This is a genomic window from Halomonas llamarensis (genome assembly GCF_023555005.1).
Classification (GTDB): domain Bacteria; phylum Pseudomonadota; class Gammaproteobacteria; order Pseudomonadales; family Halomonadaceae; genus Vreelandella; species Vreelandella llamarensis.
Genome location: NZ_JAMJPJ010000010.1, coordinates 1 through 55,453, shown reverse-complemented (window position 1 = coordinate 55,453; position 55,453 = coordinate 1). Strand labels below are relative to the sequence as shown.

Here is a 55,453-nt window from a genome sequence, read left to right as displayed (position 1 = left end):
CTCATCACCAGCGAACTGGTTTTGGCCATCTTTCCAGAACGACTGGTGAACGTGCATGCCCGAACCGTTATCACCCACAATCGGCTTCGGCATGAAGGTCGCGGTTTTGCCGTAAGCATGCGCCACGTTGTGGATCACATACTTCATTTCCTGAACTTCGTCGGCCTTTTTCACCAGCGTGTTGAACTTGACGCCGATTTCGTTCTGCCCGGCGTTCGCCACTTCGTGGTGGTGAACCTCAACGGGCTGACCAATCGCTTCCAGGGTGTTACACATCGCGCCACGCATATCGTGGAAGCTATCGACCGGCGGTACCGGGAAGTAGCCGCCTTTCACGCGCGGGCGGTGACCCAAGTTGCCGCCCTCGACCTGACGGTCGGTCGACCAAGCGCCCTCTTCCGAGGAAATTTTGTACATGGAGCCTTCGATATCCGACTTCCAGTGCACCTCGTCAAAGATGAAGAACTCAGGCTCCGGGCCGAAGAAAGCGGTATCGCCCAAGCCTGTCGACTGCAGATACGCTTCTGCGCGCTTAGCAATGGAGCGCGGATCGCGATCGTAGCCCTGCATGGTGGCCGGCTCGATGATATCGCAGCGAAGCACCAGCGTGGCGTCTTCGGTGAAAGGGTCGAGATAAGCGCTGCCGTCTTCCGGGCGCAGGATCATGTCAGACTCGTTGATACCCTTCCAACCGTTGATGGAAGAACCATCAAACATCTGGCCGTTTTCAAAAAACTCTTCATCGACATCGCGCGCCGGAATAGTGACGTGCTGCTCTTTACCGCGGGTATCGGTAAAGCGTAAGTCGATCCATTTAATGTCGTGTTCTTCGATCAATGCGAGCGTCTTGGCTGACATGGTGTCCTCCGGTGTGAACGTAATTTGCGTTTCTGCGCGCCCGAATTGCCGCGGCAATGACGTGGCGCAAAAGTTAAATCGGCTACTGTTTTAGCACGTCAAGGCAGCGCCTGCCTACGTCATTAGCCGCTGTTAATAACAATGCAGGGAATATGCCAACCTTGCACCACAAAAGAAAATTAAAACGCAACCATCTGTTTTTGTTTGCTTTAATGCCACAACTCCATGCGCTCTTATGTTGCAGCGTGGTGATAAATCCACATCAACCGGCGCGCATAAACTTAAATTGCACCAAAATAAAGCATCAACTAAGACACCTGCACCAAATAAGCGCAACTAATGCTAACGCTGCGTAATTTCCTACGAAAAAACGATTGATACAAAAGCGAACCAAGCACTACACTTTATTACAAATAAAGTGATGGATTCATTTTTCGCCATGAAAGCGATCATGGCTGAAAACATACATAGAGGCGGAATGCCTTTAAGAGGACCGGCTAATGGGGCCTGCTTGCTTTATCCTCGATGCACTAGTGACCGGTGCCCAGCTACCACGCCACTTGGCGAATATACGCTCGCCCCACAATGAAATAGCCAACGCCCCCATCGTGATTACCACGTTACAACCAGACCCGCGCTCAAAGCGCCTCCAACATCATTACCACGCCCAGTTTTTGGTAACGCCGACGCTTTTGCTGGGGGCACGCTTTAACCTCGCCATTGCGAAGTTAAAAACCGAATGGGTGATTATCGCGCTGCAGGCAACGCCGTTAGCGCCTGATGCATGGGCGGGCTTAACCGCAAAGCTAGACGCTTACGTTATCGATGCCATGCTCGTTGGGCTACCGCTGCCTGCGCTTCCTACGCAGTTACTGCATCGCTTTTTAGCCTCTGCCCAGGCGCACCCGCCCTACATCGTTATTCACCGGAGCTGGCTAGAGAAGCTCGGCGGGTTTGATCCTGAGCTCGATGGCGACGCAATCAGCGATTTCCTCCATCGGCTCAATGCTTGCCCAACGCGCTGGAAGGCGTTAAGCCGCCGCACTACCCTTTAGGGTCCCGCATGTAAGCAAGGAGACACACGATGCATCAACACATTGAACGGGACGCCCCCCGGTGAGCAAAGCGTCACGGCCGTCTTTTCACACGATAACGCCCCGCATGCCCAAACAGGCCCAGGGGACATCCTCTCCGCGCGCTACCAACAGCACGTCATCCGCGTAGAAGTCGACGCCTATCGCGAGGATGACGCGGTCAGCATTGGCAAGGTTGTGGCTATTATCGACGCCAACGAACAACGGCTAAAGCAGCTCGGCAAGCTCACGCTGAGCGACTACGTCCGCCTACCTGATGACAAACGCGCCTTCGAACCCTCACCCGAAGATAACGAGGACGGCGAGGGTTAGGCGAAACGTTAACGGGCGCAGCATTTCATGGGATCGCGCCTTGGCGGGCACGGCAACTGCTAGCGTGATCGGTTCAGCCCCGCGGGTGCGGGGATCGGGAGTTTAATTGGGAGGAAGATGCCGCCGCTCTTACCTTTGTGGCTCAACGCCATGCGGATTTTCGCGGGCTCCTTTATCCCTGAATTCAAACATTAAGCGCAGCACCGTGCTTGCTTTTCGGCTCACAAGTAAGAAGTATTCTGCAGAAAGTGTGCGGCACTGTTATTTTTTTATTTAAGCAATAATTATTTGATTTTTATAGTTAAAAACAATATCTATATTTTTTTTGATGTCGTGTTTTTTGTTTTTTAAAGTCTGAAGGTATAGAGTAAAGTTCTGTCGTAATCAAGCTGCTGGAGGTGTTACATGACCACTCAAACGCTTGAGTCACGCATTCGTGACAAAATTCGCAAAAGTCGGCGAATGGTTTTTCTACGTGATGATTTCGCTGCACTGGGTGGTTATGACCAAGTTGGCCGTGTGCTTCGGCAATTAGAAGCGCAGGGGCGATTAGTTCGTATTGGTAAGGGGCTATATGCCAAAGCGCGCCAAAACCGTATTACGGGCAAACCAATGATTGCGGCGCCCGGTGGCTTTGACCAGGCTGCCAAAGAGGCATTGAATCGCCTTGGGGTGCAGTGGGAGCCAGCCAGTGCAGAAAAGGCTTATCAGGCGGGCCGTACACAAATTCCGGCGAGAGTGATGGTCAAGGTGAAAGGCCCATTTAATCGGCAGATTGCTTACGGCAAATATCGATTGGGTATCGAGCAATCCTCTGCATGAAAATCGACTCGGAATTGTTTCCCGATGTGGCGGATGCGCTACTGGGTGAAAACCATGCAAGAAGTGCAAAGTGCATAAATCTATAAGCATTTGAAATATATAATACTTACACGCTGAAGGTGCGATCCCGAAGTTTTTTGGCTGCACTCAATGACCGCGCCAACATTTCTGAGCTGCCTGGGCGGCAGCGAACGCCGTGTCACTGACAATCCAGCCTTGTGATTGTTTCTGAGCTGCCTGGGCGGCAGCGAACCGTTTGTATTGTCTATTAACTCAAATCCTGCGTTTCTGAGCTGCCTGGGCGGCAGCGAACTTGCGCTTGCTGTTCGCTGTTTAACGCCGCCTTTTCTGAGCTGCCTGGGCGGCAGCGAACGAGGTTATTCACGCGGCTGGCAGTGTTGACTTTTTCTGAGCTGCCTGGGCGGCAGCGAACGAAACCGCTGATCTTGAAGCGGCTATCGCGCTTTTCTGAGCTGCCTGGGCGGCAGCGAACCGCCGGAGTGACACAAGTTGATAGCGTATTATTTTCTGAGCTGCCTGGGCGGCAGCGAACGCCACCATCGGATGAAGCGCCGCGACGCGCTGTTTCTGAGCTGCCTGGGCGGCAGCGAACCAAGGCCCGCAGCGTAGCAGGCCATCCGCTAATTTCTGAGCTGCCTGGGCGGCAGCGAACCTTTTGCGCGCCCCTTCGCTTGTAGCCCTCTTTTTCTGAGCTGCCTGGGCGGCAGCGAACAAGTTATAGCCACCACCCCCCACGTCACCGAATTTCTGAGCTGCCTGGGCGGCAGCGAACCCTTCGGCGATTTCTTCGGCCAGGATGCTGACTTTCTGAGCTGCCTGGGCGGCAGCGAACTGGGGCATGTCGTGCTCGGGCCTAATATAATGTTTCTGAGCTGCCTGGGCGGCAGCGAACACTTTCGATTGGCTGGCACTACCTTGCGCATTTTTCTGAGCTGCCTGGGCGGCAGCGAACGAGCAAGCCCGCGATGCTGGCCTCGCCCAAGTTTTCTGAGCTGCCTGGGCGGCAGCGAACTGATTGCGCGCACCGGCGCAAGCGTCTTGATATTTCTGAGCTGCCTGGGCGGCAGCGAACTTTGATGCGCTCGATTGTCCACAGCTTGACCGTTTCTGAGCTGCCTGGGCGGCAGCGAACTCTTGTATCCATCCATTCGCCTACTGGCTCTATTTCTGAGCTGCCTGGGCGGCAGCGAACAGGCGGTTGTAGATTTGCTCTTTTGCGTTGTCTTTCTGAGCTGCCTGGGCGGCAGCGAACGGAGTGACACAAGTTGAGTGCGTATTATCTGATTTCTGAGCTGCCTGGGCGGCAGCGAACTTCAATAGCTTAACCCTGCTACGCACCGTTACTTTCTGAGCTGCCTGGGCGGCAGCGAACTTGAGGTTAAATTTATCGGTGGAAAAGTTTCGTTTCTGAGCTGCCTGGGCGGCAGCGAACGGCTCAACGATGTGACGTTGTGCGGTGACAAGTTTCTGAGCTGCCTGGGCGGCAGCGAACTTATATCGACGCCAATGGCGAGTTGCGCTATCATTTCTGAGCTGCCTGGGCGGCAGCGAACGTTGGCGCTGTCTGAGGGGGGCTGTTTAATCTTTTCTGAGCTGCCTGGGCGGCAGCGAACCATCCCCTTGTTTTTTCGCACTCGGCTTGAATTTTCTGAGCTGCCTGGGCGGCAGCGAACGCGGCAACGTCGCGCACCTGATACGCCCAATTTTTCTGAGCTGCCTGGGCGGCAGCGAACGCGCCGCGCCGCCCTGTTGCCAGCACTCTCAGTTTCTGAGCTGCCTGGGCGGCAGCGAACGGCAATCCGGCCCGCCTGGGCGGTTTTTGTATTTCTGAGCTGCCTGGGCGGCAGCGAACCAACGGTGTGACAGACGCTCAGTATGAAGACTTTTCTGAGCTGCCTGGGCGGCAGCGAACGGCGGCTTCGCGGACGCCAAGGGGAACGATCTTTTCTGAGCTGCCTGGGCGGCAGCGAACTCAGCAGAATACATGGATTTAAGCGACCCGAGTTTCTGAGCTGCCTGGGCGGCAGCGAACGTTATCCCCTTTTTCTACCCGCCACCCTTCATTTTCTGAGCTGCCTGGGCGGCAGCGAACCCTTTGGCCTGTTCGCCAAACGCATTGCCGTATTTCTGAGCTGCCTGGGCGGCAGCGAACTCGAAAGCTTGCTCGATGCGCTCGACGCTAACTTTCTGAGCTGCCTGGGCGGCAGCGAACGGGCTCGGTATGGATAGCGGCGTATCCCAGGCTTTCTGAGCTGCCTGGGCGGCAGCGAACGGCACAAAGCCGCTTGGTTGCGTGGGCTGTTGTTTCTGAGCTGCCTGGGCGGCAGCGAACCGGAAAACGGTGTCAGCACGAAATGATTCAATTTTCTGAGCTGCCTGGGCGGCAGCGAACATCATCGCGGCAATCAGCCCCGCGCGGTTGTCTTTCTGAGCTGCCTGGGCGGCAGCGAACGCGGGCTTGACGTTTTGCAATAGCCCACGAACTTTCTGAGCTGCCTGGGCGGCAGCGAACAGTGCGGGTACCAGCTCGGCGAGGATCTGGCGTTTCTGAGCTGCCTGGGCGGCAGCGAACGTTAAAGTCGTTCACCGCTATCATTAGCTCACTTTCTGAGCTGCCTGGGCGGCAGCGAACGTGGCTAGCTTCAACGGTAACGCCATGGGCATTTTCTGAGCTGCCTGGGCGGCAGCGAACAACCCGCCGAGCCGCAACAGTGCAATGCTCTGTTTCTGAGCTGCCTGGGCGGCAGCGAACTTGGGGAGCAGCCAAGGAGGCCATTGAGACATTTTCTGAGCTGCCTGGGCGGCAGCGAACGTTATCCCCTTTTTCTACCCGCCACCCTTCATTTTCTGAGCTGCCTGGGCGGCAGCGAACCCAATCAACTATGAAGCCATTGGCCGCTGCAATTTCTGAGCTGCCTGGGCGGCAGCGAACGTGATCGCGGGCATGGGTGGCGCCCACCATCATTTCTGAGCTGCCTGGGCGGCAGCGAACCTGTTGGACGCAAGTGAGACAGAAATGGGTAGTTTCTGAGCTGCCTGGGCGGCAGCGAACACCGCTGGACGTCGAAAGAGTGTCCGCACTGTTTTCTGAGCTGCCTGGGCGGCAGCGAACGCCTTTTGGTGACATTGACCGATGCGATGGCCTTTCTGAGCTGCCTGGGCGGCAGCGAACAAGCCTTGAGGCGGCTCCACGCTCATTTGAATTTTCTGAGCTGCCTGGGCGGCAGCGAACGTTCAGCGTTAGCAGCCCGTTGGCGGCGTTCTTTTCTGAGCTGCCTGGGCGGCAGCGAACCCGTACACCTGGGACACCATCAATCAAGGGGTTTTCTGAGCTGCCTGGGCGGCAGCGAACTAGAGCATATCAAAATTAACGTGTTGATTGTTAAAGAGCTTTAGCCGAAAAAAGCGGTATCACCCTTTTTTGAGCAATACCGCTAAGTGGTTGATTATTAGTGGCCTATTTTCATGCTAGAAAAAAGGGTCAAAACCAGGGCACCGTGGCGTTGGGGCTTAGCCCGTAATGGCTGAACGTGCCCTCCGTGGTAGACGCGGCTGGTTTTCCATGTTCAATAAACAGGCTAAAGCGCTGCTGGGTGGAGCGGCTATTGATCTGCACAAAAGGGAGCTCAATACGCCGTTCGGCCAACTTGGCGTAAATCTGCTGCGCTTCCTCTTCCGAAATGTCATGCCGCTTGGCGTAGCGCTTGGCACGACTTGGGCTGCCCGTATTGAACTGCTTACGCGCCACGTTGATATGTTGAGCACCCGCAGGTACCGCAAGCACCTCGCTCACCTGGGTGTGATCGCGCATACCGGTTAGCCATTCCGCGCTCCTTAGCTGCTGCAAGCGTGCCTGAGTGCCGTGCAGGCGAAGGTGATCGCCCAGCGTTCGAGCGCGAACACCGTGCTTATGGCCAGGGAAGCTGACGCCTACGTCCGCAGCCTGTAAATCAAACAGCGCCCGGTGCAGCTTGTTATAAAGCGCGCCCATTAACATTGCCGGGGCAAAGTCAGGGTCGGGCCTTAAACGAATGTCGATATAGTGATCCATGGCTTACCCCGCTTCGCCGAACACGCCACCGCGAATCAGCGTTGCCATCACAAAGTGCTGATCCTCTTTAGAAGGCACTTGGTCTTTGATCATCCAGTTATCCAGGAGTGAATAGAAATCAGCTTTCTGCTTGGGCTGGCGGTACGCTTTGCCTTGGGTAGTCACCGAGCCATAGGGTTCTACGGCAATAGGCCCAAGGTCTTCATCGTTCTCATTGGGGTACCAGGTGTCGATGGTACGAATGGCGTTACCCAGTTTCTGCGAGTGAATACCGGCAATCTGGCTCACGTGATAAAGCGTTTTGCTCTTGTCGCCCCGGCCCCGTTCAAGAATCAGCTCTTGAGACGGGAACACTTCCTGGCCACTGCCCACGCGCACATAGGCCACTACTTCTAGCAGTAAGTGCTGTTCACCCGCCAACGCAGAGGCGATAACTTCGGCGAGCTCTTTAAGCTCGGCGGTGTCCTCGAAAGCCCGCAACGAAAGCGACAGTGCATCAAACGTCCACTCTTTGGTGGTTTTGCCCTGGGCCAATTGACGAACACTGACCTCGACTTGCTCGGCGCCCATGCGGTTACGCCATAGAAAGCGACCGTTCGCGAGGTTATTGGCATAGCGATGGGCCAGCTCGCCGAAGCCTTGGGCTTGCTTATATTCGGCGACTGCTTGTTCCAACTTGGCTTGGTACTCCGCATTATTACAGGCTGAGGGCGTTCCAGCACCGGCCAATACGCGCAGCGTAAAACGAGTAACTAAAGTGTCTGCATGATGGGGCAGCGTGGCGACATCGACAGTTTGCAGGTTAGGGTTTTCAATCTGCGCGTCTAGCTTAGCGGGGTCTTGGTCTTTGGCTTTCAGGCGATTGGAGATGGTGCCGCGCACCGATTTTTCGCGCACTTCTACCGGCTGCCACTGCTGATTATCTTGGCGCTTTTCCCAGCTGCTGGCATAAAGCAGGGCATCGGAGGGGTCGAGCTTGCGCTCAAAGGCGAGGACGGACGCGGTTTTAAGGGTGTCGTTTTTAGCCATGATTAAGCTCCTTGTTTACTGTGCTGAGGCGCGAAGGTGGTAATCGTTGTTGAGTCGATAGAGCCCCGCTTCTTCGTCGTTATCAACGTACCAAAGCAGGTCTTCAGGTTGCTTCATGCGGTGCGGGCTGACCCATTCGCCAATGGAGTAGACGCTTTCAACAAAGCGAAACTGGGTTTGGGCATCACGGGCATTGGCCACTTCTCCGGGCGGGAAAAGGTCAGAAATAGCGCCGTAACCCACGGGGATAGGCACCAGCCAGCCGCGATAGGGGCGCTGCACCTGCCAAACGGGCTTTTCGTTGGACTGGCCTTCATTTTCAAGGACGCAATAGTGGTTGAGCCGTGAAAGGTCCAGCCACGCATCCAGCAAACTGGCCTCTGGGTTTTGCTGTTGCAGCGTTTGGTGGTGTTCGGTGAGGTAGTCATCGCGCAGGGTGAGCGCAAAGCCCGGCAACCAGCGGCGCTTAAGCTTCGCAAACTGTTTTTGCCGCTTTTCTTCATTGTCATCAAGCGCGACCCATTGCGGGCGTTGTTTGTGGCTTGGCACGCTGCGATTAGGGATCACGCTGCCACCGGCAACACGCATTCCTGAAACGATCTCGCCGATTTTTTCGGCGATGTACTCGTGCTCACTTTCTGACGCGGCTGAATCAATCGTGAAGATCAGCGTGATATCCAGATGGATGCGCCCTTCTTCTACAATCGCTGCCGTGCCGCCGGTTTTATCCACTGGATTACGGGTCAAATGAAAGCCCCGAATGTAGCCACCTTCAGTGGCTTGGGCGTCAAAGTCGTGGCAAATAACGCCGACGTTACCGAGCGAAACGTTGATACCTGCTGCATAGAGCTTGCGCTCAAGGGCGTGCATCAAACCCACAAAAGCGCTCATGGCAGGAAAGCCCCAGGTCATTGGGCTGGAAATTGCATTGGCGTTTTGCACCCGCAGGCGCGGCAGAATCAGGAGGTTTTTCACTTCACTCATCGTCATCACCTCCTGGCAGGTTGGCTAAGTCTTCCATTAGGCTCTCCATCCAGCGGCGGTCACGATCCAACATGCTTTGATGAGTCGTATCTTTCTCCAGCGTTTTCTGCCAGTGACGAAACTCCACATCGCCAAATGGGAGCTTTTCGCCTAACGCGGCATTAAGCCAGTTAGCAAAGCGGTGGCGAATCTCGTCTGTCCATTCCACGCTGTTTCGCGCTTCACGAAAAGCGGCATCTTCCTCGGCTCGGCCAGGGTCTAGCCAGAAGGCTTCTTCGGCGACCAGTTCGCATTTTTCATCGTCGCTCCAACCCGCTGGCAGGCTATGCATTTGCATGGCAAACAGCGCCAGCTCGTCCATCAGCATGGCGGTGAAGTCATCGCGTAAATCGCGGGTGTGCATATCGGTGGAGGGGTTGGTCTCAAGGAAATGCTTTAGGTCTTTAACCAATCCTTTTACGCCGCCGGTGTAATAGAAAACACCAAACGTTTTAAATACTGAATCCACCTTCATCGGCGGGCGGACATCTCGCACATTCCAACTAGGTGGCATTGAGGCTAGCAAATAGTTGTTGCCGCCCCGCTCGCTATTCAGTTGCGAGATATTTTGTGGCTTAGTGCCTCCCATTTTCTGTACGGCTAGGTTGGGGTAGCTGTGCACGAGTTGCTCGGCGTGTTTACCTTCCCGCTTAGCTTTTCGTGCTTCTTTAGCCTCTTCGCTAAAGCGATCATGGTTAATAGTTTGAAAAACGCGGTGGGCCAGCGAGGTCGCATAGAGCGGGGCTAGCAGATGGAAGTCTCCATTTTCCAAGGCCTCATCACCCACCAGCCAGTAGAGCTGTTTGCCTCGGGTATGGGAGGAGTGGTCGCCGCGCGGTTCGGTAATCGCCGCGAAGGCATTGATCCACGCCTGGGCTTGTTCGGGGTTATCGCTTAACGCTTTGGCAAACTCGCTATCATTTTCTAGCGCACGCTCAAGCAGCGATTTTTCCTCGAAGTGCAGCTTCAAGAACTTATACACATCCAAGGCTGCGGCGTTGCCCACCACATCGCCCGCAAAATCAGTGGGTAGTACATGACTACCGACAAGATGATGGTTGTTTAGCGATTCAGGCGGGGCGTAAAGGTTGGAGCCTTTGGCATCGGGGTGGATAGGCTTGAGGGAGTGGGTAACCACTTGTAGCTGGCTAACGCGGCGGGCGGCATCGTTGATCCAGGTACCTAACTGAAACTGCTCGACTAGTGCTTGGTATTTCGGGTCATCGGGAGCTAGCTTTTCCGCCTTGGTATCGAAGCGCTCTTTTAAGAAGGCTTCGATCCCAGAGCGAATTTCTGCTGCTCTGCTATTATCTGCCATACGTTTTCCCTTTGGTTATCAAACTCTGCTGGCATAGAAATGATGATAAATCACAGTGACCACATCTTTAGTATTCTTTGGTCTGAAGAAGACCAACAATTTGTAGGCTTATGTTCTGATTTCCCCAGTCTTTCCTGGCTTGCGAATGACAGCGCTGATGCGCTTGCTGGCATACAAGCGCTTGTACGTGAAGTGCTCGCCGATATTAACGAGCATGTTTGACGTCATTTGCTCCGCCAAAACCCCAACACCGGGTGATACCCCCAGCGCTGGTTTCTAGCCGAGGCCGTTACCGTGCCGAAGGTTCGGGCGGCGCGATCCAAGGAGATATCCAGGTCTTCGGCCAAGTCAGCCAGTGCTGTCAAGTAGTCGCTGGCGCCCCAGGCTTGAATCCGCTCGCCCTGCTCTTTTGCCAGGTCTACCCGCACCAGCAGGCTCTCTTCTACCGGCACATAGAGCTTTTCACCCCGCCTTGCACCATCGTCTACGCGGTGTAGCGTCCAGGTTTCGCCGCCTTCATCGGGCAGCAGCGCTAGGGTTATTTCAGGTTCGAGCTGCTCTCGAAACGGTTGGCGCTGAATCAATACACCGGTTAAGTGCACCTGTGGTACGGCGTACCAGCTATAGGCCCCTAACGGCGGTGGTTTGGGCTGCTTTTTTAATCTTATGTCTTTTTTGGTTAACGGTTCAGCGGGCTGTTCGATCATCAGTTGGTGTAGCCGCTCATGCTCCAGATCGACGAGGCTTTCTGTAGCGTGCAGCACTTCCCGCGCCAGCACGCGGGGGCGGGCGTCGATTACCTGGTACTCATCCGGCGTTAACAGCGTGCTAAGCGAATGGCTCTTAAGCTTCCAAACCATCTTCGTTTCAAAGCCTGGTTTATAAAAAGCAGGTTCGTCCGGCCGCTCAAGGTCTTTTAGATTCGTCTCTAACAGCAAAATATTGGGCACTTCACACGCCTGCTCGCGGTGACGGCGCACCCGGCCCGCTAGCTGAATGATTGAACGCATGGAAGAAGGCTCTACGATCGCCCAGTCGTAATCGTGGTCGCGGCCGACTTCGGTGACCGGCGAGCCCAGCACGATAAACAGGTGGTCGTTTTCTTCGCTGCTATCCAGCAAGCGGCGGATATCGGGCTGCTGAAACACGCGCTCTGGCTCGGCCCGTTGCAGCGTTTTATCTAACCGGCGCTCAATCTCCGAGCGCATCACCAACGGGTGGCGGGAGTGGTAAACGCATAGATGTATGCGCGCACCTTCTGGCGCGCCCTGCTGAAACAGCGCCCTGGCGACATCCACCAAGGGGTCGATATTGGCCATACGCACAAGGCCAAAGCTGACGCGTTTGCGGGTGTGGGGGTCAACGGAGTGATGCTGCTGGTGCAGCGCCAGCGCGTGCTTGCGTAGCAGTTCTGCAATCGCGGGCCTAATCTCTTCTGGCCGTTTACCCAACGCTGGCAACGCTAAAATATCGCCACGGCGGCGCACCGGGCTAGTGGCTAGGCGCTCTAACCGGCGCTTGGCAAAGGCCTGATGCGCCGCTTTGAAGGTCTCGCTGTTAGCGCAGTTTTCATGCTGACGGTCGTGTTCATCGAACCAGGCGCAGCAGATATCCACCGCCAAGCCCGGTTCGCCACGGTGGCGCTGAAAGGCTTCGCGGCCGCTTCGGTAGGCTTCATACAACCCTTCGACTAACGCAGGCGGCAAGGTGGCGGATGACAGCAGCACCCGCGATCCCAAGAGCCCCGCCCAATTCACTAATCGAGCCAGCGCGGGCAGGTCGTTGATATCGAAATCGTCGATTTCATCGAGCACTAGGTCGCTGCTCATTAGCCGCAGCATGGGTACGATCTGCCGCCCGCCTCGCGTGCTCTCCGTAGCGGGCACCAGGTGGTCAACGGTGCATACCAATATGGGCGCGGCGATCAGGGCGCGGGTGCCCGGTTCATTATTCAGGCGGCGCAGCACCGGGTGGTTATCGAAGTTGCCGTCAAACACCACGTGGGCGTCTTCTTCGATCAGCGCCTGCTGAGACGCCGAGCCGCTGGCTTCGGCCTCTTGCTCGTAGTGTTCAAACAGCGTTTTATTGGCGCTACCGCCTACGCGCACAGCGAGCTCATCCTCCCCCAGGTGCAAACGCTCGCGAAGGGCTTGGCCGGTCTGCAGCGTTAACGTGCGTAGCCCGAGCGCAATGCTAAAGCGTGCGCCCTGCTGAGGATCAGCCAGCGCGTACATAATGCGCCCATTCGCCAGCGTTTTGCCGCAGCCGGTGGAAGCCATATTGATGCCAAAAAAGCCTTGTCGTTGGCTGCGTTCTCTAAGTGATTGAGCCAGATCAAAAGCTTTATCCTGCCAGCGAAATCGCGGGTGGCTGCTGCGTTTACGAAAGCCTTTATGGCGCGCTAAACGCGGCAGATGGCTGTCGACGCTAGGCAGTGCGCGCGCTATCGCAGCGGCGTGTTTTTCCACGCCCAGAATATGTTCATCCAACGGCTGATTGGGCTTGCCGGTTTTGCGCACGGTGTTGGCAACCAGCGGATAGTTGGGTTCGCCATGCACGCGATGCTGGGGGTCTTCAAGGCTTGAGTAGTGGTGGTCAGCGAGCATTAAGCTTAGCCGCGCCAAGTGCATGACGTAGTGGCTTTCCAGCCAGTGACAATTCGCTTTTAGCCGTGTCTGTAGCCTAGTGGCGAGCTTAGTAGCACGTTCACGCCAGCGGGAGGTGCTCAACGGCAAACCACCGCTGAATTGCCAGTACGGGGCGATACGCTTAGGGTCTTGGGTTTCGGGAATCTCATTCCATTCAGCGTTGATGGCGGCGAATAACTGGGGAAGCTGCTCTGCTTGCAGGCGAGTGCTCCCGCGCCCCCAGCGCCTTGGGCCGTCACTCTCTTTGTCCGGCGGTTTTAACGGCAGGCGGTGGTGGCTAAGCACCAGCCAACCCAGCGCAGCAGCCAGCGGCGGCAAACAACTAAACACCGCCGATGTGGGGCTATCTAATCCGTCACGCTCTAAACCCTCCAGCCAGTCCTGCTCTTGATAGTCGCCTTCGGCCAGTCGCGCCAGCCAGGTGGCGTCGTCATCACTCCCCACAAACGCTTGGAACAGGCGAAGCGATATCCACTCATGGCGATATAAGTTGCGCCCTTCCAACTTGCCTTTAAGCCGCTGCTGAAAGGCGTCGCAGGCTTTGCCCAAATCATGCAGTAACGCAGCCAAGGCAGTGAGCAGAAGGATATCTTCGCCGTTGTGCCAGTCGTTTTCATCCTGGCGGCGCAGAATATCGCGGGCAGTGGTATTGGTGGGCACCGCGCCATTGAGATTGAACTGAGCCGCATCCCCCACCCCCCACAGCAGCTCGCTGTGGTCGTGGCCTCGAATCCAGTGGCAGGCGACGGCGGTGTTTTTGCGGGCGGTTTTGCGCAGCAGTTTGCGCAAGGTATCTAGCCCGGCTTGGGTAATCGGCGTTTGCCAGGTGCGGTCGCCGCGGCGCTCGGCAAATTGATCAAGTATTCGGCGCGTTTCTTTCAGGGCGTTTTTGTTGCACTGGGAAATCAACAGCACGTTCATGATTCGCCACTCCCCAGCTCTTTCCCCTGTGCATGCCCCAGCTCTTGGGCGACTTCTTTGAGCGTATCAATCATGAAGTCGAGGGATTCGGTGCGGGTTAAGCGCTCGATGCAGGCTTGGCGAAACTCCTGCTCTTCATCGCCGCGCATGGCGGAAATAAACGCTTGGGGCAGAATCACCGCGTCTTTGACTAAATCGGCCACGTCAAAGACCAAGCCGCCCCGGCGAGTTTTGCCGTGGAGTACCGCAAGCCCGTGGGGAATGCCCAGCACCCAGGTAGCGGTCGCCGCCAAGCCGTAGGCAAGGTAGTTGCCGTGATCGAGAAAGCGGTTGGCGGGGTCGGTGCCCGCGCCGCGCTTGGCGCGGGTGAAGTCACCGTACTCGACCGCGTTCACCGCCAGCTTGAACAGCGTCTTGGTTAACCGTGCTTCCAGGGTGAGTAGATCTACCGTACTCGGGGCTTTTTTAATCGCTTCGCGGTGGTGGTTCAGTGCGCTATGCAGGTGATCGGTAGAAATACTAAAGCCTGCGTCTTTCATTACGCGGCTTGTCCACAGGGCTTCGATGCGGGCCAGGCGGGCTTGCTGAAAGGCGCGGGCGGCATCTAGGCGTTTTATATCGTCAAACCAGAAGCGTACCCAGTATTGCAGGTATTCCGTAGGCCGGTATTCGCTTTGCGGGGTTAGCCAGGCAACATCCACATCCACCTCATTGGCCGCAAACAACGGCGTGCCGCCGCCACCGCAAAACCCGACTAATACACCTGCCTTGGCAAGTTCACGCATGGCCGCTTGAGTAATCGAGGTGCCGGTACCCAGCAGTATTGAAGTGGTGTTAGCAATAGGGATATTCCAGTAGCGGGATTTACTGCCCTCATCGGTGACGTACTCCACCCGGCCACCGTTCACCAGAACCCGGCAATGCTGCAGGTAATAGAGATTCGCGCGTTTGGAATGAAGAATGGTTTTTAGGTCATTGGGTGAAAAGTCATCCATGCGGCGCTCCTAATAGTCGTTTCCCCCATCTAACCATTCTTTACCTCACCACACCATTGACCTTCGTCATACTTAGCCAACCCCTGAATCCACTCTTGCCTGATTTGGTGGCATCGCGGCATTCTTAGCGTTGCCCTAGGCCACTGAGCGCGTAAAATGTGCAGCGGTTTTTTTGGCTTTACCATCGTTATGTTATAACCTATTCAATTATTCACGAGGTCGGCTTAATGAGTGAGCATTCGCATCGCCACAACAAGGAAGGGCCTTGCCATTTTTCGCTGATGTCGCTGTCGGCGTTGCGGCGGCTGCTGTCGGTCTCGGTGCCTTTGCTGGTGCTGTGGTTGATGGTGTGGTGGGCTAACGGGTGGGCAGTATGAGTCAGCGTTCACTATCACGCTTGCAGCTGCACAACCTGCATTTGGCCCAGGGGCACCGCACGGTGCTGGAGCATGTGGAAGGCGACTTTCAGCCTGGCGCGATTACCGCCTTGATTGGCGCCAACGGATCGGGCAAAAGCACGCTGATTCAGGCCATCATGGGTGAGTTACGCCCGATCAGCGGCAAGGTGGTATGCACCGTGCCCAAGGAGCGCCGCGCCTGGCTGCCGCAGCAGCTGGCGTTGGACCTGACCTTCCCGATGAGCGTGGAAGAGCTGGTAATGACCGGCAGTTGGCCGAGCCACGGGGCGCTCAAAGGCTACTGCGCGTCGCATTACCGCAAGGGCCGCGAGATCATGGCGCGGCTGGGCATTTCGCACCTGGCGCACCGGCCGCTGGGTGAGCTTTCCGGCGGCCAGCGCCAGCGCGCCTTAATCGGCCGTACGCTGATGCAGGAAGCCGAGCTGTTACTGCTCGACGAGCCGTTTGCCAACGTGGATAGCGAAACGGTGGATATCCTGATTCGTATCTTGCGCCAGATGGCTGACGACGGGGCCACCCTGATTCTGGTGCTGCACGATATGGACCACCTGCGCCGCCTGGCCGACGAGGTGCTGATGCTCAACGGCGGTCACGGCCGATGGGTCTCACCCAGCGCCTTGACTCACCAGCACGCCCCCGCAGAAGTGGTGCCGTTCACGCTGGGAGGTCAACATGCTGGCACTGCTTGATGCCTGGTTTATCGCGCCTTTCGATTACGGCTTTATGCGCCGGGCGGTGGTGGGGGGCCTGGCGCTTTCGTTGGCGGCGCCCACACTTGGCGTGTTTTTGGTGTTGCGCGGCATGAGCCTGATTGGCGACGCCATGGCCCACGCCATTTTGCCCGGGGTTGCGCTGGGGTTTTTGCTGGCCGGATTTTCGTTGCCGGCCATGAGCATTGGCGGCGTGCTGTTTGGTGTCATGGTGGCGTTGCTTGCCGGGGCCGTTTCCAAAATGGGCGGCCAGCGCGAAGACGCGGCCATGGCGAGCTTTTTCATTATTTCACTGGCCGCCGGCGTGATGTTGATTTCTATCGGCGGCAGCAGCGTTGACCTGACCCATGTGCTGTTTGGTTCGATTCTGGCGATCAACTCCACCGCGCTGCTGCTGATCGCCGGGATGAGCACGCTGATTGTACTGACCCTGGCGGTGATTTTCCGCGCCCTGGTGGTGGAATGTCTGGACCCGCTGTTTTTACGCGGCCAGAGCCGCCGAAGCGGCTGGGTGCATAGCGTGTTTTTGGGGCTATTGGTGCTCAACCTCACTGCCGGGTTTCAAACCCTGGGAACGCTAATGGCGGTAGGCTTGATGATGCTGCCTGCCACGTCGGCGCGCTTCTGGAGCAAGCGCCTGGAGGGCTTGATCGGCATTGCCGTGGCGTTGGCGATGATTGCCAGTACCGGCGGGCTGTTGCTGTCGTTCCACCTTGATATTCCCTCAGGCCCCAGCATTATTTTGCTGGCCGGCAGTGGTTACCTGTTGTCTGCCCTGTTCGGCCGTTATCACAGCTTGGCGGCACGGTGGCGGCGTAAAACCGCGCCGCTTCCAGTCGAGCCGAGTACTTAACGTTCGGGCGTGGCCCGTTGTATTTCTACAGGAGCGATGACATGAAATTGCACCCTTCCCGCTGGCTGGTTGGCGTATCAGCCCTGCTGGCGTTACCCGCCGCCATGGCATCTGAACGCGTTCAGGTGGTCACCAGCTTTTCGATACTGGCCGATATGGTCGAACAGGTGGGCGGCGAGCACGTCGAGGTGACCTCGCTGGTCGGCTACGACGGTGATGCTCACATGTATACCCCAAGCCCGGGTGACGCGCGGGCGCTGAACGATGCGGATCTGGTGGTATTCAACGGGCTGCGGTTTGAAGGCTGGATGGAGCGCTTGATCGACGCCAGCGATTACACCGGCGCACTGGTGACGGCAACCGCGGGCATTGAGCCACTAGATCGTTCAAGCCACGATGACCACGGCGATCACGAGCACGGTCATGACAATCACGCTCATGATGACCATGGACACGAAGGTCATGGGCATGACGACCATGGGCATGAAGAAGACGCCCATGGCGATGATGACCCGCACGCCTGGCAGGACCTGGCCCGCGCCGAGACCTACGTCGCGAATATCCGTGATGGCTTGATCGAAGCCGATGGCGATAACCGCGAGGCTTATCAGGATAGTGCCGAGCGCTACCTAGCCGAGATCCGAGCAACCGATGACGAAATCCGCGCGTTGATTGAAGAGATCCCTGCTTCTACCAGCGTGATTACCGGTCACGATTCGTTTGGCTACTTTGCCAATGCCTACGGCGTGCGTTTTCTGTCACCCGTTGGGCTGTCGACGGAAGCCGACCCCAGCGGGGCCAGCATGGCCGAGCTGATCGACGTCATTGAAGAAGAGAACGTCGAGGCGCTATTCCACGAAAACATGACCAATCAGTCGGTGCTTGATCAACTGGCGGAAGAAACCGGATTGAGCGTGGCTGGCACGCTATATGCCGATGCACTGAGCAGCGAAGGTGAAGCCAGTACTTACTTAGGCATGATGCGCCACAATGCCAAAACGCTGCACGATGCGTTAGCCGTGCCCGGCCATAGTGAAACGGGTCATGACGATCACGATCACGGCCATTCTCACTAACATTGCCGCGCCAACTCAATACCGCCGCATTAGGCGGTATTTTTTTGTCGGTGGTGTGTCAAAGCGCTATCTGCATTGCATTTTGAACCACCGATCAGGGAAACTATGGGCCTCCAATTCCCTAGCAAGAGCCGCCCTTATGCGTTTAAACGCGGATTTTTCTCAGTTTGCCGTCATTACCCCCGATGAATACCGTTGGGTGGACTCTCCTAGCCCCGGCGTTGAACGCATGATGTTAGACCGCATTGGCGATGAGGTGGCGCGTGCGACGAGTCTCGTGCGCTATGCACCGCATAGCCAGTTCGGCCGCCACACCCACGAGGGTGGCGAGGAAATCCTGGTATTAGAGGGTGTCTTCGCCGATGAGCATGGCGCCTACCCGGCGGGAAGCTATCTTCGCAACCCCATTGGTACCGGTCACACTCCGCACATAGGCGAAGAAGGCGCGCTGATTTTCGTCAAGCTGCACCAGTTTGCCCACGACGATACGCTGCAGCTCGCCATCCCCGCCCACCAACTACCCTGGCAACCCGACCGGCGCCCTGGCATTACCTATAAAATGCTGCACACCTTTGGTCAAGAGCGAGTTAGCCTAGAGCGCTGGAAAGAGGATGTGTCGGTCGAATACCCGCCACTCAGCGGGGGGCTGGAGTTTTTCGTGCTAGAAGGAACGCTATGGGATAACGACACCGAGTACCCGGCGGGCAGTTGGTGTCGCTACCCCGTGGGCGCATCACCTGAGCTTCGCGCCGGCAAAGAGGGCGTCATGTTCTATTTAAAGCGCGGGCATTTAACAGCGGCTTAACGAGCTAAGCCAATAAACGGCAGCAGCGTGAGAAGCGCAATTACCATCACCGCCACAAACACCAAGATGACTTGCAACGGGTGGGCGGCGAAGCGTTTCCATAAGGTAGGTGCCTCACCTCGCTCGATGGCGGCTTGATGCTCCCGTTTGGCGTACGCTAGGCGCTGCGCTTGGTAATCAGCCAACAGCGCCTTCGCTTCATCAAGCTGGGATGAATCGCGCAGCCAAATGGCATCAACGCCCAGCCGAAAAAAACCTGCCTGGGTTTCGTAGGTATCCATGCCATGAGCCTCTAAAAGCTGGCGAACCTCCATGGCCTCTTCTTCTGTGACGTGGCGTAGTCGAAACAGCAAATGCGCCATTGTTAATCGCCCATGGCCGCCATACGATCAGCTTGAATCACTTCGATCCAGTAGCCGTCGGGGTCCTTGACGAAAATGACGCCTTTCATCTTGCCTTGATCAGCACGTTTGACGAAGGTGACATCGTGTTCGTCGAACCACGCCTGAGCCGCTTCAACATTCGGGACACTGAAACAAATATGACCAAAGCCCTGCGGCTCTGCGTTGCCGTCATGGTAGGCAAAGTCGTCTTGACCCTCTGTGCCCCAGTTATGCGTTAGCTCTAACAACCCTTTTTGGCTAAACGTCCAAACCGTGCGCGCCTCGGTATCCTCCGGTACATTGTCGCTTTCCTCCAGCTTGGCGAGAAAATAGAGCGAAAAATTCATCTCTTCGAAGTCTAACCGCCGCATCACCTGCATACCAAATACGCGCGAGTAAAACGCCAACGAACGCTCGGGGTCTTTGATCCGCAACATCGTGTGATTAAGACGAAACCCTTGCGTCTCAGCGGGCGTGGCGTTGACGCCGGGATGCTGCTCCCCTTGAAAAATCATCGTGTCGCTCCTTTTTGATGCGTCGAGAATGATGACTTTATCAGCCTACGCCATTGGCATAAACGATGCTTTCGCACGCTTGATGCTGGAAAAATAGCACAAAACCTCTACAGTTAACTTTCACATACTATACAAAAAGCAATCCTAGCGAGGATAGTGTCATGCCGAACAGCGATTATGTATTGAGTGATCGTATTACCTACAAACAACTTTCCCATGCGATTCACAATGGGTTTTCCCCCATTGTGGAGGTGGAGTCAATGGATGGCATCTACATGGTGCGCTTTCACCATCCTCAAGGGGTTTCCGAATTGAGCGACGAACAGGGTAAAACATGCACCTTCCTAGGCACCGGCGAAATTCGCGACAAGCTAGGTCAACTAGGCCTGAAACACGGCATTCTGACCTTCAGCGATCAATGCGGGGATGAAATGATCGGTGTTCCCGGGCATGCTCTGACGCCTAATGAAATGCTCGCCTACGGCACACGGATCGCCTTTCGCTAGCAGATCCGCTACGATAGCGCTTATCGAATACGACAGGGGCGCTCGTGATTTTCTGCGGAAATCCGGGCTGAGACGCACCCTCATCACCTGAACCGGATAATACCGGCGTAGGGAGTCGTGGGGCTCACCCCATTGCCTCCCACCCGGGAGGATGTCATGCCACCAGCACCTGCTTTGAGTCACTACTTTACCGCCCTTCGCCAACATCCTCCGCTGACGCATTGCATCACCAATTACGTGGCGATGAACAGTAGCGCGAATGTCTTGCTAGCGCTCGGCGCCTCGCCAGCAATGCTGCATGCAACTGAAGAAGTCGACGAATTCGTGCCACTCAGCGACGCGCTATCGATTAATATCGGTACCGTTTCATCCCCCTGGGCAAACGCCATGCTTAGTGCCACGCGCACTGCCCGCGCGCACAATATCCCTTGGGTGCTCGACCCCGTAGCCGTCGGCGCCACGACATACCGCCAGCGTCTCTGCGCTGACCTGCTAAAGCATCAACCCCGGGTTATTCGCGGTAACGCGTCCGAAATTCTCACCCTTAACGGCATCGCCAACCCTGGGCGAGGCGTTGATAGCACGGCAAGTGCCGAGGATGCCTACATGGCTGCCTGTCGATTAGCGCGCAAGCAGCGCTGTATTGTGGGCGTGAGTGGCGATATTGACCTGATGACGGATGGCGATAGCACATTGCGAGTAACCGGCGGCCATACGCTGATGCCTCGGGTGACGACACTCGGCTGCGCACTGAGTGCAAGCGTGGCCGCGTTTATGGCCGTGGCTGACGAGCAGCCGCTTGAAGCAACGGCCGCGGCGTTTGGCTGTTTCGCACTGGCGGGGGCACGTGCGGGCGTTAAGGCTGAGGGCCCCGGCAGCTTTATGCCCGCATTTCTGGATGCCCTTTACCAGCTAACACCGCAGGATCTTGACCAACATCTCTCGCTGGAGCTTATCGATGCGCTTTGACCTCTCGGTTTACCTCGTCACCGACGCCACATTGTGCCAACCCTACGGCCTTGAGCGCACCGTGGAAGACGCAGTAGCCGGGGGGGTGACAATGGTGCAACTGCGCGACAAACACGCTAGCGAAACAACCATGATTGAGCAGGCCAAACGGCTTAACGCAATACTAAAGCCAAAGAATGTTCCTTTGATCATCAACGACCGCTTGAATGTCGCCCTCGCAAGCGGCGCCGAAGGCTTGCACGTCGGCCAGAGCGACACCACTGTGCGCGAGGCGCGTGACGCGCTTGGGCCGAACGCTATTATCGGCTTGTCGATCAATACGCTTGAACAACTCAACAGTATGCCCCTCGAAGGGCTGGATTATGTTGGCTTAGGACCTGTATTTGCCACCACTAGCAAACAGGATCACGCCACTCCCCTGGGTTTTGATGGCTTGGCCACCTTGGTAGAAGTAAGTGCTGTTCCTAGCGTGGCGATTGGCGGATTAAAAGCTCAGCATATTGACGCGGTGAAACGCAGTGGCGCACACGGCATAGCTGTCATTTCGGCCATTTGCGGCCAAGCCTCGCCACAGAATGCGGCGAAGGAACTTGCGATGCGTTGGCGCCAACGCGAGGTTATGCGCTCGGGCGGCGTTTGAGGCTGGTACGGCGTTCCATATAAGCAATCGCCAAACCGCTGCCGATAATCAGCACACTCCCCACCCATACCCAAACGTCGGGAAGCTCACCCCAAAACCACCACCCTAAGAGCACTGCCCAAAGCATCGCGCTGTAGTCAAACGGGGCGGCGATAGCCGCCGGTGCAAAGCGAAACGCCAAGGTAATAAACGCCGTTGCGCCAACGCCAAACACACCCGAGCCCAGAAACCCCAACCAGTGCCACGGCAGCGGCGTTTGCCACACCCACGGTAAAGCCGCAGCGGTTAACACAAGCGGCACTACGGTCATATAAAACACCATCGCCCAAAGATGCTCGCGCCCGCCATAGCGCCTGGCGGTAATCATCATCAAAGCATAGCAAAGGGCAGCGGCCACCAATACCAAAGCACCCATGCCGAAGGCATCGCCGCCGGGCCGCACCACGATGAGCACCCCGAGAAAGCCGACCAGTGATGCCACCAGCACGGGCGGCTCGATACGTTCACCCAACAACGGCACCGACAGCAGCGTAACAAAAAGCGGCGCGACAAACGCAATCGCCGTGGCTTCCGCCAACGGTAGCATCGTCAGGCCCAACACAAAAAACCCCATCGTGCCGGTATAGATTATCCCGCGCAGCAGGTGAACTTTAGGTCTTTTGGTGCGTAGCTTACGCATCCCACCAGCAAAGTAAGCCAATAGCGCGATTAGCGGGAGTGATACAAGCGCACGAAAAAAGATGATTTGCAGTGGCGAATGCACCTCGCCTAACCATTTCGAAACGGCATCGCCTAAAGCGAGAAATAGCACACCGAGGCACATACAGCCGATCCCTTTTAACGATGAACTCATCACCTCTCCCGCAAGTGCTAATTGTTACAAAAAACACCCCGCCAAGTTGCCCTGACGGGGTGTCGTGACGATGCAATATTCAGAGGCTTGCGTTAACCACCATACACTCCATCCCTTGAGCCTTAAGCTGCTGGCAAGCCTGTCGTGCCTGGCCTTCTTGTAATGCCATCAGCCGAGCCCGAAAGAGTGATCGCTGACTATCCAACGCATCCACCGCAATACGAGCGTTCATCTCATGGGGCAAACGTTCAGCGGCAAGCCGTGCAAACTGCTGCGCTTGATCGACATGACGAAAAGCCCCCACCTGAATCCCCCAAGCTTCGACTGCATGGGTACCAAGAACAGGCACATCGCGTTCAATCAACGCTCGTAATGGGTCATTTTGAGGTGTAGACGGCGTATGCTCACGTGTATCCAGCGAAGCCAAAAGACGTGGGCTTGCCGTATTCATCGGTGGGAGTTGGGCGGGCTCAACCGCTGCCAACGTACTAAAGCGCATATGCTCACGTGAAAAATCAGCATCCGCCAACCAGGACCGCTGATCACGTAACTCAGCACGCATAAAGCTACGATTAAGCAAATCTGCCATATGTGCATCGCGGGATTGAGAGCTGAATCCTCCCATCACTACACCGACCAAACGTCGCTCGCCTCGCGTGGCCGTGGTCGCCACATTAAACCCCGACGCGCGAATAAAACCGGTTTTTAACCCATCGGCACCCGGGTAGTTTTTGACCAAGCGATTATGGCTTGTATGTTTGGTCCCGCGATAAACGAATTCTTGCAGGCCAAAATAATGGTAATACTGGGGAAAGTCCTGCATGACGCGTACCGAGAGCATCAGCATATCCCGCGCCGTCGTAACCTGAGCGTCATCTGGTAAGCCCGAGGCATTGCGAAAGGTAGTGGCGCGCATGCCCAGCTCGCGCGCTTTAGCCGTCATCATTTGCCCGAAACGTGCTTCGCTGCCGCCTAATGCTTCAGCTACCACCGCGGCAACGTCATTCGCCGAGCGTACCGCCAGGGCCCGAATGGCGGTGTCAACCGGAATCGAACTACCCGCAGCAAGCCAAAGCTTTACCGCAGGCTTAGCGGCGGCATAACGCGAGACGGGTAGGGCTTGGTCTAAACGCAGGGTACCCTCTTCCAACGCTTCAAACGCCAAGTAGAGCGTCATCATTTTGGTTAACGAGGCAGGGTAACGCCGTGCATCGGCATTTTCTGCGTAAAGCACTTCGCCGTTTTTAAGATTAACCACTATACCGGCATAACGCGGATTCGCGTGGGCGTTTGAAGACACGAAAAATGCCACGCTTGAAACAAATAAAACTAGCCAGACCAAACACAAGCTACACGGATGAACGCGCAGCTGGGATGCGTATGCCGATGCCCCTTGCATGTGATGCCCCTGTGACGATGCCAATTTAGCGGCTCAATTTTTTATTATGGTCAGCTTCGCCTTAAATGCCATAGCAAAGCAAGCGTAAATACGCGGAATATGTTTTAGCACAAAACAAAGCCTTAAATAAGTTTAAGCTAATCAATAAAGCAAAAAAAAACCGGCCTTATCCAGGCGCTGCTAGCGCAAAAGGATAAGGCCGGTTTTACCGGCAGTGAAGATGTGTGTCTAAAAATTACTCTTCAGCGGCAGCTTCTTCCATTACCGGGCGGTCGACAAGCTCAACGTATGCCATTGGTGCGTTGTCGCCGGTGCGGAACCCGCACTTAAGAATACGGACATAACCGCCCGGACGCTCGACGTAACGCGGCCCTAGCTCATTGAACAGTTTGCCGACGGCTTCTTTAGAGCGCGTGCGGGCAAATGCCAAACGGCGGTTAGCAACGCTGTCTTCTTTGGCCAAAGTGATTAGCGGCTCGATAACACGACGCAACTCTTTGGCTTTGGGTAGGGTTGTCTTAATCACTTCGTGCTCGACGAGCGACACGGACATGTTTTTGAACATGGCCTGACGATGCGAGCTGTTACGATTTAATTGACGACCACTCTTACGATGACGCATGATTGTGATTCCTTACCAAACTGGGACTCAAGTCGACGCTCACGCAGAGGCCTTATCGTCCTTCAGGCTAGCGGGCGGCCAATTTTCTAGCCGCATGCCGAGGGACAAGCCGCGGGCTGCCAAGACGTCTTTGATTTCATTCAAAGATTTTTTACCGAGATTCGGGGTCTTCAAAAGCTCAACTTCTGTGCGCTGGATCAGATCGCCAATATAGTAAATATTCTCGGCTTTAAGGCAGTTAGCGCTGCGAACGGTCAACTCAAGATCGTCTACGGGGCGCAGTAGAATCGGATCAACGTGATCTTCTTCTTCTTCGACTTCCTGTTCTTTATCAGCTTCCAGGTCGACGAAGGCGGCCAGCTGCTCTTGCAGAATAGTCGCGCTGCGGCGGATAGCCTCTTCCGGATCCAAAGTACCGTCAGTTTCCAGATCGATAATCAGCTTATCGAGGTCGGTACGCTGCTCGACACGAGCGGCTTCGACAGCGTAGGAAACACGACACACAGGACTGAAGGTGGCATCCAGCTGCAGGCGACCAATTGTGCGAGACTCTTCGTCAGAGCCACGAACGTCTGCTGGCTCATAACCACGACCCATCGCTACCTTTAGCTGAACCTTCAGCTCGGCACCTTCATTGACGTGGGCAATCACGTGGTCCGGGTTAACGATTTCGACGCTATGATCAAGCGCAATGTCGCCAGCGGTGACGACGGCTGGGCCCTGCTTGTTCAGCGAGAGCACCGCCTCATCGCGGCTGTGCATCTTGATCGCAACATCTTTCAAATTCAGGAGGATTTCAATGACATCTTCCTGCACCCCTTCGAGCGCACTATATTCGTGCTCGACACCAGCAATCTCAGCCTCTACCACGGCAGCGCCGGGCATGGATGAAAGCAGAATGCGACGTAGTGCATTCCCCAGGGTGTGACCAAAGCCGCGCTCGAACGGTTCGAGAACGATTTTGGCGTGATGTGCGCTGATTTCTTCGACCTTGATGTCGCGAGGACGAAGAAACTCGGTCACTGAACGCTGCATAAGAACACCTTTCAGGCTGCCAAACGGATACTGAGTACTCAAGAGCATACAACTCAAGAGCAACCGGGCGGGAAGCAGCGCTACTCCGCCCGGGCTTGAAGAAGCTATTAACAGCTTACTTCGAGTACAGCTCGACGATCAGGTTTTCGTTGATGTCGGCAGACAGGTCACCGCGTTCAGGCAGAGCCTTGAAAGTGCCTTCCATCTTCTTGGCGTCGGTTTCAATCCACACCACATCACCGCGGTTGGCAGCAAGTGCCAATGCGTTTTGGATGCGAGCTTGGTTCTTCGCCTTTTCGCGAACAGAAACCACGTCACCCGGCTTCACTTGATAAGAAGCCACGTTAACGGTTTTTCCATTCACGACAATCGCCTTGTGGCTGACCAGCTGACGCGCTTCAGAGCGAGTCGAGCCGAAGCCCATCCGGTAGACGACGTTGTCCAGTCGGGATTCAAGCAACTGCAACAATACTTCACCGGTGGCGCCCTTCAGGCGGGCAGCGGCTTTGTAGTAGTTGCGGAACTGCTTTTCGAGTACGCCATACATACGGCGTACTTTTTGCTTCTCGCGAAGCTGCAAGCCGTAGTCGGAAAGACGCTGACGACGCTGGCCGTGTACACCCGGGATTTGCTCGGATTTACACTTTTTCTCGAAGGGAGTTACACCGCTCTTCAAAAAGAGGTCGGTGCCTTCCCGGCGAGACAATTTGCACTTCGGTCCAATATAACGGGCCATGAATCTGTCTCCTTAAACGCGGCGTTTCTTCGGCGGACGGCAACCATTATGAGGAATGGGCGTCGCGTCGGTGATGCTCTGCACGCGGAAGCCGGCGGCATTCAGTGCGCGCACGGCGGATTCACGGCCAGGACCGGGGCCTTTGACCAGCACGTCGACGTTTTTCACACCATACTCGGCTGCAGCGGTAGCTGCACGTTCACTTGCCACTTGAGCAGCGAACGGGGTGCTCTTACGAGAACCACGAAAACCCGAACCACCGGCAGTTGCCCAAGAAAGCGCATTGCCCTGGCGGTCTGTGATCGTCACGATCGTGTTGTTAAAAGAGGCATGGATATGCGCGATGGCATCCACTACCTGCTTTTTAACCTTTTTACGGTTACTGCGCGGGTTAGCCATGTTGATGTCTATTCCTGTCGTTACGCTGACTCTCTACTAAAGAGCCTGCGTATTATTTGCGGATCGGCTTACGCGGGCCCTTACGGGTACGCGCGTTAGTCTTAGTCCGCTGACCACGCAGCGGAAGACTACGGCGATGACGCAGACCACGATAGCAACCTAAGTCCATGAGACGCTTAATGTTAAGCGTAACATCACGACGAAGGTCACCTTCTACGGTGTACTTACCAACTTCAGAACGTAGTGTGTCAACTTCTTCAGAAGACAGGTCCTGAACTTTGGCAGTCAGTGCAATACCAGCAGCAGCACAGATGTGCTCAGCGCGGGTACGACCGATTCCGAAGATATAGGTCAGCGAGATCGCCGCATGCTTGTTATCCGGGATATTGACGCCTGCAATACGGGCCATCAGCTTACTCCGAAGTTTGAGCGGCTTGCTCGTGTGTTCATCTACAAAAGGGGCAACAGCATATCCCTTTCAGCGCACAGATGCAAATACATATGTTCATAAGAACTGATTCATAAAAATCGGTTCATAAAAACTGTTTTGCATGCTGAGCTAGGGATATGCCAGCACCGGCTTAAACATCAGCCCAGAGATTAACCCTGGCGCTGCTTGTGCCGCGGTTCGATGCAAATGACGCGGACAGCGCCATTGCGACGAATGATCTTACAGTTACGGCACATCTTCTTTACGGAAGCTCGAACTTTCATCGTTCTTTCTCCAAAAACGGCTCGCGGCGCGCCCCAGCACTATAGTAACAAGATAAGGCGGCGACTCAGCGCATGATGCCGCCGCTACCGTATCCTTTCAGGTTGGACTTCTTCATCACCGAATCATACTGGTGCGACATAAGATGCGACTGCACCTGAGCCATGAAATCCATAATAACCACCACCACGATCAGCAGCGACGTACCGCCAAAGAAGAACGGCACGTTCCACGCCACGATCAGGAATTGAGGCATCAAGGAGACGGCAGTAATGTACAGTGCACCAAACAACGTCAAACGCGTCATGACTTTGTCGATATAGCGAGCGGTCTGCTCACCAGGGCGAATACCCGGCAAGAAAGCACCTGACTTTTTCAAATTATCAGCTACGTCCTTAGGGTTGAAGACCAGCGCTGTGTAAAAGAAGCAGAAGAATACCACCGCCGCGCCAAAAAGCAAGATGTAAAGCGGCTGACCGGGCCCTAACGCCTGCGAGGCACGCTGGAGCCACTCCATGCCATCCCCTGCACCGACCCACTGGCCAATGGAGGCGGGGAAAAGCAGAATACTGGAAGCAAAGATAGCGGGAATAACGCCCGCCATGTTGACTTTCAGTGGCAAATAACTGCTTTGACCTGCATACATCTTGTTGCCAACTTGGCGACGCGGATAGTTGACTTTGAGTCGGCGTTGGCCGCGCTCAATGAAAACGACAAACGCCACCGTAGCAACACCCAGCACGGTCAACGCTAACAGCGGCAGAACATTCCAAGCCCCTTCATTGCGAGCAAGCTCAAACGCTTGCCCCACGGCGCTGGGTAGCCCAGCGACGATCCCCGAGAAGATCAGCAATGAGATACCGTTGCCAATTCCCTTCTCGGTGATCTGCTCACCTAGCCACATCATAAACACTGCACCGGCGACAAACGTCACTACGGCAGTGAAAAAGAAGCTAAAGTCAGCGCTGTAAGCGATGCCTTGGCTAGCCAGACCCACGGACATACCGGTGGCCTGAACAAGCGCCAGTAGCACCGTGCCATAGCGAGTGTACTGGCTGATCTTGCGGCGGCCGGCTTCGCCTTCCTTCTTGAGTTGCTCAAGATGGGGCGAAACCGCAGTCATCAGCTGCATGATAATCGACGCCGATATGTAGGGCATAATACCCAAGGCGAGGACGCTCATGCGCTCCAGAGCACCACCTGAGAACATGTTGAACATACCCAGGATGGTGCCCTGCTGCTCCCTAAACAAGGCAGCAAGCTGGTCAGGATTGATACCAGGCACGGGGATGTGGGCACCAATGCGATACACCACGATGGCGATGAGTACAAAGCGCAAACGCGCCCAGAGTTCACCTAGACCGCTGCCCGTCGCCGGCATGTTTCCTGACTTGGCCATTTAGTCCTCTACCTTGCCGCCAGCAGCTTCGATCGCAGCACGGGCACCTTTAGTGACCTTAATACCACGAACAGTAACCGCCTTGTTCAATTCGCCGGAAAGGATGATCTTCGCGTGACGCGTCGCATCCTTCAGCACGTTGGCATCTTTCAGCGTCTGCATAGTCACTTCGTCGCTGGCGACCTTCGCCAGTTCCGCCAGACGCACTTCTTCAGACACCAGTGACTTGGCAGACGTAAAACCAAACTTCGGCAGACGGCGCTGCAATGGCATTTGACCGCCTTCGAAACCTGGCTTAACAGTACCGCCACTGCGTGATTTCTGGCCTTTATGGCCACGGCCACCAGTCTTGCCTAGGCCGGAACCGATACCACGACCAACACGCTTTTCAGCCTGTTTGGAGCCCGGTGCTGGGCTCAGGGTATTGAGTTTCATGGATTACTCTCCCTCAACGCGCACAAGGTAGTTAACCTTGTGGATCATGCCGCGTACGGCAGGGGTGTCTTCCAGCTCAACCGTATGACCGATGCGACGCAGACCCAAGCCTTGAATACTAGCCTTGTGCTTGGGTAGAACGCCGATGGTGCTGCGGATCTGGGTAACCTTGATCGTTGCTGCCATGGTGCTCACCCCGTGATCGCTTCGACAGACAGACCGCGCTTAGCGGCCACGTCTTCCGGTGCTTGCATGGACGCGAGACCGTTAACGGTAGCGCGTACGACATTGACCGGGTTGGTGGAACCGTAGCACTTGGCCAGTACATCATGGACGCCAGCAAGCTCTAATACAGAGCGCATAGCGCCGCCGGCGATGATACCAGTACCTTCAGAAGCTGGCTGCATATATACCTTGGAAGCACCGTGACGAGCTTTCACAGGATACTGCAGCGTGTGGCCTGAGAGGTTAACCTTGACCATGTTGCGACGCGCTTGATCCATCGCCTTTTGAATGGCAATCGGCACTTCACGCGCCTTACCACGACCAAAACCGACACGACCTTTACCATCACCAACGACGGTCAGTGCGGTAAAGCCGAAAATACGACCACCCTTGACCACCTTGGCGACACGGTTGACCTGCACTAACTTCTCTTGCAGATCACCGTTTTGCTGTTCGTTCTTCGCCATCGTAAAAACCCTTTAGAATTCCAGGCCGCCTTCACGAGCGGCGTCGGCCAAAGCCTTGACGCGACCGTGATACTTAAAACCAGCACGGTCAAAGGCCACCTGGGTGATGCCTGCTTCTTTTGCGCGCTCGGCAATTAAGGTGCCCACTTGCGTGGCCGCCTCAGTGTTACCGGTTGCACCCTCGCGAAGTGCCTTGTCCAGCGTAGAAGCACTGGCGAGCACTTTGCCACCATCCGGCGAGATAATCTGCGCATAGATGTGGCGTGGGGTACGGTTGACGCACAGGCGGAACGCGCCTAGCTCGCGGATTTTGGCGCGAGCACGGCGGGCACGACGGAGACGAGATTCTTTCTTCGCGTTCATAACCCTGCCTTACTTCTTCTTGGCTTCTTTGCGACGCACCTGCTCGTCGGCGTACCGAACACCTTTGCCTTTATACGGCTCAGGCGGACGGAAGGCGCGGATTTCCGCGGCGCACTGGCCGAGCTTCTGCTTATCCGCGCTTTTCAGCACGATAACAGTATTCTTCGGCGTTTCCGCTGAGACACCGTCAGGCAGTTCGTAGTCGACCGGGTGCGAGAAGCCCAGTGAAAGATTGAGCGTCTGGCCCTTCGCTTGAGCACGATAACCGACGCCAACAATTTCGAGGGACTTTGTGAACCCCTCAGATACACCCGTGACCAGGTTTTGAACCAATGCACGAGTCGTGCCAGCCATCGCCCAGCTCTTCGCCGACTCACTTGGGGCAAAGGTTAGCTGGCCGTTTTCCTGACCCACCACGACATCTGCGTGGATCGGCATAGACAGTGTGCCTTGGCCGCCTTTTACGGTCAGCTTGTCAGCATCAATGTTGATATCGACGCCGGCAGGCACTTTAACCGGATATTTCGCTATGCGGGACATTCCAGCCTCCTAGAATACGGTGCAGATGACTTCGCCACCGACACCCGCCTGGCGCGCGGCACGATCGGTCATTACCCCATTGGAGGTAGTGACAATCGCGATGCCCAGACCATCGGCGACCTTGGGCAAATTGTCCTTGCCCTTGTACTGGCGCAGAGACGGCTTGGAAACCCGCTGAATGTGATCGATAACCGGCTTGCCCTCAAAATACTTGAGAGTCACGGTCAGTACGGGCTTGATGCTTTCAGCCACCGAGAAATCGGTGATATAGCCCTCTTCTTTCAACACGCGGGCCACTTCCACTTTCAGCTTAGAGGACGGCATGGTAACCGTCTCCTTGGTGGCCATCTGCGCATTACGGATACGGGTAAACATATCCGCCAGAGTGTCTTGCATGCTCATTTAATGTGCGCTCCTGATGATGCTACGTGGCACTTACCAGCTGGACTTTTTCAGGCCAGGGACGTCGCCACGCATGGCGGCTTCACGCAGCTTGTTACGGCCGAGGCCGAACTTGTTGTAGAAACCGTGCGGACGGCCGGTGACGCGGCAGCGGTTACGCTGACGTACCGGACTTGAGTCGCGCGGCAGTTGCTGCAGCTTAAGCTGCGCCTCGAAGCGCTCTTCGTCGGAAGCGTTCACGTCGTAAATGACCGCCTTGAGTTCAGTTCGCTTGGTCGCGTACTTCTCGACCAACTTAGTGCGCTTGAGCTCACGCTCTACCATGCTTTTCTTTGCCATGATCTCAGCCTTGTTTTTTGAACGGGAAGCTCAACGCACGCAATAGCGAGCGGCCTTCCTCGTCGGTGTTGGCGGTAGTGGTGATGGTGACGTCAAGCCCCCGAACACGATCGATTTTATCATACTCGATCTCCGGGAAGATGATCTGTTCACGCACACCCATAGAATAGTTGCCGCGACCGTCAAAAGACTTCGGATTGAGACCACGGAAGTCACGCACGCGAGGAATCGCGATGTTTACCAGACGGTCCAGGAAGTCCCACATGCGCTCACCGCGCAGCGTCACTTTGATACCGATCGGCCAACCTTCGCGAACCTTGAAGCCCGCGATAGACTTGCGTGCCTTGGTCACCAACGGCTTTTGACCGGAGAGTTTCTCCAGGTCGCCGATGGCATTATCGATCAGTTTTTTATCACTGACCGCATCGCCGATGCCCATGTTCAGGGTCACTTTTGTGATCCGCGGCACCTGCATTACGTTGGCATAGCTAAACTCTTCTTTGAGCTGAGCTGCTACCTCGTTTTGATAACGTTCTTTCAAGTTCGCCATTTTGCTACCCGACTCACGTTAGGCGTCGATCTGCGTTTGCGTCGACTTGTAGATACGTACCTTGGTACCGTCTTCGCTCACTTGGAAGCCGACGCGATCCGCCTTACCGGTCTCCGAATTGAAGATGGCTACGTTGGACGCGTGAATCGGAGCCTCACGCTCCACGATACCGCCCTGATTTCCCGCCATGGGATTTGGCTTGGTGTGACGTTTAATCATGTTCACACCGGATACGACGAAGCGATTTTCTAACACACGCTTAACCGTACCGCGCTTGCCCTTATCCTTCCCGGCGATGACGATGACTTCATCGTCACGTTTGATCTTTTGCATATCCGCCTCGCTCCTTACAGCACTTCAGGCGCCAAGGAAATGATCTTCATGAACTTTTCATTGCGCAGTTCACGAGTGACCGGCCCGAAAATACGGGTACCGACCGGCTGTTCGTTGGTGTTGTTCAACAGAACTGCCGCATTTCCGTCGAAACGGATCAGCGAACCGTCCGGACGGCGGACGCCGCTCTTTGTACGAACGACTACCGCTTTCATGACTTGACCTTTCTTGACCTTGCCACGCGGAATCGCTTCTTTTATCGATACTTTAATGATGTCACCAACGCGAGCGTAGCGACGGTGTGAACCGCCTAACACCTTGATGCACTGCACCCGGCGCGCTCCGCTGTTGTCAGCGACATCCAGCATTGTCTGAGTCTGAATCATCGGTTTTCTCCAAACCTAATCTGACTGCACTGGTTGAACAGACGCAGGAAGTTAACCTTTGGCCTGCTCGACCACCTCGACCAGCGTCCAAGCTTTCATCTTGGACAGCGGACGGCACTCTTGAATAGAGACCGTATCGCCAGCCTTCGCTTGGTTCGCCTCGTCATGGGCGTGCAGCTTGGTGGAGCGCTTTACGTATTTACCGTAGATCGGGTGACGCTCACGACGCTCAATCATTACGACGATGGATTTATCCATCTTGTCACTCACCACTTTACCGGTGAGCGTGCGTGTTTTCTTTTCTTCGGCCATCTCAATCACCTGCCTTCTCGTTAAGCACAGTCTTCACGCGGGCGATATCCCGACGGACCTGCTTGAGCAGATGAGTCTGGCTCAGTTGGCCGGTGGCCTTCTGCATGCGCAGGTTAAACTGCTCGCGGAGGAGTTCGAGGAGCTGCTCTTGCAACTCACCGACTGACTTTTCACGAATTTCCTGGGCTTTCATCACATCACCGTCCGTTTCGCAAAGGTGGTGGATATGGGCATTTTCTGGGCGGCCAACTCAAACGCTTCACGCGCGAGCTCTTCGGACACACCTTCAATCTCGTACAAGACCCGACCTGGCTGGATCTGAGCGACCCAGTACTCGACGGAGCCTTTACCCTTACCCATACGAACTTCGAGCGGCTTTTTAGAGATCGGCTTATCCGGGAATACGCGGATCCAAATCTTACCGCCACGTTTGACGTGACGTGTGATCGCACGGCGGCCCGCTTCGATCTGGCGCGCGGTAATACGTCCGCGACCAGTCGCTTTGAGGCCATACTCCCCGAAGCTAATCTTGCTTCCGCGATGCGCTAGGCCACGATTGCGACCCTTTTGCACCTTGCGGAATTTTAAACGCTTGGGCTGTAACATCGACTCGCTCTCCCCTTACCTGGAACCTTTCTTCTTGGGCGCGTTGCCGGTAGGCTGCTTCGCCTTGGCACGAACTTCCTCGATACCGCCGAGGATTTCACCCTTGAAGATCCACACTTTGACGCCGATGACGCCGTAGGTGGTGTGAGCTTCGTAAGTGGCGTAGTCGATATCCGCACGCAGTGTGTGCAGCGGAACGCGACCCTCGCGATACCATTCGGTACGTGCGATTTCAGCACCACCCAAGCGACCTGACAGCTGAATCTTGATGCCACCGGCACCTAGACGCATGGCGTTTTGTACCGCGCGCTTCATCGCACGACGGAACATGACGCGACGCTCTAGCTGACCCGCAACGTTAGCAGCTACCAGCTTGGCATCCAGCTCCGGCTTGCGAACTTCTTCAATGTTCACATGCACCGGGACACCCATCATCTCGGTCAGATCACGACGCAAACGGTCGACATCTTCCCCTTTCTTACCAATCACGATGCCCGGACGGGCGGTGTGAATGGTGATGCGGGCGTTGTTCGCTGGACGCTCGATGTTAATGCGGCTTACGGAGGCGTTTTTAAGACGCTCTTCCAGGAAGCTACGCACCACGAGATCATTATTGAGCTTATCGGCATAAGCGCCGCGCTCGGCATACCAGACAGAAGCATGGTCTTTGACGATGCCTAGTCGAATGCCTGTTGGATTGACTTTCTGACCCATCTGGTCGACTCCTACTTCTCGGCTACCTTAACGGTGATGTGGCAGGTGCGCTTCAAGATACGATCCGCACGCCCTTTGGCACGCGGCTTGATACGCTTAAGCGTCATGCCCTCATCGACGCAGATGGTCGAGACACGCAGCTCGTCGATATCCATGCCTTCGTTTTCTTCCGCGTTTGCAATGGCGGACTGCAGCACTTTTTTGACCAATGTAGCAGCCTTCTTCGGTGAGAAGGCCAGAAGGTCAAGTGCCTCGGCGACAGGTTTACCGCGCACCTGGTCAGCCACCAAACGGGCCTTCTGGGCGGATAAACGAGCGCCACGCAGCTTAGCTGTGACTTCCATCTCTCAATCCTCTTTGGCTTACCGTTTGGCTTTCTTGTCCGCCGCATGACCGCGATAAGTGCGGGTGGCAGCGAATTCGCCTAACTTGTGACCAACCATTTCCTCGGAGACATGCACCGGGACGTGTTGGCGACCGTTATGTACTGCAATGGTCAGACCTACCATATTCGGCAGGATCATCGAACGACGCGACCAGGTCTTGATCGGTTTACGATCGTTCTTTTCCACTGCTACCTCGACCTTCTTCAAAAGATGAAGGTCAATGAAGGGACCTTTCTTAAGTGAACGTGGCACAGCCGTTACCCCTTAATATCTTGGCGATTTTAATCACCGTGCCTTACGGCGACGGACGATTAGCTTGTCGGTGCGCTTGTTCTTACGCGTCTTATGACCCTTGGTTGGCACACCCCAGGGTGTAACCGGGTGACGACCGCCGCTAGAGCGACCTTCACCACCACCGTGTGGGTGATCCACCGGGTTCATTGCGACACCGCGAACGGTTGGGCGCACGCCTCTCCAGCGCTTCGCACCGGCCTTGCCAAGTTGACGCAGGCTGTGCTCGGAGTTGCTCACTTCACCCAAGGTCGCACGACATTCCGCCAGGACTTTACGCATCTCGCCAGAGCGGAGACGCAGGGTCGCGTAGTTACCTTCACGAGCGACCAGCTGGGCGCTTGTGCCGGCACTGCGAGCAATCTGCGCGCCTTTACCCGGTTTCAGTTCAATACCGTGAACGGTAGAACCCAGCGGGATATTGCGCAGCGGCAAGGCATTGCCTTTCTTGATGGGCGCGTTGACACCAGATTCCAGCACGTCACCCGCGCTGACGCCTCTCGGCGCAATGATGTAACGACGCTCGCCATCGGCATACTTCAACAGCGCGATGTGCGCGCTACGGTTGGGATCATGCTCCAAACGCTCAACGGTGGCCGGAATGCCATCTTTGGTGCGCTTAAAGTCGATCAACCGATAGTGCTGACGGTGACCACCGCCCACGTGGCGGGTAGTGATGCGGCCGTAGTTATTACGTCCACCGGACTTGGACTGCTTTTCCAACAGCGGTGCATAAGCACGGCCTTTGTAAAGCGTTTCGCCAACAATCTTAACGACGTGGCGACGACCGGCGGATGTGGGTTTGGTCTTGACGATTGCCATTATCCGTACTCCTGCCCTTATTCGGCGCCAGAGAAGTCTTCGAGCGTTTCGCCTGCGGCGAGGGTGACATACGCTTTGCGATACCCTTTACGCATGCCAACGCCGTTTGCGGTACGCTTAGTCTTGCCTTTGACGTTTAGCGCTTGAACGCGTTCGACTTTCTTGCCGAATAGCGCTTCAACTGCTTTTTTAATCTCAGGCTTAGTAGCGTCGCTCGCGACTTTGAAAACGTACTGATTGCGCTCTGCTGCCATCGCGGCCTTTTCGGTCACGTGCGGCCCAAGCAGAACCTTGAATACGCGTTCTTGGTTCATGCCAGCTTCTCCTCGAATTTACGCAGGGCGGAGACGGTGACCAATACCTTATCAAAGGCAACCAGGCTCACCGGATCAGCGGCTGCAACATCCACCACATCAACGTGGGGAAGATTGCGCGCGGCCAAGTAGAGCTTTTCATCAACGTCTTCAGTGATGATCAGCACTTTTTCCAGATCCAGCTCTTTCAGCTTGGCAGCGACCTGCTTGGTCTTCGGCGCTTCAACGGCGAACTCATCCACTGCCACTAAGCGCTCTTGACGCACTAGTTCTGACAAAATGGAGCGCATCGCCGCGCGGTACATCTTGCGATTTACCTTCTGAGTGTAGTCTTGCGGACGTGCCGCGAAGGTAACGCCGCCACTGCGCCACAGCGGAGAACGGATCGTGCCGGCGCGTGCGCGACCGGTACCTTTCTGACGCCACGGTTTTTTGCCGCCACCGCGTACTTCAGAACGGTTTTTCTGTGCGTGTGTCCCTTGGCGACCACCGGCTAAATACGCGGTGACAACCTGATGAACCAGCGCCTCATTGAATTCTTTGCCAAAGGTGGCGTCGGCTACTTCAACGGTACCCGCGCCTGCAGCAAGATTCAGATTCATTGGTAAACTCCCCTTCAGCCTGCTTTCACGGCGCTGCGAACGACAACGTCGCTACCGGTTGCTCCCGGAACGGCGCCTTTAATAAGCAGCAGGTTGCGCTCGGCGTCGACACGGACGATTTCAAGGCTCTGTACGGTGCAACGAGCGTTGCCCATTTGACCGGCCATTTTCTTGCCTTTAAATACGCGACCCGGAGTTTGACACATACCGATGGAACCCGGTGCGCGGTGCGCCAGAGAGTTACCGTGGGTCATGTCTTGGGTACGGAAGTTCCAGCGCTTAACAGCACCCTGGAAACCTTTACCCTTAGAGGTGCCGGTCACATCAATCATCTGACCAGCTTCGAAGAGGGATACGGTGAGTTCGCCGCCTACTTCAGGAGCATCTTCGCCTTCTTCCAGGCGAAACTCCATCAGCTTACGACCAGCCTCGACACCCGCCTTGGCAAACTGTCCTGCTTGCGCTTTGGTGAGGTGCTTAGCTTTACGAGAGCCAGTTGTTACCTGAACCGCTGCGTAGCCGTCGGACCCGACAGACTTAACGCGTGTAACACGGTTAGGATCAACTTCAATAACGGTTACGGGCACAGATGCACCGTCTTCGGTAAAGACGCGGGTCATCCCGGCCTTTTTACCGACCAAACCGATAGTCATTCTCAGTTCTCCTATAGTGTACGGGGCTATCACCCGCTATGGCTGCCCTTTCCAGAGCATTCCACTAGCACATTGTGTAGCGCCTCACGGCGCGGCGGCTGCTGCTTTTCTCTACAAAACTCAAAAGCGCTGGGCCGCGAGTGTCTAGTGTAATTAGTCGAGCTTGATTTGCACGTCTACGCCAGCAGCGAGATCAAGCTTCATCAGCGCGTCAACTGTTTTTTCAGTGGGCTCAACAATATCGAGCACACGCTTATGAGTGCGAATCTCATACTGATCGCGCGCATCTTTATTGACGTGCGGGGAAATCAGTATGGTAAAACGCTCGCGATTGGTCGGGAGCGGAATCGGACCACGAACCTGAGCACCAGTACGTTTTGCGGTTTCAACAATCTCCGCAGCGGACTGATCAATCAGGCGATGGTCGAATGCTTTCAACCGAATGCGAATCTTTTGGTTCTGCATTTGCCCTAAACTCCAATGGATGTCGACGGCGCGAGCCGTCTACCCACGCATTCAAAGGATGCGCATTATAGGCACGCCAGCAATCCATGTCAAACACTTCTCGCTGATGCGTAGAAAAGGGGGCTAGCAAGAGCCCCCTTTGATCCTAATGGATCGACTTACTTAACGATCTTGGCAACAACGCCAGCACCGACAGTACGCCCACCTTCACGGATTGCGAAGCGCAGACCTTCGTCCATTGCGATCGGAGCGATCAGGGTAACAACCATTTTTACGTTGTCGCCCGGCATGACCATCTCAACGCCTTCCGGCAGTTCGCACGTACCGGTCACGTCAGTGGTACGGAAGTAGAACTGCGGACGGTAGCCCTTGAAGAAAGGCGTATGACGACCGCCTTCTTCTTTGGACAACACGTAGACTTCGGCTTCGAAAACGGTGTGCGGGGTGATAGTGCCAGTTTTCGCCAGAACCTGACCACGCTCAACGTCATCACGCTTGGTGCCACGCAGCAATGCGCCAACGTTCTCGCCTGCGCGACCTTCGTCGAGCAACTTGCGGAACATTTCAACGCCGGTAACGACTGTCTTGGTCGTATCGCGCATACCGACAACTTCGACTTCTTCACCTGCCTTGATGACACCACGCTCTACACGACCGGTAACAACGGTACCACGGCCAGAGATAGAGAATACGTCTTCGATCGGCATCAAAAACGGCTGGTCGATGGCACGCTCCGGCTCCGGAATGTACTCATCCAGCGCCTTGATCAGGTTAGCAACGGCAGTCGTACCCATGCCGTTATCATCCTTACCTTCCAGTGCCATCAACGCCGAACCCGTGACGATCGGTGTGTCGTCACCCGGGAAATCGTACTGGTCGAGAAGTTCGCGAACTTCCATTTCAACCAGCTCAAGCAGCTCTTCATCATCGACCATGTCCGCTTTATTCAGGAACACAACGATGTACGGAACACCTACTTGGCGAGACAGCAGAATGTGCTCGCGTGTTTGCGGCATTGGGCCGTCGGCGGCAGAACATACCAGGATGGCGCCATCCATCTGCGCCGCACCGGTAATCATGTTCTTAACGTAGTCGGCGTGCCCCGGGCAGTCGACGTGAGCGTAGTGACGTGTCTCTGACTGATACTCAACGTGCGAGGTGGCGATTGTAATACCGCGCTCACGCTCTTCCGGAGCATTGTCGATAGCGTCAAACTCGCTCCAGTCACCGCCGAATACTTCAGCGGAAACGCGAGTTAAGGCCGCAGTCAGGGTCGTTTTACCGTGGTCAACATGACCGATGGTACCGACGTTGATATGCGGTTTGGAGCGTTCAAATTTTTCCTTAGCCACTGCTATAACCTCTTTACGTTAGCTAACGGTTAACCGTTTTGGTTGATGACGGCTTCTACGACGCTGGAGGGCGCCTCGTCGTACTTCGCGAACTCCATGGAGTAGCTCGCACGGCCCTGGGTCTGAGAGCGAAGATCGGTTGCGTAACCGAACATCTCACCCAGCGGCACCGTTGCGCGGATGACCTTACCAGAAGAAGAGTCATCCATGCCCTGCACCAGACCGCGACGACGGTTCAGGTCACCCATGACGTCACCCATGAACTCCTCGGGGGTCACGACCTCGACCTTCATCACCGGTTCCAGCAGCACGGCCTTGGCCTTCCTGGCACCTTCTTTCACTGCCATAGAAGAAGCAATCTTAAACGCAGTCTCGTTGGAGTCTACGTCATGGTAGGAACCATCAAACAGCGTTACTTTAACGTCGATCATCGGGTAACCCGCGATAACGCCGTTTTTCAGCTGCTCATAAGCCCCTTTCTCTACCGCCGGGACGTATTCCTTCGGAACGACGCCGCCCACGATTTCAGAGATAAACTTGAAGAAGATTTCGTCGTCTCCTTCGCCTTTCTCTTCATAAGTCAGCGGTTCAATACGCATCACAACGTGACCGTACTGACCACGACCACCAGACTGACGTACAAACTTGCCTTCCTGCTCGACGCTGCCACGGATGGTTTCACGGTAGGCCACCTGAGGCTTACCGATATTCGCTTCCACCTTAAACTCGCGACGCATGCGATCAACAAGAATGTCTAAGTGAAGCTCACCCATACCAGAGATGATCGTCTGACCTGTCTCTTCGTCGGTTTTTACTTGGAAAGAAGGATCTTCCTGGGCCAGCTTACCCAGTGCAACACCCATCTTCTCCTGATCCACTTTGGATTTCGGCTCAACCGCAACCGAGATAACCGGATCAGGGAACTCCATACGCTCAAGTACGATCTTGTGGTTAATATCGCACAGCGTATCACCGGTGGTAACATCTTTTAGACCGATACAGGCGGCGATATCACCAGCACGCACTTCTTTAATCTCTTCGCGCGAGTTGGAGTGCATCTGAACGATACGACCCACACGCTCTTTCTTACTCTTAACCGAGTTGTATACCCCGTCGCCGGAGTTCAACACGCCCGAGTAAACACGGATAAAGGTCAATGTGCCGACGAACGGGTCAGTGGCAATCTTAAACGCCAGCGCAGCGAACGGCTGATTATCATCAGCTTCACGCGTGTCGACAGTGCCATCTTTATCGTCCAACTCGCCTTCGATCGCCTTAACTTCAGTCGGCGACGGCATGTACTCAATGACGCAGTCAAGCACCGCTTGGACGCCCTTATTCTTGAAGGCAGACCCGCAGGTGATGAGGACAATTTCGTTTGCCAGTGTGCGCGCGCGCAGACCCGCCTTGATCTCTTCGGTAGTCAACTCACCACCTTCGAGATATTTCTCCATCAGCTCGTCAGAACCTTCTGCCGCTGCTTCGATCATCTGCTCGCGGTAGGTTTCTGCGGTTTCCAGGAGCTCTTCGGGAATATCAACCAGGTCATAATTCATGCCCAGGTTCTGTTCATCCCAAAGAATGCCCTTCATCTGGATCAGATCAATGACGCCCTTAAAGTTTTCTTCCGTGCCCCAGTTAATCTGAATCGGCACGCCATTGGCACCCAGACGCTCCTTCAACTGGTCAACCACCATGAAGAAATCAGCGCCAGTGCGATCCATCTTGTTGACAAAGACCATACGTGGGACTTCGTACTTATTTGCTTGGCGCCAAACGGTCTCGGTCTGCGGTTGAACGCCTGAGGAACCACACAGCACCACAACAGCACCATCAAGCACACGCAAGGAACGCTCAACTTCAATGGTGAAGTCGACGTGCCCCGGGGTGTCGATAATATTGACACGGTGCTCAGGGAACTGCTTGCTCATGCCTTGCCAGAAACAGGTTGTCGCCGCAGAGGTGATGGTAATACCACGCTCTTGCTCCTGTTCCATCCAATCCATGGTAGCCGCGCCATCATGAACCTCACCCACCTTGTGTGAAAGGCCGGTGTAAAACAATACGCGCTCTGTTGTCGTGGTTTTACCCGCGTCAACGTGAGCGACGATACCGATATTACGGTAACGATTTAATGGAGTCTTGCGTGCCACGGTGATAACTCCCGTTAGTTGGCAATGCGCGAAATGTACGAAAAGGTGTGCTCGAATTTAGGCGCGCTAGTTGTGAAGCAACCAACACCATCCACCCAAGCAACACCTCAGCAACATTCGAGCTTAGAAACGATAGTGAGAGAACGCCTTGTTGGCTTCTGCCATACGGTGTACGTCTTCACGCTTCTTAACCGCAGAGCCTTTACCTTCTGCGGCGTCCAGCATTTCACCCGCCAGACGCTGTACCATCGTTTTTTCACCGCGACGACGCGCCGCGTCAACCAACCAGCGCATCGCTAGCGCTTGACGACGAGACGGACGAACTTCAACCGGCACCTGATACGTCGCACCACCGACACGGCGCGATTTCACTTCGACCATCGGCTGAATCGTTTCCAGTGCCTTATCGAAGATTTCCAGCGGCTCTTCTTTACTGCGCTCGGCAACCTTGTCCAGCGCACCGTAAACGATGCGCTCAGCTACGGACTTCTTACCGCTGAACATCAGGTGGTTCATGAACTTGGCTAGGCGCTCACTTCCAAACTTCGGATCTGGTAGAATCTCGCGCTTCGCTACAACTCTTCTTCTAGGCATGATAAGCCCTCAATTTAAGGATCCTTCAGGTAAACCCAAGACTCGCCCTGTGATAGCACAGCACCGCTCGACCTTACTCTTATCAGACCATCATATTCGTATTGACCGCTTGGCAGCACTGACGCAGCTGCCCAACTCGAGCCAACGCAACCGAATTAAGACTTCGGACGCTTGGTACCGTATTTAGAACGACCCTGCTTACGGTTCTGAACACCCGAGGTATCCAGAGCACCGCGAACGGTGTGATAACGCACACCTGGCAAATCCTTCACACGACCGCCGCGAATCAGCACGACTGAGTGCTCTTGCAGGTTGTGGCCTTCACCGCCAATGTAAGAAGATACTTCAAAGCCGTTGGTCAGGCGCACACGGCACACCTTACGCAACGCCGAGTTTGGCTTCTTTGGGGTAGTGGTGTAAACGCGCGTACATACACCGCGTTTTTGCGGGCAGGCCTGCAGCGCTGGCACGTCACTCTTGGTGACGGGGCGCTTGCGCGGCTTCCGCACTAGCTGATTAATCGTTGCCATAGTCTGTAGCTGACTCCAATGGTTGCCTTACCTTTTCAATGGATGCGGGCGCACCCGCCCCACTGTTAAAGGCTGCGCATTCTAATAGTTTGCCCCAGCTATCGTCAAGTCATGGCGACGGTTTTATCGTCATAACATAACGCTGGGGCCAACGCGAGTTAGAGCTCTTCGTCGTCGGAATCCAACGCCGTTAACTGAGCCCCAAGCTCCTGCTCGACTTCCATCGCCGATGGGTTGAGCAGTCGATCAACGTCATCGCGCTTACGACGACGCTCGGCGTGGTGGGTAAGCCCGGTACCCGCAGGGATCAATCGACCCACCACCACGTTCTCTTTCAAGCCGCGTAGATAATCACGCTTGCCGGTTACTGCGGCTTCAGTCAATACACGCGTCGTCTCCTGGAAGGAAGCCGCGGAAATAAACGACTCAGTAGCAAGGCTTGCTTTGGTAATGCCCAATAGCTGGCGCTGATACTTGGCCGGGAATTTGCCGTCTTTTTCCAAGCGCACATTCTGCTCCAGCACGCGAACCAGCTCGGCTTGATCGCCCGTGATAAAGTCAGAGTCACCCGAATCGGTAATCTCGACCTTGCGCAGCATCTGACGCACGATCACTTCGATGTGCTTATCGTTGATGCCAACGCCCTGGAGGCGATAAACGTCCTGAACTTCAGCAGTGATGTATTTGGCCAAATCCTCGACACCCAGCAAGCGCAAAATATCGTGCGGGTTGCTCGGACCATCGGAAATGACTTCACCCTTCTCGACGCTTTCACCTTCGAAGACGGCAATTTGACGCCACTTCGGAATCAGCATCTCAAACGGATCACCATCTTCCGGTGTGATCGTCAAACGACGCTTACCTTTGGTCTCTTTACCGAAGCTGAGCACACCGCTGATTTCCGCCAGAATCGAGGATTCTTTCGGCTTACGCGCTTCGAACAGATCTGCTACACGCGGCAGACCACCGGTAATATCTTTGTTGCCTGAGGCCTCTACCGGAATACGCGCAACCACTTCACCGACACCGATGGTTGCCCCATCATCGACGGAGATGATCGATTTACCCGGCAACAGGTACTGCACCGGTGTATTGGAGCCCGACACCGCGACATATTCACCGCCAGCATCTTTCAGCATGATCATCGGGCGCTTGTCGCGACCTGCCATCGGGCGCGCCGCCGACTCGATCACCTCAATAGACGAGAGACCGGTCATTTCATCAACGCTACGGTGCATGGTGACACCTTCGTCGAGATCGATGAACTGCGCCTGACCTTCAACTTCGGCGACGATCGGGTGGGTGTGCGGATCCCATTTCGCTACCGTCGCACCCGCATCGACCACGTCGCCGTCACGCACGGCAAGTTCAGCGCCATAAGGTAGCTTGTAGTACTCGCGCTCACGCCCATGATCATCGGCCACGGCCAACGCACTAGAGCGCGACACCACGACTAACTTACCGTCAGCGCGCTCAACGTGCTTGATATTGTGCAGGCGCACCTTGCCACCGTGCTTGACCTGTACGCTATCCACCGCTGAGGAGCGCGATGCTGCCCCACCGATGTGGAACGTCCGCATGGTCAGCTGGGTACCCGGCTCACCGATCGACTGCGCGGCAATAACACCGACAGATTCACCGATATTGACCTGATGGCCCCGTGCGAGGTCGCGACCATAGCAGGCCGAACAGACACCGTGCGGGGTATCACAGGTAATGGTCGAACGCACGATGATCTCATCGACGCCCATAGTATCCAGGTCGGCGCACCATTTTTCATCCAGCAATGTGCCGCGTGGAATCAATACTTCTTCGCTGCTCGGGTCAACGACATCTTGTGCGACAACACGGCCTAGCACACGCTGCGACAGCGGCACGATGATATCACCGCCTTCGATAATCGGGTGTAGCGTCAACCCTCTGTCGGTGCTGCAGTCGCTCTCAGTAATCACCAAGTCTTGCGCCACGTCAACGAGACGACGCGTCAAGTAACCCGAGTTAGCCGTTTTCAGTGCCGTATCAGCAAGGCCCTTACGTGCACCGTGAGTCGAGATGAAGTACTGCAGTACGTTCAAACCTTCACGGAAGTTGGCAACGATCGGCGTCTCGATGATCGAGCCATCTGGCTTGGCCATAAGGCCACGCATACCCGCGAGCTGACGTATCTGGGCCGCCGAACCACGAGCACCGGAGTCAGCCATGATGAAGACGCTGTTGAACGAATCCTGCTCGACTTCGTTGCCATCGCGATCGATCACGCTCTCTTTCGAGATACCGGCCATCATTGCCTTGGCAACTTTATCGTTGGCCTTAGACCAAATATCGATGACCTTGTTGTACTTCTCGCCCGCGGTCACAAGACCCGAGGAGAACTGATCTTCGATCTCTTTGACTTCCGCTTCCGCCGCATCGACGATCTCGGTTTTAGCATCAGGTATAACAAAGTCGTTCACGCCGATAGAAGCGCCCGACCAAGTCGCCCAGCGGAAACCGGTGTACATTAACTGGTCAGCAAAGATGACGGTCGGTTTGAGCCCGGCGCGGCGATACACTTCGTTGATCAATCCCGAAATCGCCTTTTTCTTCATCGGCTGATCAATCAAATCAAACGGCACGCCTTCCGGCAGAATGCGGAACAGCAACGCGCGGCCAACCGTGGTGTCGTAGAGGCGGCGATGCTCAGAACGCTCACCGGTTTCTTCATCGACATCCACTTCGTCAAGGCGCACTTTTACCTTAGCGTGCAGAGATGCCGCCTGGGTAGCAAAGGCGCGCTCGACTTCATCAAGGCCAGAGAACACCATACCTTCCCCAGGCGCATTGATCCTTTCCCGGGTCATGTAATAAAGCCCCAGGACAACGTCTTGTGAGGGCACGATAATCGGCTCGCCGTTTGCCGGTGACAAGACGTTGTTAGTCGCCATCATCAGCGTGCGCGCTTCGAGCTGCGCTTCCAGCGTCAGCGGTACGTGGACCGCCATCTGGTCACCGTCAAAGTCGGCGTTATAGGCAGCACACACCAGCGGGTGAAGCTGAATGGCTTTACCTTCAATCAACAACGGCTCAAACGCCTGGATGCCCAAACGGTGAAGCGTGGGTGCACGGTTAAGCAGTACCGGGTGCTCGCGGATAACATCAGCGAGAATATCCCAAACTTCCGGCAGCTCACGCTCGACCATCTTCTTAGCGGCTTTGATCGTTGAGGCGAAGCCCAGCGACTGCAGCTTGGAGTAGATAAACGGCTTGAACAGCTCCAACGCCATTTTCTTGGGCAGGCCGCACTGGTGCAGACGCAAGGTCGGGCCCACGGTGATGACCGAACGGCCCGAGTAGTCGACACGCTTACCCAACAGGTTCTGACGGAAACGCCCTTGCTTACCTTTTATCATATCAGCGAGCGATTTCAGCGGGCGCTTGTTAGAGCCCGTAATCGCCCGGCCACGGCGACCATTATCGAGCAAGGCATCGACCGCTTCCTGAAGCATACGCTTCTCATTGCGCACGATGATATCCGGCGCATTGAGATCCAAAAGACGCTTCAGGCGGTTGTTACGGTTGATCACACGGCGATAAAGGTCATTGAGATCCGAAGTCGCAAAGCGACCACCATCCAGCGGTACCAGCGGACGCAGGTCCGGCGGCAAAATGGGCAGCACTTCCATGACCATCCACGCCGGCGCATTACCGGAGTTGTAGAAGGCCTCAAGAAGCTTCAGGCGCTTGGAGAGCTTTTTGATCTTGGTTTCAGAGTTAGTCTGCGGAATCTCTTCGCGCAGGTGATTAATCTCTTCTTCCAGATCAATGTCTTTGAGCAACTCTTGAACGGCTTCGGCACCCATGCGGGCGTCGAAGTCGTCGCCGAACTCTTCCAGCGCTTCAAAATACTGCTCGTCGTTGAGCAGCTGACCGCGCTCGAGGGTGGTCATACCGGGGTCGATCACCACAAAGCTTTCGAAGTACAGCACGCGCTCGATATCACGCAGTGTCATATCGAGGAACATGCCGATACGCGACGGCAGTGATTTCAAAAACCAAATGTGCGCGACCGGCGACGCCAGCTCAATGTGCCCCATGCGCTCGCGGCGCACAGCGGCTTTAGTCACTTCAACACCACACTTTTCGCAGATGATGCCACGGTGCTTCATGCGCTTATATTTGCCACATAAACACTCGTAATCTTTCACCGGGCCAAAAATCTTGGCACAGAACAGACCATCCCGTTCCGGCTTAAAGGTACGGTAATTGATGGTCTCGGGCTTCTTCACCTCGCCGAAAGACCAGGAGCGAATCATATCCGGCGATGCCAGGGTAATCTTAATCGCGTCAAACTCTTCGGTCTGAGACTGCGATTTGAGGACTTTCACCAAATCTTTCATTGGACGGCTCCTAGCTCTCTAACTCGATATCGATGCCCAGCGAGCGGATTTCCTTCACGAGAACGTTAAAGGATTCCGGCATGCCTGCCTGCATGGTGTGGTCGCCATCCACGATACTCTTGTACATCTTGGTGCGACCTTCAACGTCGTCCGACTTGACGGTAAGCATCTCTTGCAGCGTATACGCGGCGCCATAGGCTTCTAGCGCCCACACTTCCATCTCACCGAAACGCTGACCACCGAACTGCGCCTTACCGCCCAGCGGCTGCTGGGTCACCAGCGAGTAAGAGCCGGTAGAACGGGCGTGCATCTTATCGTCTACCAAGTGGTTCAACTTCAGCATGTACATATAGCCAACGGTGACCGGACGATCAAAGGCGTCGCCACTACGACCATCGTAAAGGGTCATTTGACCGGAATCCGGTATATCCGCCAAGCGCAACAAGTGTTTAATTTCGTGCTCTTGAGCACCGTCAAACACCGGCGTTGCCATCGGCACACCGCCTTTAAGGTTTTTTGCCAGCGCGATCACTTCGTCGTCCGACAGCGAACTAATGTCTTCTACGCGAGTGCCAGGCGTGTTGTAAATTTCGCCAAGAAAGTCGCGAATTTCTGCCACTTGCTGTTCGCGCGCATCACGCAGCATGGCATTGATCTTGAAGCCTAATCCGCGTGCTGCCATCCCCAGGTGGGTTTCCAATACCTGACCCACGTTCATACGCGACGGTACGCCTAGCGGGTTGAGGACAACATCAACCGACTCGCCTTGCTCGTCGAACGGCATATCTTCCACCGGCATAATCGCCGAGATAACGCCTTTGTTACCGTGACGTCCGGCCATCTTGTCGCCTGGCTGAATGCGGCGCTTAACCGCCATATAGATCTTGACGATTTTGAGCACGCCCGGCGCGAGGTCATCGCCCTGGGTCAGCTTGCGCTTCTTATCTTCAAAGCGCTCATCCATCTCTTTACGGCGAATTTCCAGTTGCTCGTCTGCCTGAGCCAGCAACTCATTGTAAGTTTCATCCTGCATACGCAGCTTGAACCACTGCTGACGCGGCAGCTCATCTAGGTACGCTTCGTCGAGCACATCATCTTTTTTGAGCTTCGGCCCACCGTTCACGACCTGACCATCCAGCGTGTGCTTAAGGCGCTCAAAGGTGGCCTCTTCAGCGATACGATAGGTTTCTTGTAGATCCTTACGCACCTCATCAAGCTGCATTTGCTCGATCGCAAGCGCACGCGAGTCTTTTTCAACACCGTCGCGGGTAAATACTTGGACGTCAATAATCGTGCCTTTCATGCCGGTCGGGGCACGTAAAGAGGTGTCTTTAACGTCCGATGCTTTCTCACCAAAAATGGCACGCAAGAGTTTCTCTTCTGGCGTTAGTTGGGTTTCCCCTTTCGGCGTCACCTTACCCACCAGAATATCACCCGGCCCCACTTCGGCACCGATGTAGACCACACCCGCCTCGTCCAGTTTACCCAGTGCAGATTCACCCACGTTAGGAATGTCCGCGGTAATCTCTTCCGAGCCCAGCTTAGTGTCACGCGACACACAGGTCAGCTCCTGGATATGGATCGTGGTGAAACGGTCTTCTTGCGCCACACGCTCGGAGAGCAGAATCGAGTCCTCGAAGTTATAGCCGTTCCAGGGCATGAACGCGATGCGCATGTTCTGGCCCAGCGCCAAATCGCCCATATCCACCGACGGGCCATCAGCGAGAATATCGCCACGCGACACGCTATCACCAGGCCGTACGATCGGGCGCTGATTCATGCAGGTGTTCTGGTTCGAGCGGGTGTACTTGGTCAGGTTGTAGATGTCCACCCCGGCTTCACCACCGATGATTTCATCTCCATGAACCCGAACCACCACACGACGCGCATCTACCGAGTCGATCACGCCGCCGCGATTTGCGACGGCACAAACACCGGAATCGCGTGCCACGAAGCGCTCCATACCCGTGCCCACCAGCGGTTTATCCGCACGTAGCGTCGGCACTGCCTGGCGCTGCATGTTCGCCCCCATCAGGGCGCGGTTGGCGTCATCGTGCTCCAAGAACGGAATTAGCGCGGCCGCCACTGATACCACCTGGCGTGGCGACACATCCATTAGCGTGACTTGCTCAGGGCGCATGAAGGTGGTTTCACCACGATGGCGCACCTGCACCAAGTCATCGCTTAGCTTATTGGATTCATTGACCGCGGCCGACGCCTGAGCAATAACGAAGTCACCTTCTTCGATCGCAGAAAGATGAACGACATCGTCGGTAACCTGGCTATCCACCACCTTGCGATAAGGCGTTTCCAAGAAGCCATAGCTATTGGTATGGCTGTAGGTCGCCAGCGAGTTGATCAGACCGATGTTCGGACCTTCCGGCGTCTCGATCGGGCATAAACGCCCATAGTGCGTGGCGTGTACGTCGCGCACTTCAAAGCCAGCACGCTCACGGGTCAAACCACCGGGGCCAAGTGCCGAGACACGACGCTTGTGGGTCACCTCGGAAAGCGGGTTGTTCTGGTCCATAAACTGCGAAAGCTGACTGGAACCGAAAAACTCTTTTACCGCCGCCGCCACCGGCTTGGCGTTGATCAAGTCTTGCGGCATCAGGCCTTCGCTTTCCGCCATGGAAAGGCGCTCTTTCACCGCGCGCTCAACGCGTACAAGACCCACACGGAACTGGTTTTCCGCCATTTCACCGACACAACGGATACGGCGGTTACCTAGGTGATCGATATCATCGACATCACCGAAACCGTTACGGATATTGATTAGCTCGCGCAAGACATCGAGGATATCTTTCTTATGCAACACATCTGAGCCGGTATCCGACTCATGGCGCAAGCGGCGGTTGAACTTCATCCGACCGACATTGGAAAGATCGTAGCGGTCTTCGGTGAAGAACAGGTTATGAAAGAGCGTCTCGGCGGCGTCTTTGGTCGGCGGCTCACCGGGACGCATCATGCGGTAAATCTCGACCAGCGCTTCAAGCGGTGAACCCGTGGTATCGAGCTTTAACGTGTCGGAAATGAACGAACCACAGTCCAGATCGTTGGTATAGAGCGTTTCAACGCGCTTGATGCCACCCTGTGCCATGTGCTCTAACACTTCCGGCGTGATTTCCGTGTTACACGGGACAATCAGCTCACCGGTTTTGGTATCCACCTGATCTTTGGCTAAGGTTTTGCCGTACAGGTACTCCATGGGCACATCCAGACGCTCAAGGCCCGCTTTTTCCAGCTGACGGATATGCTTCTGGGTGATGCGTCGACCTTCTTCCGCAATGACGTTGCCGTCGCTATCTTTAATATCGAACGTCGCGGTTTCACCGCGCAGGCGCGAAGGCACGAGCTCCACAGAGAAGCCAGACTTCTCAATGTGGAATACGCTAGTTTCGAAGAACTCATCGAGGATCTCTTCGGTGCTCATGCCCAGAGCACGCATCAATACCGATGCCGGCAATTTGCGACGGCGATCGATACGCACAAAGACGTTGTCTTTGGGATCAAACTCGAAATCGAGCCAGGAGCCACGATAAGGAATCACGCGTGCCGAATAGAGCAGCTTGCCAGAAGAATGGCTCTTGCCCTTATCATGGTCGAAGAACACACCGGGCGAGCGGTGCAACTGAGACACAATAACGCGCTCGGTACCGTTAATGACAAAGGTACCGTTCTCGGTCATCAGGGGAATCTCCCCCATGTAAACTTCTTGCTCTTTGATATCTTTGATCGCTTTGTTCGACGAATCGCGATCATAAATAATCAAACGCACCTTGACGCGTAGCGGTGCGGAGTAAGTCACGCCGCGAAGCTGACACTCCTTCACATCAAACGCGGGCGTGCCAAAACGATAACTAACATATTCCAGCGCCGCGTTACCGGAGAAGCTCTCGATCGGGAACACTGACCTGAACGCCGCGTGCAGGCCAATTTCGTGGCGCTCATCGGGCGAACGGTCTTGCTGGAGAAAGTCATAGTAGGAATCAAGCTGGATGGCCAGCAAATAAGGCACATCCATCACTTGGGGCAGTTTGCCGAAATCCTTGCGGATGCGTTTTTTCTCAGTGTATGAGTAAGCCATCTGTTTTCCCCAGCTTGTTCACCATGGGTGACCGATGCGTGGTCATCTTCCCCGCGGGCGTGTCAGACGCAGAAAGCAAGCTCCTAAAAGGGCAGCTCGCCGTCAAAATTCTTTGATCTGTTTCAACAGAAAAAGGCCGGCAGCGGGAATTGCCCGCCGCCAGCCGTGGAAGCTTACGCAGCGCGTAAAGCCACCGGCACAAGAATTACTTGAGCTCGACGCTTGCGCCTGCTTCTTCCAACTTGGTCTTCGCTGTTTCAGCGTCTTCCTTGGACATTGCTTCTTTGATAGTCGCCGGAGCGCCGTCAACAGCACCCTTAGCTTCTTTCAGGCCAAGGCCGGTAATTTCACGAACGGCTTTGATGACGTTAACTTTCTTTTCACCAGCACCCGTGAGCACCAGGTCAAATTCGGTCTGCTCTTCTTCAACATCCGCTTCACCACCACCTGGGCCAGCCACAACGGCTGCAGCGGCAGAAACACCGAATTTTTCTTCCATCGCTTCGATCAGCTCGACAATTTCCATAACGGTCATGTCGGAAACGGCGTTGATAATATCGTCTTTGGTCAGTGCCATTGTTTCATTCCTAACTTTGCGGGAGTCTCGGTCGCCCGAGAACTCAGGATTCATTGCTCGTATTAGGCAACATTATGCTGCCAACAAGTGAAGAGGCTTATGCCGCTTCGTCTTGCTTCTGGTCGCGCAGTGCGGCCAGAGTACGAACCAGCTTGCCAGCAGAGGCTTCTTTCATGACCGACATCAGCTTAGCAATTGCCTCGTCGTAAGTCGGCAGCGTTGCCAGACGGTCAATGTCAGCAGCCGGAATCAGCTCACCTTCGTAGGCCAGCGCTTTTACTTCGAAGTTCTGATCTTGCTTCGCAAACTCTTTGAACAACCGCGCGGCAGCGCCGGGGTTTTCGTTAGAGAAGGCCAGCAACGTCGGACCCACAAAGCTTTCGTTCAGGCACTCCCACTGAGTGCCCTCCAGAGCGCGGCGAGCTAGCGTGTTACGAACAACACGCAGCTCTACACCATTCTCACGTGCCTGCTTACGCAGATCGGTCATTTTGCTGACCGCTACACCGCGAGAATCGGCAACTACGACGGAGAGAGCGTCTTTAGCCGCTTCACTGACCTGGGCAACAATCGCTTTCTTGCCTTCAAGTGCTAGTGGCACAGTGATCACTCCTTCGTGCCGAAACCTAAAGTCAGGTCCCGGTGGTTACCATCTCTTCTCAGCCAATAACTGCTGCCAAGAAGCCTAGGGGATGGTGCTCACCAGAAAGCTAGACATTCAACCAACTGGCGGCGACACCATCTGCGCAGGCGTTTTCCATTAAGCCGGGCTTATTCACACGGCACCTGCGGTCTTTGACGGCGCCCCGCCCTAATATTATCTACGCGGGGACCGCAAAGTTCTTGCTCGGTTAGGCGCATACTCCAAGAGGTTACGCCTTTTTTCGATCACGCTTTAAATGTAGACAGTATGATCGACGGTCAGACCTGGCCCCATCGTGGTGGACAGCGTCATTTTCTTAAAGTAAATACCTTTTGACGTGCTTGGCTTGAGCCTTTTCAGGTCAGCAACGAGCGCATCAAGATTGCCTTTAATCGCGTTGGCATCGAAATCCACTTTACCCACAGTCGTGTGGATAATGCCGTTTTTGTCTGTGCGGAAACGCACTTGACCGGCTTTGGCGTTTTTCACTGCGGTCGCGACGTCCGGTGTAACGGTACCCACTTTCGGATTCGGCATCAGGCCGCGCGGACCTAGAATCTGACCCAACTGACCCACGACGCGCATGGCATCAGGCGAGGCAACGACGACGTCGAAATCCATCACGCCTTTTTTGACTTGCTCAGCCAAATCTTCCATGCCGACAATATCCGCACCGGCTTCTTTCGCCGCATCGGCATTAGCGCCCTGAGTGAAAACCGCTACGCGAACGTCTTTACCGGTACCATTCGGCATTACGGTGGCGCCACGTACGACTTGGTCAGATTTACGCGGATCAACACCTAAGTTAATTGCCACGTCAACCGACTCTTTAAACTTAACTGTTGACAGCTCGGATAGCAGCGCCACGGCATCTTCTACCGTGTAGGCTTTACTCGGGTCGATTTTCGCGCGAATTTGCTGGGCGCGTTTAGACAGTTTAGCCATGATCAGAGACCCTCCACGTTTAAGCCCATGCTACGCGCGCTACCAGCAATGGTACGCACAGCGGCATCAAGATCGGCAGCCGTCAAATCCGGCTCTTTAGTTTGGGCGATCTCTTCGAGCTGCTCACGAGTTACCGTGCCCACCTTCTTTTTGTTCGGCTCGCCAGAACCGGACTTGATACCTGCGGCTTTCTTCAACAGCACAGCTGCCGGCGGCGTCTTGGTGATGAAGGTGAAGCTGCGATCCGAGTAAACGGTGATCACAACCGGCGTCGGCAAACCAAGCTCAATATCTTGAGTCTCAGCGTTGAACGTTTTACAAAATTCCATGATGTTCACACCGTGCTGACCCAGCGCTGGGCCAACGGGTGGACTTGGATTGGCTTTACCTGCAGCAACCTGCAGCTTGATGTAAGCCTGTACTTTCTTGGCCATGTTTCACTCCAATTGGGTGGTAGCGCCTTGCGGCTCCCCGGTGACAACCAGTCGGCGCATGGCCGACTCACTAAATACGGTTAACAACGACTATCTAATATCTATTCTTTCTCAACCTGAGCGAACTCAAGCTCGACAGGTGTTGCGCGACCAAAGATCAGTACACTTACCTGGAGGCGACTTTTCTCGTAGTTAACTTCTTCAACAACACCGTTAAAGTCGGCGAACGGACCATCGACCACTCGGACGGACTGACCCGGCTCGAAAACGGTCTTGGGTCGCGGCTTATCAGTGCCGTCTTTTACGCGACGCAGAATCGCTTCTGCCTCGCGCGTCGAAATTGGCGCGGGTTTTTCTTTAGTACCGCCGATAAACCCCATGACACGCGGCGTTTCATTGACCATGTGCCATGTATCGTCGGCCATTTCCATCTCGACCAACACATAGCCGGGATAGAACTTGCGCTCGCTCTTGCGGCGCTTGCCGTCACGCATTTCAACCACTTCTTCGGTCGGCACAAGAATTTCACCAAAGCGATCCTCTTTGCCATAAAGCCTCACACGCTCAAGCAGCGAGCGCATGACATGCTTTTCAAAACCGGAGTAAGCGTGTACGACGTACCAACGCTTGGACATGAAAACTCCTAACCAATGACGCCGGACATCGCCCAGCTGAGAAGCGTGTCAATCAACCACAACGCCAAACCAACAACAAAAACAGCCGCCAGCACAATCGCCGTGGTCTGTACTGTTTCGGGACGAGTCGGCCAGACGACGCGCTGAATCTCTTTCTTAGACTCTTGCGCTAAAATAACCAGATTACGCCCCTTTGTGGTGACCAACGCAATCGCGCCAGCAATAACACACAGCACCACCACGCCTAACACGCGATACAAAAGAGCCAAATCGGCAAAATAGGTGTTACCAACAACAGCAACAACCAGAAGCGCTACGACCGCTGCCCACTTGAGCCCGTCATGGCGCGACTGTTGAACTTCAGCACCATGCTTTACAGGACTAGGCTTCATAAAACGAGACTCCTAAGGGTGCAGCGAACGATAAAGAATTTTTTGGGGCACACCAACCTGGGGAAGGCTGGCAGGCCAGGAGGGAATCGAACCCCCAACCTGCGGTTTTGGAGACCGCTGCTCTGCCAATTGAGCTACTGGCCTGTATCGTGCTTACGCTGCCTTCAACATCAATACCGCATGCACTACGCAACAGCGGGCGTCATGGTAGCGAAAACACCTCTACTTGACAACCCTTTCCCCATTTTTAGACATCAAACCGCTTTATCTAAAAACAGAGATCGAGTAGGAAGGGGAGTCGCCTCCCCTGTCCTCTCACACCACCGGGCGTACGGTTCCGTACCACGGCGGTTCATGAACAACGGTTAAGCCATCTTACCGTATCGAGTATTGAGATCAGCCCTTGG

General features: G+C 55.3%; 62 protein-coding genes, 1 tRNA gene, 1 CRISPR repeat array and 1 riboswitch (1 of these 65 cut by a window edge). Of the genes, 11 read left to right on the top strand and 52 right to left on the bottom strand.

Going from position 1 to position 55,453, the window contains the following annotated elements; genetic code table 11:
• Nucleotides 1–858: the 5' portion of a glutamate--ammonia ligase gene (glnA, locus tag M8006_RS08290; RefSeq protein ID WP_250081082.1), read on the bottom strand. The gene continues 549 nt to the left of window position 1, outside the view; 858 of the gene's 1,407 nt are visible here — the first part of the coding sequence; it begins with the start codon at nt 856–858; its stop codon lies off the left edge, out of view.
• 500 nt (nt 859–1,358) lie between these two features.
• Here glnA and M8006_RS08285 point away from each other — a divergent pair, with 500 nt between their 5' ends.
• The 3 genes from M8006_RS08285 to M8006_RS08275 all read left to right on the top strand — a co-directional run bounded on the left by M8006_RS08285 (nt 1,359) and on the right by M8006_RS08275 (nt 3,086).
• Nucleotides 1,359–1,913, top strand: a complete 555-nt coding sequence (locus M8006_RS08285; protein ID WP_250081081.1) for a hypothetical protein — start codon at nt 1,359–1,361, stop codon at nt 1,911–1,913.
• A 42-nt stretch (nt 1,914–1,955) separates the two neighbouring features.
• Nucleotides 1,956–2,264 (top strand): hypothetical protein, encoded by a 309-nt coding sequence (locus M8006_RS08280; RefSeq protein ID WP_347709752.1) that lies wholly within the window; start codon nt 1,956–1,958, stop codon nt 2,262–2,264.
• A gap of 405 nt (nt 2,265–2,669) precedes the next feature.
• Entirely contained in the window at nt 2,670–3,086 is a 417-nt protein-coding gene (locus M8006_RS08275; RefSeq protein ID WP_250081079.1) for a DUF6088 family protein, read from the top strand.
• A 165-nt stretch (nt 3,087–3,251) separates the two neighbouring features.
• A CRISPR array of direct repeats spans nt 3,252–6,459; the repeat unit is 28 nt; unit sequence TTTCTGAGCTGCCTGGGCGGCAGCGAAC.
• A gap of 129 nt (nt 6,460–6,588) precedes the next feature.
• Here the strand turns inward: M8006_RS08275 and cas6f are convergent.
• The 6 genes from cas6f to cas1f all read right to left on the bottom strand — a co-directional run bounded on the left by cas6f (nt 6,589) and on the right by cas1f (nt 15,092).
• Complete coding sequence (gene cas6f / locus M8006_RS08270) at nt 6,589–7,158, bottom strand: type I-F CRISPR-associated endoribonuclease Cas6/Csy4 (protein WP_250081076.1); 570 nt, start codon at nt 7,156–7,158, stop codon at nt 6,589–6,591.
• 3 nt (nt 7,159–7,161) lie between these two features.
• Nucleotides 7,162–8,187 (bottom strand): type I-F CRISPR-associated protein Csy3, encoded by a 1,026-nt coding sequence (csy3, locus tag M8006_RS08265; RefSeq protein WP_250081074.1) that lies wholly within the window; start codon nt 8,185–8,187, stop codon nt 7,162–7,164.
• 15 nt (nt 8,188–8,202) lie between these two features.
• Complete coding sequence (csy2, locus tag M8006_RS08260; protein ID WP_250081072.1) at nt 8,203–9,171, bottom strand: type I-F CRISPR-associated protein Csy2; 969 nt, start codon at nt 9,169–9,171, stop codon at nt 8,203–8,205.
• Nucleotides 9,164–10,528, bottom strand: coding sequence for a type I-F CRISPR-associated protein Csy1 (csy1, locus tag M8006_RS08255; RefSeq protein WP_250081070.1), 1,365 nt, complete (start codon nt 10,526–10,528; stop codon nt 9,164–9,166). Before csy1 ends, csy2 begins: the two co-directional genes overlap by 8 nt.
• Nucleotides 10,529–10,752: 224 nt before the next feature.
• Nucleotides 10,753–14,097: a type I-F CRISPR-associated helicase Cas3f gene (gene cas3f, locus M8006_RS08250; RefSeq protein ID WP_250081067.1), complete on the bottom strand. Its 3,345-nt coding sequence runs from the start codon at nt 14,095–14,097 to the stop codon at nt 10,753–10,755.
• A complete protein-coding gene (cas1f, locus tag M8006_RS08245; RefSeq protein ID WP_250081066.1) occupies nt 14,094–15,092 on the bottom strand; it encodes a type I-F CRISPR-associated endonuclease Cas1f in 999 nt (332 codons plus the stop codon). The genes cas3f and cas1f overlap by 4 nt, the downstream gene beginning before the upstream one ends.
• A 227-nt stretch (nt 15,093–15,319) precedes the next feature.
• On the opposite strand from cas1f, the gene M8006_RS08240 reads away from it, so the two are divergent.
• From M8006_RS08240 to M8006_RS08220, 5 genes are all read left to right on the top strand, one after another.
• A complete protein-coding gene (locus M8006_RS08240) occupies nt 15,320–15,469 on the top strand; it encodes a hypothetical protein (protein ID WP_250081064.1) in 150 nt (49 codons plus the stop codon).
• The gene (locus M8006_RS08235; RefSeq protein WP_250081063.1) at nt 15,466–16,200 is read left to right on the top strand and encodes a metal ABC transporter ATP-binding protein; all 735 of its coding nucleotides are present in this window, start codon (nt 15,466–15,468) and stop codon (nt 16,198–16,200) included. Before M8006_RS08240 ends, M8006_RS08235 begins: the two co-directional genes overlap by 4 nt.
• Nucleotides 16,184–17,074, top strand: a complete 891-nt coding sequence (locus tag M8006_RS08230; RefSeq protein ID WP_250081058.1) for a metal ABC transporter permease — start codon at nt 16,184–16,186, stop codon at nt 17,072–17,074. The genes M8006_RS08235 and M8006_RS08230 overlap by 17 nt, the downstream gene beginning before the upstream one ends.
• 41 nt (nt 17,075–17,115) lie before the next feature.
• Nucleotides 17,116–18,150: a metal ABC transporter solute-binding protein, Zn/Mn family gene (locus M8006_RS08225; RefSeq protein WP_250081056.1), complete on the top strand. Its 1,035-nt coding sequence runs from the start codon at nt 17,116–17,118 to the stop codon at nt 18,148–18,150.
• A 139-nt stretch (nt 18,151–18,289) separates the two neighbouring features.
• On the top strand, nt 18,290–18,955 hold the full coding sequence (locus M8006_RS08220) for a cupin domain-containing protein (RefSeq protein WP_250081055.1): 666 nt from the start codon (nt 18,290–18,292) through the stop codon (nt 18,953–18,955).
• On the opposite strand, the gene M8006_RS08215 is transcribed toward M8006_RS08220, so the two are convergent.
• Complete coding sequence (locus tag M8006_RS08215) at nt 18,952–19,317, bottom strand: DUF6164 family protein (RefSeq protein ID WP_250081053.1); 366 nt, start codon at nt 19,315–19,317, stop codon at nt 18,952–18,954. The genes M8006_RS08220 and M8006_RS08215 overlap by 4 nt on opposite strands.
• Nucleotides 19,318–19,319: 2 nt before the next feature.
• Nucleotides 19,320–19,853, bottom strand: coding sequence for a lactoylglutathione lyase (gene gloA, locus M8006_RS08210; RefSeq protein WP_250081051.1), 534 nt, complete (start codon nt 19,851–19,853; stop codon nt 19,320–19,322).
• 161 nt (nt 19,854–20,014) lie between these two features.
• Between gloA and M8006_RS08205 the strand changes: the two genes are divergently transcribed.
• The 3 genes from M8006_RS08205 (at nt 20,015) to thiE (ending at nt 21,968) form a co-directional block, all read left to right on the top strand.
• Nucleotides 20,015–20,359 carry a hypothetical protein gene (locus M8006_RS08205; RefSeq protein ID WP_250081049.1) on the top strand — a complete coding sequence of 115 codons (345 nt, stop codon included), beginning with the start codon at nt 20,015–20,017 and terminating at the stop codon, nt 20,357–20,359.
• Nucleotides 20,360–20,383: 24 nt separating this feature from the next.
• Nucleotides 20,384–20,490: riboswitch (TPP riboswitch) on the top strand.
• A 25-nt stretch (nt 20,491–20,515) separates the two neighbouring features.
• Entirely contained in the window at nt 20,516–21,328 is an 813-nt protein-coding gene (gene thiM / locus M8006_RS08200; protein WP_250081047.1) for a hydroxyethylthiazole kinase, read from the top strand.
• Nucleotides 21,318–21,968, top strand: a complete 651-nt coding sequence (thiE, locus tag M8006_RS08195; protein WP_250081044.1) for a thiamine phosphate synthase — start codon at nt 21,318–21,320, stop codon at nt 21,966–21,968. The genes thiM and thiE overlap by 11 nt, the downstream gene beginning before the upstream one ends.
• Here thiE and M8006_RS08190 read toward each other — a convergent pair.
• From M8006_RS08190 to M8006_RS07980, 43 genes are all read right to left on the bottom strand, one after another.
• Nucleotides 21,946–22,821, bottom strand: coding sequence for a DMT family transporter (locus tag M8006_RS08190; RefSeq protein ID WP_250081042.1), 876 nt, complete (start codon nt 22,819–22,821; stop codon nt 21,946–21,948). The two genes, thiE and M8006_RS08190, sit on opposite strands and share 23 nt — an antisense overlap.
• A 79-nt stretch (nt 22,822–22,900) precedes the next feature.
• Nucleotides 22,901–24,121, bottom strand: coding sequence for a serine hydrolase (locus M8006_RS08185; RefSeq protein ID WP_250081040.1), 1,221 nt, complete (start codon nt 24,119–24,121; stop codon nt 22,901–22,903).
• 334 nt (nt 24,122–24,455) lie between these two features.
• On the bottom strand, nt 24,456–24,842 hold the full coding sequence (gene rplQ, locus M8006_RS08180) for a 50S ribosomal protein L17 (RefSeq protein WP_250081038.1): 387 nt from the start codon (nt 24,840–24,842) through the stop codon (nt 24,456–24,458).
• Between the two features lie 39 nt (nt 24,843–24,881).
• A complete protein-coding gene (locus M8006_RS08175) occupies nt 24,882–25,877 on the bottom strand; it encodes a DNA-directed RNA polymerase subunit alpha (RefSeq protein ID WP_250081036.1) in 996 nt (331 codons plus the stop codon).
• A 115-nt stretch (nt 25,878–25,992) separates the two neighbouring features.
• Complete coding sequence (gene rpsD, locus M8006_RS08170; protein ID WP_250081034.1) at nt 25,993–26,613, bottom strand: 30S ribosomal protein S4; 621 nt, start codon at nt 26,611–26,613, stop codon at nt 25,993–25,995.
• A gap of 12 nt (nt 26,614–26,625) precedes the next feature.
• Nucleotides 26,626–27,012, bottom strand: a complete 387-nt coding sequence (gene rpsK, locus M8006_RS08165; protein WP_096276490.1) for a 30S ribosomal protein S11 — start codon at nt 27,010–27,012, stop codon at nt 26,626–26,628.
• Nucleotides 27,013–27,064: 52 nt separating this feature from the next.
• Nucleotides 27,065–27,421, bottom strand: a complete 357-nt coding sequence (gene rpsM / locus M8006_RS08160; RefSeq protein ID WP_250081032.1) for a 30S ribosomal protein S13 — start codon at nt 27,419–27,421, stop codon at nt 27,065–27,067.
• A gap of 191 nt (nt 27,422–27,612) precedes the next feature.
• Nucleotides 27,613–27,726 (bottom strand): 50S ribosomal protein L36, encoded by a 114-nt coding sequence (rpmJ, locus tag M8006_RS08155; RefSeq protein ID WP_009099023.1) that lies wholly within the window; start codon nt 27,724–27,726, stop codon nt 27,613–27,615.
• A 65-nt stretch (nt 27,727–27,791) separates the two neighbouring features.
• Nucleotides 27,792–29,123, bottom strand: coding sequence for a preprotein translocase subunit SecY (gene secY, locus M8006_RS08150; RefSeq protein WP_179929146.1), 1,332 nt, complete (start codon nt 29,121–29,123; stop codon nt 27,792–27,794).
• Nucleotides 29,124–29,558, bottom strand: a complete 435-nt coding sequence (gene rplO, locus M8006_RS08145) for a 50S ribosomal protein L15 (protein ID WP_250081030.1) — start codon at nt 29,556–29,558, stop codon at nt 29,124–29,126.
• Between the two features lie 3 nt (nt 29,559–29,561).
• Nucleotides 29,562–29,744 (bottom strand): 50S ribosomal protein L30, encoded by a 183-nt coding sequence (gene rpmD / locus M8006_RS08140; RefSeq protein WP_250081028.1) that lies wholly within the window; start codon nt 29,742–29,744, stop codon nt 29,562–29,564.
• A 5-nt stretch (nt 29,745–29,749) separates the two neighbouring features.
• Nucleotides 29,750–30,250, bottom strand: coding sequence for a 30S ribosomal protein S5 (gene rpsE / locus M8006_RS08135; RefSeq protein ID WP_250081026.1), 501 nt, complete (start codon nt 30,248–30,250; stop codon nt 29,750–29,752).
• Between the two features lie 12 nt (nt 30,251–30,262).
• Nucleotides 30,263–30,613 (bottom strand): 50S ribosomal protein L18, encoded by a 351-nt coding sequence (gene rplR, locus M8006_RS08130; protein WP_179929142.1) that lies wholly within the window; start codon nt 30,611–30,613, stop codon nt 30,263–30,265.
• A gap of 9 nt (nt 30,614–30,622) precedes the next feature.
• Nucleotides 30,623–31,153, bottom strand: a complete 531-nt coding sequence (gene rplF / locus M8006_RS08125) for a 50S ribosomal protein L6 (RefSeq protein ID WP_250081024.1) — start codon at nt 31,151–31,153, stop codon at nt 30,623–30,625.
• Nucleotides 31,154–31,162: 9 nt separating this feature from the next.
• Entirely contained in the window at nt 31,163–31,555 is a 393-nt protein-coding gene (gene rpsH / locus M8006_RS08120) for a 30S ribosomal protein S8 (RefSeq protein ID WP_250081022.1), read from the bottom strand.
• A gap of 33 nt (nt 31,556–31,588) precedes the next feature.
• On the bottom strand, nt 31,589–31,894 hold the full coding sequence (rpsN, locus tag M8006_RS08115; RefSeq protein WP_250081020.1) for a 30S ribosomal protein S14: 306 nt from the start codon (nt 31,892–31,894) through the stop codon (nt 31,589–31,591).
• A 4-nt stretch (nt 31,895–31,898) separates the two neighbouring features.
• The gene (gene rplE, locus M8006_RS08110) at nt 31,899–32,444 is read right to left on the bottom strand and encodes a 50S ribosomal protein L5 (RefSeq protein ID WP_250081018.1); all 546 of its coding nucleotides are present in this window, start codon (nt 32,442–32,444) and stop codon (nt 31,899–31,901) included.
• 18 nt (nt 32,445–32,462) lie between these two features.
• Complete coding sequence (gene rplX / locus M8006_RS08105; protein WP_250081016.1) at nt 32,463–32,777, bottom strand: 50S ribosomal protein L24; 315 nt, start codon at nt 32,775–32,777, stop codon at nt 32,463–32,465.
• 14 nt (nt 32,778–32,791) lie between these two features.
• Nucleotides 32,792–33,163 (bottom strand): 50S ribosomal protein L14, encoded by a 372-nt coding sequence (gene rplN, locus M8006_RS08100; protein ID WP_179929136.1) that lies wholly within the window; start codon nt 33,161–33,163, stop codon nt 32,792–32,794.
• Between the two features lie 51 nt (nt 33,164–33,214).
• Nucleotides 33,215–33,475 carry a 30S ribosomal protein S17 gene (gene rpsQ / locus M8006_RS08095; RefSeq protein WP_250081155.1) on the bottom strand — a complete coding sequence of 87 codons (261 nt, stop codon included), beginning with the start codon at nt 33,473–33,475 and terminating at the stop codon, nt 33,215–33,217.
• Between the two features lies 1 nt (nt 33,476).
• Nucleotides 33,477–33,668 carry a 50S ribosomal protein L29 gene (gene rpmC / locus M8006_RS08090; protein ID WP_016915779.1) on the bottom strand — a complete coding sequence of 64 codons (192 nt, stop codon included), beginning with the start codon at nt 33,666–33,668 and terminating at the stop codon, nt 33,477–33,479.
• A complete protein-coding gene (rplP, locus tag M8006_RS08085) occupies nt 33,668–34,081 on the bottom strand; it encodes a 50S ribosomal protein L16 (protein WP_179929134.1) in 414 nt (137 codons plus the stop codon). Before rplP ends, rpmC begins: the two co-directional genes overlap by 1 nt.
• 15 nt (nt 34,082–34,096) lie before the next feature.
• Nucleotides 34,097–34,795, bottom strand: a complete 699-nt coding sequence (gene rpsC, locus M8006_RS08080) for a 30S ribosomal protein S3 (protein WP_250081014.1) — start codon at nt 34,793–34,795, stop codon at nt 34,097–34,099.
• Between the two features lie 11 nt (nt 34,796–34,806).
• The gene (gene rplV, locus M8006_RS08075; RefSeq protein ID WP_250081012.1) at nt 34,807–35,139 is read right to left on the bottom strand and encodes a 50S ribosomal protein L22; all 333 of its coding nucleotides are present in this window, start codon (nt 35,137–35,139) and stop codon (nt 34,807–34,809) included.
• Nucleotides 35,140–35,157: 18 nt separating this feature from the next.
• Complete coding sequence (gene rpsS / locus M8006_RS08070) at nt 35,158–35,433, bottom strand: 30S ribosomal protein S19 (RefSeq protein ID WP_013330996.1); 276 nt, start codon at nt 35,431–35,433, stop codon at nt 35,158–35,160.
• Between the two features lie 33 nt (nt 35,434–35,466).
• The gene (gene rplB / locus M8006_RS08065) at nt 35,467–36,294 is read right to left on the bottom strand and encodes a 50S ribosomal protein L2 (RefSeq protein ID WP_250081010.1); all 828 of its coding nucleotides are present in this window, start codon (nt 36,292–36,294) and stop codon (nt 35,467–35,469) included.
• A 17-nt stretch (nt 36,295–36,311) separates the two neighbouring features.
• Nucleotides 36,312–36,608: a 50S ribosomal protein L23 gene (gene rplW / locus M8006_RS08060; protein WP_250081009.1), complete on the bottom strand. Its 297-nt coding sequence runs from the start codon at nt 36,606–36,608 to the stop codon at nt 36,312–36,314.
• Nucleotides 36,605–37,210, bottom strand: coding sequence for a 50S ribosomal protein L4 (rplD, locus tag M8006_RS08055; RefSeq protein WP_250081007.1), 606 nt, complete (start codon nt 37,208–37,210; stop codon nt 36,605–36,607). The genes rplW and rplD overlap by 4 nt, the downstream gene beginning before the upstream one ends.
• Nucleotides 37,211–37,224: 14 nt before the next feature.
• Nucleotides 37,225–37,863 (bottom strand): 50S ribosomal protein L3, encoded by a 639-nt coding sequence (gene rplC, locus M8006_RS08050; protein WP_250081006.1) that lies wholly within the window; start codon nt 37,861–37,863, stop codon nt 37,225–37,227.
• Between the two features lie 153 nt (nt 37,864–38,016).
• On the bottom strand, nt 38,017–38,328 hold the full coding sequence (gene rpsJ / locus M8006_RS08045; protein ID WP_250081003.1) for a 30S ribosomal protein S10: 312 nt from the start codon (nt 38,326–38,328) through the stop codon (nt 38,017–38,019).
• Nucleotides 38,329–38,486: 158 nt separating this feature from the next.
• Complete coding sequence (tuf, locus tag M8006_RS08040) at nt 38,487–39,680, bottom strand: elongation factor Tu (protein WP_250081001.1); 1,194 nt, start codon at nt 39,678–39,680, stop codon at nt 38,487–38,489.
• A gap of 29 nt (nt 39,681–39,709) precedes the next feature.
• Entirely contained in the window at nt 39,710–41,833 is a 2,124-nt protein-coding gene (gene fusA / locus M8006_RS08035) for an elongation factor G (protein WP_250080999.1), read from the bottom strand.
• Between the two features lie 123 nt (nt 41,834–41,956).
• Nucleotides 41,957–42,427 carry a 30S ribosomal protein S7 gene (gene rpsG, locus M8006_RS08030; RefSeq protein WP_250080998.1) on the bottom strand — a complete coding sequence of 157 codons (471 nt, stop codon included), beginning with the start codon at nt 42,425–42,427 and terminating at the stop codon, nt 41,957–41,959.
• A gap of 155 nt (nt 42,428–42,582) precedes the next feature.
• On the bottom strand, nt 42,583–42,957 hold the full coding sequence (rpsL, locus tag M8006_RS08025; protein ID WP_009098973.1) for a 30S ribosomal protein S12: 375 nt from the start codon (nt 42,955–42,957) through the stop codon (nt 42,583–42,585).
• A 158-nt stretch (nt 42,958–43,115) separates the two neighbouring features.
• A complete protein-coding gene (rpoC, locus tag M8006_RS08020) occupies nt 43,116–47,333 on the bottom strand; it encodes a DNA-directed RNA polymerase subunit beta' (RefSeq protein ID WP_250080995.1) in 4,218 nt (1,405 codons plus the stop codon).
• A gap of 10 nt (nt 47,334–47,343) precedes the next feature.
• Nucleotides 47,344–51,420 (bottom strand): DNA-directed RNA polymerase subunit beta, encoded by a 4,077-nt coding sequence (gene rpoB / locus M8006_RS08015; RefSeq protein WP_250080992.1) that lies wholly within the window; start codon nt 51,418–51,420, stop codon nt 47,344–47,346.
• A 205-nt stretch (nt 51,421–51,625) separates the two neighbouring features.
• The gene (gene rplL, locus M8006_RS08010) at nt 51,626–51,997 is read right to left on the bottom strand and encodes a 50S ribosomal protein L7/L12 (protein ID WP_250080990.1); all 372 of its coding nucleotides are present in this window, start codon (nt 51,995–51,997) and stop codon (nt 51,626–51,628) included.
• 97 nt (nt 51,998–52,094) lie between these two features.
• Nucleotides 52,095–52,598 (bottom strand): 50S ribosomal protein L10, encoded by a 504-nt coding sequence (gene rplJ / locus M8006_RS08005; protein ID WP_250080988.1) that lies wholly within the window; start codon nt 52,596–52,598, stop codon nt 52,095–52,097.
• 294 nt (nt 52,599–52,892) lie between these two features.
• On the bottom strand, nt 52,893–53,585 hold the full coding sequence (gene rplA, locus M8006_RS08000; protein ID WP_250080985.1) for a 50S ribosomal protein L1: 693 nt from the start codon (nt 53,583–53,585) through the stop codon (nt 52,893–52,895).
• Between the two features lie 2 nt (nt 53,586–53,587).
• On the bottom strand, nt 53,588–54,019 hold the full coding sequence (gene rplK, locus M8006_RS07995; protein WP_250080983.1) for a 50S ribosomal protein L11: 432 nt from the start codon (nt 54,017–54,019) through the stop codon (nt 53,588–53,590).
• Between the two features lie 101 nt (nt 54,020–54,120).
• Nucleotides 54,121–54,654: a transcription termination/antitermination protein NusG gene (nusG, locus tag M8006_RS07990; RefSeq protein WP_250080980.1), complete on the bottom strand. Its 534-nt coding sequence runs from the start codon at nt 54,652–54,654 to the stop codon at nt 54,121–54,123.
• A gap of 8 nt (nt 54,655–54,662) precedes the next feature.
• Complete coding sequence (gene secE, locus M8006_RS07985; protein WP_250080978.1) at nt 54,663–55,046, bottom strand: preprotein translocase subunit SecE; 384 nt, start codon at nt 55,044–55,046, stop codon at nt 54,663–54,665.
• Between the two features lie 68 nt (nt 55,047–55,114).
• Nucleotides 55,115–55,190, bottom strand: a tRNA-Trp gene (locus M8006_RS07980).
• Nucleotides 55,191–55,453: the final 263 nt, after the last annotated feature.

What these genes read in the sequence shown, in the direction of transcription:
- M8006_RS08285 (WP_250081081.1), top strand. Translation starts at nt 1,359, where the DNA reads ATGGGGCCTGCTTGCTTTATCCTCGATGCACTAGTGACCGGTGCCCAG.
- M8006_RS08275 (WP_250081079.1), top strand. Translation starts at nt 2,670, where the DNA reads ATGACCACTCAAACGCTTGAGTCACGCATTCGTGACAAAATTCGCAAA.
- cas6f (WP_250081076.1), bottom strand. Translation starts at nt 7,158, where the DNA reads ATGGATCACTATATCGACATTCGTTTAAGGCCCGACCCTGACTTTGCC.
- csy3 (WP_250081074.1), bottom strand. Translation starts at nt 8,187, where the DNA reads ATGGCTAAAAACGACACCCTTAAAACCGCGTCCGTCCTCGCCTTTGAG.
- csy2 (WP_250081072.1), bottom strand. Translation starts at nt 9,171, where the DNA reads ATGAGTGAAGTGAAAAACCTCCTGATTCTGCCGCGCCTGCGGGTGCAA.
- csy1 (WP_250081070.1), bottom strand. Translation starts at nt 10,528, where the DNA reads ATGGCAGATAATAGCAGAGCAGCAGAAATTCGCTCTGGGATCGAAGCC.
- cas3f (WP_250081067.1), bottom strand. Translation starts at nt 14,097, where the DNA reads ATGAACGTGCTGTTGATTTCCCAGTGCAACAAAAACGCCCTGAAAGAA.
- cas1f (WP_250081066.1), bottom strand. Translation starts at nt 15,092, where the DNA reads ATGGATGACTTTTCACCCAATGACCTAAAAACCATTCTTCATTCCAAA.
- M8006_RS08240 (WP_250081064.1), top strand. Translation starts at nt 15,320, where the DNA reads ATGAGTGAGCATTCGCATCGCCACAACAAGGAAGGGCCTTGCCATTTT.
- M8006_RS08235 (WP_250081063.1), top strand. Translation starts at nt 15,466, where the DNA reads ATGAGTCAGCGTTCACTATCACGCTTGCAGCTGCACAACCTGCATTTG.
- M8006_RS08230 (WP_250081058.1), top strand. Translation starts at nt 16,184, where the DNA reads ATGCTGGCACTGCTTGATGCCTGGTTTATCGCGCCTTTCGATTACGGC.
- M8006_RS08225 (WP_250081056.1), top strand. Translation starts at nt 17,116, where the DNA reads ATGAAATTGCACCCTTCCCGCTGGCTGGTTGGCGTATCAGCCCTGCTG.
- M8006_RS08220 (WP_250081055.1), top strand. Translation starts at nt 18,290, where the DNA reads ATGCGTTTAAACGCGGATTTTTCTCAGTTTGCCGTCATTACCCCCGAT.
- M8006_RS08215 (WP_250081053.1), bottom strand. Translation starts at nt 19,317, where the DNA reads ATGGCGCATTTGCTGTTTCGACTACGCCACGTCACAGAAGAAGAGGCC.
- gloA (WP_250081051.1), bottom strand. Translation starts at nt 19,853, where the DNA reads ATGATTTTTCAAGGGGAGCAGCATCCCGGCGTCAACGCCACGCCCGCT.
- M8006_RS08205 (WP_250081049.1), top strand. Translation starts at nt 20,015, where the DNA reads ATGCCGAACAGCGATTATGTATTGAGTGATCGTATTACCTACAAACAA.
- thiM (WP_250081047.1), top strand. Translation starts at nt 20,516, where the DNA reads ATGCCACCAGCACCTGCTTTGAGTCACTACTTTACCGCCCTTCGCCAA.
- thiE (WP_250081044.1), top strand. Translation starts at nt 21,318, where the DNA reads ATGCGCTTTGACCTCTCGGTTTACCTCGTCACCGACGCCACATTGTGC.
- M8006_RS08190 (WP_250081042.1), bottom strand. Translation starts at nt 22,821, where the DNA reads ATGAGTTCATCGTTAAAAGGGATCGGCTGTATGTGCCTCGGTGTGCTA.
- rplQ (WP_250081038.1), bottom strand. Translation starts at nt 24,842, where the DNA reads ATGCGTCATCGTAAGAGTGGTCGTCAATTAAATCGTAACAGCTCGCAT.
- M8006_RS08175 (WP_250081036.1), bottom strand. Translation starts at nt 25,877, where the DNA reads ATGCAGCGTTCAGTGACCGAGTTTCTTCGTCCTCGCGACATCAAGGTC.
- rpsD (WP_250081034.1), bottom strand. Translation starts at nt 26,613, where the DNA reads ATGGCCCGTTATATTGGACCGAAGTGCAAATTGTCTCGCCGGGAAGGC.
- rpsK (WP_096276490.1), bottom strand. Translation starts at nt 27,012, where the DNA reads ATGGCTAACCCGCGCAGTAACCGTAAAAAGGTTAAAAAGCAGGTAGTG.
- rpsM (WP_250081032.1), bottom strand. Translation starts at nt 27,421, where the DNA reads ATGGCCCGTATTGCAGGCGTCAATATCCCGGATAACAAGCATGCGGCG.
- rpmJ (WP_009099023.1), bottom strand. Translation starts at nt 27,726, where the DNA reads ATGAAAGTTCGAGCTTCCGTAAAGAAGATGTGCCGTAACTGTAAGATC.
- secY (WP_179929146.1), bottom strand. Translation starts at nt 29,123, where the DNA reads ATGGCCAAGTCAGGAAACATGCCGGCGACGGGCAGCGGTCTAGGTGAA.
- rplO (WP_250081030.1), bottom strand. Translation starts at nt 29,558, where the DNA reads ATGAAACTCAATACCCTGAGCCCAGCACCGGGCTCCAAACAGGCTGAA.
- rpmD (WP_250081028.1), bottom strand. Translation starts at nt 29,744, where the DNA reads ATGGCAGCAACGATCAAGGTTACCCAGATCCGCAGCACCATCGGCGTT.
- rpsE (WP_250081026.1), bottom strand. Translation starts at nt 30,250, where the DNA reads ATGGCGAAGAACGAACAGCAAAACGGTGATCTGCAAGAGAAGTTAGTG.
- rplR (WP_179929142.1), bottom strand. Translation starts at nt 30,613, where the DNA reads ATGAACGCGAAGAAAGAATCTCGTCTCCGTCGTGCCCGCCGTGCTCGC.
- rplF (WP_250081024.1), bottom strand. Translation starts at nt 31,153, where the DNA reads ATGTCCCGCATAGCGAAATATCCGGTTAAAGTGCCTGCCGGCGTCGAT.
- rpsH (WP_250081022.1), bottom strand. Translation starts at nt 31,555, where the DNA reads ATGAGCATGCAAGACACTCTGGCGGATATGTTTACCCGTATCCGTAAT.
- rpsN (WP_250081020.1), bottom strand. Translation starts at nt 31,894, where the DNA reads ATGGCAAAGAAAAGCATGGTAGAGCGTGAGCTCAAGCGCACTAAGTTG.
- rplE (WP_250081018.1), bottom strand. Translation starts at nt 32,444, where the DNA reads ATGGCGAACTTGAAAGAACGTTATCAAAACGAGGTAGCAGCTCAGCTC.
- rplX (WP_250081016.1), bottom strand. Translation starts at nt 32,777, where the DNA reads ATGCAAAAGATCAAACGTGACGATGAAGTCATCGTCATCGCCGGGAAG.
- rplN (WP_179929136.1), bottom strand. Translation starts at nt 33,163, where the DNA reads ATGATTCAGACTCAGACAATGCTGGATGTCGCTGACAACAGCGGAGCG.
- rpsQ (WP_250081155.1), bottom strand. Translation starts at nt 33,475, where the DNA reads ATGGCCGAAGAAAAGAAAACACGCACGCTCACCGGTAAAGTGGTGAGT.
- rpmC (WP_016915779.1), bottom strand. Translation starts at nt 33,668, where the DNA reads ATGAAAGCCCAGGAAATTCGTGAAAAGTCAGTCGGTGAGTTGCAAGAG.
- rplP (WP_179929134.1), bottom strand. Translation starts at nt 34,081, where the DNA reads ATGTTACAGCCCAAGCGTTTAAAATTCCGCAAGGTGCAAAAGGGTCGC.
- rpsC (WP_250081014.1), bottom strand. Translation starts at nt 34,795, where the DNA reads ATGGGTCAGAAAGTCAATCCAACAGGCATTCGACTAGGCATCGTCAAA.
- rplV (WP_250081012.1), bottom strand. Translation starts at nt 35,139, where the DNA reads ATGGAAGTCACAGCTAAGCTGCGTGGCGCTCGTTTATCCGCCCAGAAG.
- rplB (WP_250081010.1), bottom strand. Translation starts at nt 36,294, where the DNA reads ATGGCAATCGTCAAGACCAAACCCACATCCGCCGGTCGTCGCCACGTC.
- rplW (WP_250081009.1), bottom strand. Translation starts at nt 36,608, where the DNA reads ATGAACCAAGAACGCGTATTCAAGGTTCTGCTTGGGCCGCACGTGACC.
- rplD (WP_250081007.1), bottom strand. Translation starts at nt 37,210, where the DNA reads ATGAATCTGAATCTTGCTGCAGGCGCGGGTACCGTTGAAGTAGCCGAC.
- rplC (WP_250081006.1), bottom strand. Translation starts at nt 37,863, where the DNA reads ATGACTATCGGTTTGGTCGGTAAAAAGGCCGGGATGACCCGCGTCTTT.
- rpsJ (WP_250081003.1), bottom strand. Translation starts at nt 38,328, where the DNA reads ATGCAGAACCAAAAGATTCGCATTCGGTTGAAAGCATTCGACCATCGC.
- rpsG (WP_250080998.1), bottom strand. Translation starts at nt 42,427, where the DNA reads ATGCCTAGAAGAAGAGTTGTAGCGAAGCGCGAGATTCTACCAGATCCG.
- rpsL (WP_009098973.1), bottom strand. Translation starts at nt 42,957, where the DNA reads ATGGCAACGATTAATCAGCTAGTGCGGAAGCCGCGCAAGCGCCCCGTC.
- rpoC (WP_250080995.1), bottom strand. Translation starts at nt 47,333, where the DNA reads ATGAAAGATTTGGTGAAAGTCCTCAAATCGCAGTCTCAGACCGAAGAG.
- rpoB (WP_250080992.1), bottom strand. Translation starts at nt 51,420, where the DNA reads ATGGCTTACTCATACACTGAGAAAAAACGCATCCGCAAGGATTTCGGC.
- rplL (WP_250080990.1), bottom strand. Translation starts at nt 51,997, where the DNA reads ATGGCACTGACCAAAGACGATATTATCAACGCCGTTTCCGACATGACC.
- rplA (WP_250080985.1), bottom strand. Translation starts at nt 53,585, where the DNA reads ATGGCTAAACTGTCTAAACGCGCCCAGCAAATTCGCGCGAAAATCGAC.
- rplK (WP_250080983.1), bottom strand. Translation starts at nt 54,019, where the DNA reads ATGGCCAAGAAAGTACAGGCTTACATCAAGCTGCAGGTTGCTGCAGGT.
- nusG (WP_250080980.1), bottom strand. Translation starts at nt 54,654, where the DNA reads ATGTCCAAGCGTTGGTACGTCGTACACGCTTACTCCGGTTTTGAAAAG.
- secE (WP_250080978.1), bottom strand. Translation starts at nt 55,046, where the DNA reads ATGAAGCCTAGTCCTGTAAAGCATGGTGCTGAAGTTCAACAGTCGCGC.